At 55.5% G+C, this 49,287-nt stretch carries 42 protein-coding genes, 2 tRNA genes and 1 other RNA gene (1 of these 45 running past the window's edge); 25 read left to right on the forward strand and 20 right to left on the reverse strand.

The window, feature by feature from the left end; genetic code table 11:
* The 3 genes from O3S85_RS09950 to O3S85_RS09960 form a co-directional block, all read right to left on the reverse strand.
* Nucleotides 1-35 carry the start of a PIG-L deacetylase family protein gene (locus tag O3S85_RS09950; protein ID WP_269540126.1) on the reverse strand. It extends 781 nt beyond the left edge of the window, so the window shows 35 of its 816 coding nt (coding positions 1-35); it begins with the start codon at nucleotides 33-35; its stop codon lies off the left edge, out of view.
* Nucleotides 32-1,873, reverse strand: coding sequence for a hypothetical protein (locus tag O3S85_RS09955; protein ID WP_269540128.1), 1,842 nt, complete (start codon nucleotides 1,871-1,873; stop codon nucleotides 32-34). The genes O3S85_RS09950 and O3S85_RS09955 overlap by 4 nt, the downstream gene beginning before the upstream one ends.
* Nucleotides 1,874-2,194: 321 nt before the next feature.
* Complete coding sequence (locus O3S85_RS09960; protein WP_269540129.1) at nucleotides 2,195-5,755, reverse strand: alginate lyase family protein; 3,561 nt, start codon at nucleotides 5,753-5,755, stop codon at nucleotides 2,195-2,197.
* A gap of 273 nt (nucleotides 5,756-6,028) precedes the next feature.
* On the opposite strand from O3S85_RS09960, the gene O3S85_RS09965 reads away from it, so the two are divergent.
* Entirely contained in the window at nucleotides 6,029-6,859 is an 831-nt protein-coding gene (locus O3S85_RS09965) for a hypothetical protein (protein WP_269540130.1), read from the forward strand.
* Nucleotides 6,860-7,031: 172 nt separating this feature from the next.
* Here O3S85_RS09965 and O3S85_RS09970 read toward each other — a convergent pair whose 3' ends face one another.
* The 3 genes from O3S85_RS09970 to O3S85_RS09980 form a co-directional block, all read right to left on the reverse strand.
* Entirely contained in the window at nucleotides 7,032-7,469 is a 438-nt protein-coding gene (locus O3S85_RS09970) for an ExbD/TolR family protein (protein ID WP_269540131.1), read from the reverse strand.
* Nucleotides 7,456-8,118 (reverse strand): MotA/TolQ/ExbB proton channel family protein, encoded by a 663-nt coding sequence (locus tag O3S85_RS09975; protein ID WP_269540132.1) that lies wholly within the window; start codon nucleotides 8,116-8,118, stop codon nucleotides 7,456-7,458. Before O3S85_RS09975 ends, O3S85_RS09970 begins: the two co-directional genes overlap by 14 nt.
* A gap of 143 nt (nucleotides 8,119-8,261) precedes the next feature.
* The gene (locus tag O3S85_RS09980; RefSeq protein ID WP_269540133.1) at nucleotides 8,262-11,129 is read right to left on the reverse strand and encodes a sugar-binding protein; all 2,868 of its coding nucleotides are present in this window, start codon (nucleotides 11,127-11,129) and stop codon (nucleotides 8,262-8,264) included.
* 357 nt (nucleotides 11,130-11,486) lie between these two features.
* Between O3S85_RS09980 and O3S85_RS09985 the strand changes: the two genes are divergently transcribed.
* On the forward strand, nucleotides 11,487-11,642 hold the full coding sequence (locus O3S85_RS09985) for a hypothetical protein (protein WP_269540134.1): 156 nt from the start codon (nucleotides 11,487-11,489) through the stop codon (nucleotides 11,640-11,642).
* Between the two features lie 324 nt (nucleotides 11,643-11,966).
* Here the strand turns inward: O3S85_RS09985 and O3S85_RS09990 are convergent, their stop codons facing one another.
* Nucleotides 11,967-13,082, reverse strand: coding sequence for a PfkB family carbohydrate kinase (locus O3S85_RS09990; protein ID WP_269540135.1), 1,116 nt, complete (start codon nucleotides 13,080-13,082; stop codon nucleotides 11,967-11,969).
* A 168-nt stretch (nucleotides 13,083-13,250) separates the two neighbouring features.
* On the opposite strand from O3S85_RS09990, the gene O3S85_RS09995 reads away from it, so the two are divergent.
* The 3 genes from O3S85_RS09995 to O3S85_RS10005 are packed head-to-tail and all read left to right on the forward strand — an operon-like array spanning nucleotide 13,251 to nucleotide 15,100.
* Complete coding sequence (locus tag O3S85_RS09995; protein WP_269540136.1) at nucleotides 13,251-13,997, forward strand: MotA/TolQ/ExbB proton channel family protein; 747 nt, start codon at nucleotides 13,251-13,253, stop codon at nucleotides 13,995-13,997.
* Between the two features lie 2 nt (nucleotides 13,998-13,999).
* Nucleotides 14,000-14,416, forward strand: coding sequence for an ExbD/TolR family protein (locus O3S85_RS10000; protein WP_269540137.1), 417 nt, complete (start codon nucleotides 14,000-14,002; stop codon nucleotides 14,414-14,416).
* A 3-nt stretch (nucleotides 14,417-14,419) separates the two neighbouring features.
* Nucleotides 14,420-15,100: a lysophospholipid acyltransferase family protein gene (locus tag O3S85_RS10005; protein ID WP_269540138.1), complete on the forward strand. Its 681-nt coding sequence runs from the start codon at nucleotides 14,420-14,422 to the stop codon at nucleotides 15,098-15,100.
* A 51-nt stretch (nucleotides 15,101-15,151) separates the two neighbouring features.
* Here the strand turns inward: O3S85_RS10005 and O3S85_RS10010 are convergent, their stop codons facing one another.
* On the reverse strand, nucleotides 15,152-15,598 hold the full coding sequence (locus O3S85_RS10010; RefSeq protein WP_269540139.1) for a hypothetical protein: 447 nt from the start codon (nucleotides 15,596-15,598) through the stop codon (nucleotides 15,152-15,154).
* Nucleotides 15,599-15,858: 260 nt separating this feature from the next.
* Here O3S85_RS10010 and ssrS point away from each other — a divergent pair.
* Both ssrS and O3S85_RS10020 read left to right on the forward strand, forming a co-directional pair.
* Nucleotides 15,859-16,037, forward strand: a non-coding RNA gene (ssrS, locus tag O3S85_RS10015) — 6S RNA.
* A gap of 34 nt (nucleotides 16,038-16,071) precedes the next feature.
* A complete protein-coding gene (locus O3S85_RS10020; protein ID WP_269540141.1) occupies nucleotides 16,072-16,596 on the forward strand; it encodes a hypothetical protein in 525 nt (174 codons plus the stop codon).
* A 392-nt stretch (nucleotides 16,597-16,988) separates the two neighbouring features.
* On the opposite strand, the gene O3S85_RS10025 is transcribed toward O3S85_RS10020, so the two are convergent.
* Nucleotides 16,989-17,065: transfer RNA gene (locus tag O3S85_RS10025), tRNA-Asp, on the reverse strand.
* A gap of 178 nt (nucleotides 17,066-17,243) precedes the next feature.
* On the opposite strand from O3S85_RS10025, the gene O3S85_RS10030 reads away from it, so the two are divergent.
* The 3 genes from O3S85_RS10030 to O3S85_RS10040 are packed head-to-tail and all read left to right on the forward strand — an operon-like array spanning nucleotide 17,244 to nucleotide 19,334.
* On the forward strand, nucleotides 17,244-18,317 hold the full coding sequence (locus O3S85_RS10030; RefSeq protein ID WP_269540143.1) for a vWA domain-containing protein: 1,074 nt from the start codon (nucleotides 17,244-17,246) through the stop codon (nucleotides 18,315-18,317).
* Between the two features lie 33 nt (nucleotides 18,318-18,350).
* Nucleotides 18,351-18,779, forward strand: a complete 429-nt coding sequence (locus O3S85_RS10035) for an ester cyclase (protein WP_269540144.1) — start codon at nucleotides 18,351-18,353, stop codon at nucleotides 18,777-18,779.
* 12 nt (nucleotides 18,780-18,791) lie between these two features.
* The gene (locus O3S85_RS10040; protein ID WP_269540145.1) at nucleotides 18,792-19,334 is read left to right on the forward strand and encodes a DUF2059 domain-containing protein; all 543 of its coding nucleotides are present in this window, start codon (nucleotides 18,792-18,794) and stop codon (nucleotides 19,332-19,334) included.
* 275 nt (nucleotides 19,335-19,609) lie between these two features.
* On the opposite strand, the gene O3S85_RS10045 is transcribed toward O3S85_RS10040, so the two are convergent.
* The 6 genes from O3S85_RS10045 to O3S85_RS10070 all read right to left on the reverse strand — a co-directional run bounded on the left by O3S85_RS10045 (nucleotide 19,610) and on the right by O3S85_RS10070 (nucleotide 26,522).
* On the reverse strand, nucleotides 19,610-20,911 hold the full coding sequence (locus O3S85_RS10045) for an aminopeptidase P N-terminal domain-containing protein (RefSeq protein ID WP_269540146.1): 1,302 nt from the start codon (nucleotides 20,909-20,911) through the stop codon (nucleotides 19,610-19,612).
* Nucleotides 20,912-21,187: 276 nt separating this feature from the next.
* The gene (locus O3S85_RS10050) at nucleotides 21,188-22,111 is read right to left on the reverse strand and encodes a hypothetical protein (RefSeq protein WP_269540148.1); all 924 of its coding nucleotides are present in this window, start codon (nucleotides 22,109-22,111) and stop codon (nucleotides 21,188-21,190) included.
* Nucleotides 22,112-22,158: 47 nt separating this feature from the next.
* Nucleotides 22,159-22,704 carry a DUF2190 family protein gene (locus O3S85_RS10055; RefSeq protein ID WP_269540149.1) on the reverse strand — a complete coding sequence of 182 codons (546 nt, stop codon included), beginning with the start codon at nucleotides 22,702-22,704 and terminating at the stop codon, nucleotides 22,159-22,161.
* Nucleotides 22,705-22,762: 58 nt separating this feature from the next.
* The gene (locus tag O3S85_RS10060) at nucleotides 22,763-23,641 is read right to left on the reverse strand and encodes a phage protease (protein WP_269540151.1); all 879 of its coding nucleotides are present in this window, start codon (nucleotides 23,639-23,641) and stop codon (nucleotides 22,763-22,765) included.
* Nucleotides 23,642-23,843: 202 nt separating this feature from the next.
* The gene (locus tag O3S85_RS10065; RefSeq protein ID WP_269540152.1) at nucleotides 23,844-25,022 is read right to left on the reverse strand and encodes a phage portal protein family protein; all 1,179 of its coding nucleotides are present in this window, start codon (nucleotides 25,020-25,022) and stop codon (nucleotides 23,844-23,846) included.
* A gap of 105 nt (nucleotides 25,023-25,127) precedes the next feature.
* A complete protein-coding gene (locus O3S85_RS10070; protein ID WP_269540153.1) occupies nucleotides 25,128-26,522 on the reverse strand; it encodes a phage terminase large subunit family protein in 1,395 nt (464 codons plus the stop codon).
* Nucleotides 26,523-26,598: 76 nt separating this feature from the next.
* Here O3S85_RS10070 and O3S85_RS10075 point away from each other — a divergent pair, with 76 nt between their 5' ends.
* The gene (locus tag O3S85_RS10075; RefSeq protein ID WP_269540155.1) at nucleotides 26,599-26,964 is read left to right on the forward strand and encodes a hypothetical protein; all 366 of its coding nucleotides are present in this window, start codon (nucleotides 26,599-26,601) and stop codon (nucleotides 26,962-26,964) included.
* Nucleotides 26,965-27,083: 119 nt separating this feature from the next.
* Here O3S85_RS10075 and O3S85_RS10080 read toward each other — a convergent pair whose 3' ends face one another.
* The 3 genes from O3S85_RS10080 to O3S85_RS10090 all read right to left on the reverse strand — a co-directional run bounded on the left by O3S85_RS10080 (nucleotide 27,084) and on the right by O3S85_RS10090 (nucleotide 28,448).
* Nucleotides 27,084-27,395, reverse strand: coding sequence for a hypothetical protein (locus O3S85_RS10080; protein WP_269540157.1), 312 nt, complete (start codon nucleotides 27,393-27,395; stop codon nucleotides 27,084-27,086).
* 115 nt (nucleotides 27,396-27,510) lie between these two features.
* Nucleotides 27,511-27,834: a hypothetical protein gene (locus O3S85_RS10085; protein ID WP_269540158.1), complete on the reverse strand. Its 324-nt coding sequence runs from the start codon at nucleotides 27,832-27,834 to the stop codon at nucleotides 27,511-27,513.
* 164 nt (nucleotides 27,835-27,998) lie between these two features.
* Nucleotides 27,999-28,448, reverse strand: coding sequence for a hypothetical protein (locus tag O3S85_RS10090; protein WP_269540159.1), 450 nt, complete (start codon nucleotides 28,446-28,448; stop codon nucleotides 27,999-28,001).
* Between the two features lie 394 nt (nucleotides 28,449-28,842).
* On the opposite strand from O3S85_RS10090, the gene corA reads away from it, so the two are divergent.
* The 10 genes from corA (at nucleotide 28,843) to O3S85_RS10140 (ending at nucleotide 45,817) form a co-directional block, all read left to right on the forward strand.
* Nucleotides 28,843-29,973, forward strand: a complete 1,131-nt coding sequence (gene corA, locus O3S85_RS10095) for a magnesium/cobalt transporter CorA (RefSeq protein ID WP_269540160.1) — start codon at nucleotides 28,843-28,845, stop codon at nucleotides 29,971-29,973.
* A 51-nt stretch (nucleotides 29,974-30,024) separates the two neighbouring features.
* Nucleotides 30,025-30,891 (forward strand): transporter substrate-binding domain-containing protein, encoded by an 867-nt coding sequence (locus O3S85_RS10100; protein ID WP_269540161.1) that lies wholly within the window; start codon nucleotides 30,025-30,027, stop codon nucleotides 30,889-30,891.
* Between the two features lie 62 nt (nucleotides 30,892-30,953).
* Nucleotides 30,954-31,028: transfer RNA gene (locus tag O3S85_RS10105), tRNA-Gly, on the forward strand.
* 702 nt (nucleotides 31,029-31,730) lie between these two features.
* Nucleotides 31,731-34,574: a hypothetical protein gene (locus O3S85_RS10110; protein WP_269540162.1), complete on the forward strand. Its 2,844-nt coding sequence runs from the start codon at nucleotides 31,731-31,733 to the stop codon at nucleotides 34,572-34,574.
* A gap of 12 nt (nucleotides 34,575-34,586) precedes the next feature.
* Nucleotides 34,587-35,345, forward strand: coding sequence for a hypothetical protein (locus O3S85_RS10115; RefSeq protein ID WP_269540163.1), 759 nt, complete (start codon nucleotides 34,587-34,589; stop codon nucleotides 35,343-35,345).
* 54 nt (nucleotides 35,346-35,399) lie between these two features.
* Entirely contained in the window at nucleotides 35,400-36,383 is a 984-nt protein-coding gene (locus O3S85_RS10120; protein ID WP_269540164.1) for a hypothetical protein, read from the forward strand.
* Nucleotides 36,384-36,429: 46 nt separating this feature from the next.
* Complete coding sequence (locus tag O3S85_RS10125; protein WP_269540165.1) at nucleotides 36,430-39,975, forward strand: hypothetical protein; 3,546 nt, start codon at nucleotides 36,430-36,432, stop codon at nucleotides 39,973-39,975.
* 192 nt (nucleotides 39,976-40,167) lie between these two features.
* On the forward strand, nucleotides 40,168-44,880 hold the full coding sequence (locus tag O3S85_RS10130) for an RHS repeat domain-containing protein (protein WP_269540166.1): 4,713 nt from the start codon (nucleotides 40,168-40,170) through the stop codon (nucleotides 44,878-44,880).
* Nucleotides 44,877-45,251: a hypothetical protein gene (locus tag O3S85_RS10135; protein ID WP_269540167.1), complete on the forward strand. Its 375-nt coding sequence runs from the start codon at nucleotides 44,877-44,879 to the stop codon at nucleotides 45,249-45,251. Before O3S85_RS10130 ends, O3S85_RS10135 begins: the two co-directional genes overlap by 4 nt.
* Nucleotides 45,252-45,253: 2 nt before the next feature.
* Nucleotides 45,254-45,817 carry an RNA 2'-phosphotransferase gene (locus tag O3S85_RS10140; protein WP_269540168.1) on the forward strand — a complete coding sequence of 188 codons (564 nt, stop codon included), beginning with the start codon at nucleotides 45,254-45,256 and terminating at the stop codon, nucleotides 45,815-45,817.
* A 151-nt stretch (nucleotides 45,818-45,968) separates the two neighbouring features.
* Here O3S85_RS10140 and O3S85_RS10145 read toward each other — a convergent pair whose 3' ends face one another.
* Complete coding sequence (locus O3S85_RS10145; RefSeq protein ID WP_269540169.1) at nucleotides 45,969-46,538, reverse strand: N-6 DNA methylase; 570 nt, start codon at nucleotides 46,536-46,538, stop codon at nucleotides 45,969-45,971.
* A gap of 338 nt (nucleotides 46,539-46,876) precedes the next feature.
* A complete protein-coding gene (locus O3S85_RS10150; protein WP_269540170.1) occupies nucleotides 46,877-47,149 on the reverse strand; it encodes a helix-turn-helix domain-containing protein in 273 nt (90 codons plus the stop codon).
* 166 nt (nucleotides 47,150-47,315) lie between these two features.
* Between O3S85_RS10150 and O3S85_RS10155 the strand changes: the two genes are divergently transcribed.
* The 4 genes from O3S85_RS10155 to O3S85_RS10170 form a co-directional block, all read left to right on the forward strand.
* Nucleotides 47,316-47,897, forward strand: coding sequence for a hypothetical protein (locus O3S85_RS10155; protein WP_269540171.1), 582 nt, complete (start codon nucleotides 47,316-47,318; stop codon nucleotides 47,895-47,897).
* A complete protein-coding gene (locus O3S85_RS10160; protein WP_269540172.1) occupies nucleotides 47,897-48,622 on the forward strand; it encodes a hypothetical protein in 726 nt (241 codons plus the stop codon). Before O3S85_RS10155 ends, O3S85_RS10160 begins: the two co-directional genes overlap by 1 nt.
* Nucleotides 48,609-49,094 carry a paraquat-inducible protein A gene (locus O3S85_RS10165; protein WP_269540173.1) on the forward strand — a complete coding sequence of 162 codons (486 nt, stop codon included), beginning with the start codon at nucleotides 48,609-48,611 and terminating at the stop codon, nucleotides 49,092-49,094. The genes O3S85_RS10160 and O3S85_RS10165 overlap by 14 nt, the downstream gene beginning before the upstream one ends.
* Nucleotides 49,094-49,287 (forward strand): transposase (locus O3S85_RS10170; protein WP_269540174.1); only part of this gene is annotated, 194 nt, incomplete at its 3' end. The genes O3S85_RS10165 and O3S85_RS10170, both read left to right, overlap by 1 nt.

Raw genomic sequence — 49,287 nt, forward strand, 5'->3', positions numbered from 1 at the left:
TGCGCGCCAAGAATGAGGAGCTTGGGTGGCGTCATGGCAGTAGGTCCACGTGGGGATAATCAATGCGCCGCAGGCGATAAAAACGGCGAGTGGGTTGGGGGATTAGTTTCTCCCGCGTGATCACGCGGCCCTGATCATCGGAGAAGAGAATCGCGCCGGGCGTCCAGTGAACCAGGTCCGCGCTGGACTCAATCTGATAGCGGCCATTGGCGGAGTCGACCAGCGTGGCGTGGATGTCCGATGCGTCGCCGTTGGGCGTGACTTGAACGCTAATGTGCTCCGCTAAGGGCTTTTTTTTTTCGCCCGTGTTGGCCTTGGCAAACACGCCGCGGTTGGGTGACTCGGGATCGTAGGGAACACCGTTCACGTCCGCCGGCACGCCGGGTGGCAGGCTGCCCGTGCCGTAGGCGGGCGAGGTGGGCAGCAGGCGGTAGTTGTCGTTGTCGTAGTCGACAAACTGCGGATCACCAAGCGTGGCGTTCTCACCCAAGGTCTCGGTTTGGTTCCAGTTAAGCGCCTTGGTGTGGGCGTGGGTGATGTTGAAGGCCGGATTGTCCTGGTTGTCCGCGATGAACGTGGAGAAGACGCAGTTTTGCACGTAAATGTCTTCCATGTCGGCGGAGTTGCGGAAGTTGAAGGTCTGGTCGGCTTCGGTGATGTTCCAGAACAGGATATGCTTCCACAGGCCGGACATCTGCGACATGAGCGCGCTGTTGGGCGGGTCCTTTTCCAGAATGATGTTTACCAAGGCGACATCCTGCGCCGTGCCCGCGCCGCCAAAGAAGCCTTGTGCGAGCATGTCGTAGCACTCGATGTTGTAGAGGATGACGTTCTCCGAAATGTCGTTGGGATTGTAGAGTTGGATGAAGTCCGGGTGCGCGGCGGTGTCGCCCTTGTCCATGGTGCGGATTTTCACATTGATCGCCACGAGGCCCGAGCCGACGCGATAAATGTCCGACCCGATGCGCTCGATGGACATATTGCGGTGGAAGCTGCCGCCGGAGTTGTTAACGTCGGTGATCTTGCTGTTGGTCAGGTAGGTGACGCCACCCTGATTGTTAAAGGCGGTGGTGCCGTTCCAGCGACCGTTTTTGTCGTAGAGCCAGCAGCCGTCGAACCACACGCGCTGGCCGTTATTGATGTAAAAGATATTGCTGTAGCCGGGGCCGGGGTCGCAATACATGGCCACGTTTTTCCACCGGATGCCGCTCTTACTAAAGCGGCCGGTGCTGTCGCTGGCTCCGTAGGTGAGGATTTTTACGTCGTCGGCATCAAGGCCGGGTGCCGCGCTAACGGTGGTCCAGTAGGTAAACGCGCCGCCGCTGATATTGGTGAGTTTGTAATTCTCACTCGCCTTCAAATAAACCGTGCCGCCATCGCCCGCGGCTTGCACGCCGGCGTTGATGGACTTCTTGGGCGAGGCTTCGGTGCCGGGGTTGCCGTCGTCGCCGTTTTCCCAATCGAGCCAAACCACTGTGCTATTCGTCAGCGAGCCGTTGCTGTTGGCGTAAAGGGTGAGGTCGGTCAGTGTGCGGCTTTCGCCCGCGCCGTCGGTATTGGCAGTGGCGGCTACGGTCAGCGGGCCGTCTGCGTAGTCGGCGGGGTCGAGCTCGAACCAGTATTCCCAGACGCCGGTGCGGTCGTTCCACGTGGGGTCGTCGACCGAGGCGACTGCCGCGCCGTTGACTTTGAAGTCCACATTCGCACCGGTCTCGTGGAAGGCCACCACGCCGACCTTGAACGGCGCATCGATCATCTGGCCGGGAACGACGTCCCAATTGGCAATGACCTGCGTCGCGAAGACGCTAGGCGTGGAGAGCGCCAGCGCGGCAAATGCACTGGCCAAACAAGCAAATAAACGGTGTGGGGGCATGGGAACCTAACTAATTAGGGTGGCCCTCAGAAATTATCAAGAGTAAACCAGCCTCCGGTCCTTGGCTGAGCATGTCGAAGCCTGGACCGATAGATTTGCGCATTGCGCAAATGGCCAAACCATCTGCCTGAGGTAGGGCGCGTAGGTCGGTCTCTTTAGAGGCCGACATGTCGTGAAGGCCGAAGGTGTGAAGACTGGCCAATGCGTGATGAAGAGTCGGCATCGTTGGCCAAATTAACATGCGGATGGCTAAAGCCAACCGCCAACGTCAAAAAAGCCCCGCCGGAAAACCGACGGGGCTCGAAAATTTTCACTCTTCAATCAAGAGCTCGCCTTGCTGGGTTCGAGGCGCTGGGGCTCGACGTCGGGGCTGGTGATCAGGAAGTAGTCCATGTTGACGCCCTTGCCGTTGACGTTGGTCATCTTGATCGTGTTCTTGCCCTTCTTGAGCTTGTAGAGGAGCGGCTTCTCGTTGGTCGGGTTCATTACGGTGAACAAGCGCCAGTCGTCCGAGCCGTTGGCCCAACCACCGGTAGCGGGGAGGCTGGGCAGCACGAAGGGCTCCTGGTCTTCGCCATTAATCAGGATGGCGCGTTCGCCGCCATCGAGCTGCGAGCAGTAAACGAGCGACACATTGTAATAACCGTCTGCGGGCGCATCGACCTCGTATTCCAGCCAGTGGCCGTCAGCATTCCAGCCGGAGAAGGCCTTGCCAACAATGGCTTTCTTGTTCGAGCTGACGCCCACTTCGCCGCCGCCTTGGCCAGTCATGTCCTCGGCCTGGATGGCGATCGTTGTGCCAGCAGGCACGTTGTCTTGCTCCGAGGCGGCAACGCGTTCAGCGGTGCGCGCGGCGCATTCGTTGAAGGCCTTCATCATGATGGCTTCCTGCTCGGCGCGGACTTTTTCCAAGAGGTCCTGGCGGAAGGCGTAGAGGCTTTGCGCGCCGGGCTTGGCGAACTCCACGCTTTCGTTAGCGGAGAGTTTGAGCACGAGGCTGGAGCCATCTTTTTCCACCTTGGCTTGGCCGTCGCGCTTGCCCTTGCTGTCGAGGTGGTAAGCGCTGAGGCTGTTGAGTGCAGCCATGTCGATCTTGAGCGTCGCATCGCCGGGCGAGGGGTTGCTGACCACGTAAGCGCCGTTCTCGGCATGCTCAATGATGGCCAGGCCGGTGGTGTCGCGCTGGAGGGTCGCACCGTGGCTGGAGAGGAATTTACCGCCGCCGAGAATCATGGCCGTGGGCTGTTTGCCGTCGGTCATCACGTAGGCCTGCATGGCGTCGGTCTTGAGCGACTTCACGTCGTGCATGCCGGGCTGGAACGCGGCGAAACCGTAGTCCACACCGTCGACGGTTTTAATGGTCAACAGCCCGTAGCCGTCGTCGAGCGAGCCGGCGATATCGACGCTTTTAACGAAGTCTTTGCCGTCGTAGTCGAACTCCACGACGTTGCCGTAGAGCGTGGACGGAACTTCGCGGCGCTGGATAATCGTCTTGGGCGTTTCGCGGCCGAGGATGCCGTCGCCAATAATGACCTGTGTATCGGCACCGCCTGCGGCGATGAAGCGTGCGCGCTCGCCTTCGACGGCGAAGTCCATCGTGTAGGACTCGTCGGTGTCGGCGGACTGGACGTCTTGCAGCATTTTGTAGCCGGCGTTGACGGGCTCAGGGAAGGCAAAGGAGCTCACCGCGAGATCACTCGAGTAGTCGCCGCGGATGTGCCAGCACAGGTCCATTTTGCGCGAGAGCTTGGAGAACGCGCCAAAGAGGTCGGCCATGTAGTTGGGCGTGACGAACATTGCGCGGTCCATGGTGACGCCGGAGAAGGCTTTGTCCGCGTTGGCGCGCTGCATGCTGATCTCGTTGCCGGTCACGTAAACGAGCTGGTTACCGTCGCTAAGCATCTGGCTGAGCTCGTCTACCGCGAGGGTGTTGTGCGCCATGGTGGTCTTGTACCAGTCCTTGTAGAGCGGGTTTTCATACCAGACAATGCCCGGGTCGGGGATCAGCCAGTTGTTAAAGGCATACACGTCGACATTGAGCTTGTCGGGGTGGCCGTGTGAGCGGTTGGGGCCGTAGTCGAGGAGCACGCTGATGGTGCCGTTCTCGGTCGTGTTGCGCAGGATGCCGTAGCCGACGTCGAACATGTTGACGCTCTTCCACTCGACGGCTTCAGCCTCGGCGTCGACCTCGGTGTAGTTAACCGAAACCGGGAACTGCTGGAACTGCGCGTCGAGGTGGCGACCGCTCTGGTTGAGAATGGTCAGATACTTCGGGTCGCGGTAGCGGCGGTAGCCATACTCCCAAAGATAAGATTCGCGGCCCACGATGTCGGCGCGGCCGGAGTCATTCATCGCGGGCGCGGTGAGGTCCGGGTAGGCCACTTGCAGCGGCGAGTCGAAAAGGCCCTTCATGGCCGAGTCGCGGTAGGAATACATATCTATGCCGTGGTGGCGGAGAATTTCCGCATACATGACCAGGGCCTGCATCGCCATGCCCTGGTAGCCCATGGCGCCCTCGGACCACAGGCCGTCGGGGGAGATGGACTTTTCGCTAAAGTGGAGCATCACCCCTTGCACCTGCTTGCCATCCTTGCCAGCGGGGCCATACATGGCGAGCTCGACGAGTTCGTCGTCGTCCGTGGCGTAGCCGGTGATGAGGACCGCCAGCGTGCAAATGGCGGACCAGTTAGTGGGCGCGCGCAGGACGGAGCTGTTTTTGGCAATGAACTTGGCCGAGGCCTTGAGCAGGTCGTTCTCGATCATTTCGCGCTCGGCGGGGGTGATCGACGGCAGGTTGTAAATGAGGTCATAGCCGCGCGCGACCTGGATCAGCCAAGTGGCGTCGCCGAGGCGCTGGTCGAAAAGTTTGCCCTCGTCATGATTGAATCCCGGGCGATTTCCGGGGGCGTAGTTAGGGAAGGCCTTGGCGTATTCGAGCAGAAGTTTTTTCGCGAGTTCGCCATATTTTTCTTCGCCGGTGAGCACGTAAACGGTGCCTGCGTTGGCGATATCGAGTGCATTTTGGTTATGCTGCGGGCGCTCATTTTGCGCGAGGTGACGCCAGTTGCCCTGGTCGTCCTTTTGCGGTGGCGGGACGTTATGGGGCATCTCCATGCGCTCGTCCATGGCTTTCTTTAGGCCGGCGAGCTGCATCTGGAGCTCTTCGCTGGTCTTGAGCATTTCCTTGTAGGCGTCGATGTCCTTCTGGTCCCAGAACGTGTTGGGATGGCCCTCGGTTTGGCGGACTTCCACGAAGACATCCACCTCGCCCTTGGGCGGTATGGTGGACTGCACGGCGGCGGGCTCGTTGCTGACCTGGTATTCCTTGGGGGCGATCATTTCCGCCTCCAGATTGGTCGGCGAGAGGACGCTGATCTTGCCCACGCCGCCCCAGTCCGGGCCGACTTTGCCGTTTTTGTCCTTAAAAGGCGGCCACTTGCTGGTGAACTGCAGCTTCACGTGCTGGCCGAAGCCCTTGGCGGGGATGGTGACGGTCTGTTTGTGGTCGTCGGACACTGCGCCGGAGCCGACTTTTTTGCCGTCGATGTAGATATCCACATCCTTGGGCAGGCCGATGTTACCCCGGGCGAGACCCTGGATCGAGACGGCCTCGATTTCCACCGGGATCACCAGGCGGATGTCGATCGTGCCCTCGTTGAGCGGGCTGAAGATGGTGCCTGGCTGTCGGCCGTTCTCCAGTGCTTTTTGCGGGAGCCAGTCCTTGTTGAAATTGGCGTTCGTGCCCTTGGCGGTGGCACCGAGCGTGGCCTCGGCGACGTTGTAAAGTTCGGGCTGCGTGGATTGCGCCTGGGCAGTGGCCATCAGGCTGATGATGAGGCCGCATGCGGCGGCCATTCGGGGGATCATCTGGCGGTAGTTCATGTGGGTGTATTAGGTTGGGAAAAGTCTATCAGGTTAGACCAAACGTGTATTGTAAGTCTATAACTAAATGGTCATCAGTGCGCGGTAACCCGCTCTACGAAAAGCATTCGCGGCAAATACGGCTTTTCTTCCCGAATGGAGATTGCTTGTTAGGTTTGCCAAAATGACGCCCATTTATGCCGCCTCGTAGCTACGCTTTTAAATTCCATAAATGGCAGTTGTCTGCCAAAAGCGCATTGACTTGCGGTATCGGTGGTCTTTGTTGGCAGTTCTATGCCAAATAAGAAATACGCAACGTTTGCCTTCCTCGGGCTATTGCCAACGATCGGCCTGGTGGCCGGGCCCTACTCGGGCTCCAGTGACACCGCCGGCTTTGCGGACGCCGGGATCCCGAGCAACTCCGGCCATATCGCCGGTTGGGCCAGCAGCGTGGTCGATGCCTACATCACCGCGTCGGGCAGCGGTGATCCCGCCAATGCACTGGGCGAATACAACACGAGCCTGGTCTCGCTGGGCGACCTCGACGCCGCGCAAATCGCCAACGGCGACGCCCCGGGCAGCATCACGCTGGGCTTTGATGGCTTCCGTGACGGCGATGGCTGGGACTTCGCTATTTTCGAAAATGGCTTCTCCTTCTCGGGGGGGCTCTTTGCCGAGCTGGCCTATGTGGAGGTGTCCAGCAACGGCACGGATTTCGCCCGCTTTGACAGCATTTCGCTCAACACAGATGCGCTCCCGGGTGGCTTCGGTGCCGGTTTCGAGGGCTTCGACATGACGAATGTTTACAACTTGGCCGGAAAGCACGCCGGTGGATTGGGCACGCCGTTTGACCTCGCCGAGCTGAGCGATCACCCGCTGGCAATCGCGGGCACGCTGGATTTGCAGAATATTCAGTTTGTGCGCCTGGTGGACATCCCGGGGGACGGCTCGTATCTCGACAGCGAGGGCAATGGCATCCTCGACAACTGGCCCACGAGCGGCACCGGTGGTCTGGACCTGCGCGCCGTGGGTTACGCATACGCTGTGCCTGAGCCGCAGGCCTACGCACTGCTGGCGGGCTTGATGACTTTGGGGCTGGTGCTTCGCCGGAGAGTGGGCCGGTAAACACTGGCAGTCGAAAATGGTGCCGCCTCCTGTTGGGGGTGGCGCTTTTTCGTCGTCAAAAAAGCCCGTCACGCGGACGGGCTGGAGGGGCGGTTGCTGCGGTAAATTACCGGAGGCGGCGCAGACGCAAAACAACGACAGCCAACTTGAATCGTTGCGCCTTGTCTGAACGTTACTGGCTCATGACGGCAAGTGAGAAGTTCTCGATGCCGTTGCCGTGGAGGCAGCTGATCACGGTGATGATGTCCTGGTAGCGGGCATCCTTGTCGGCCTTGACGACGACGGCGCTGAGCTCGCGGGAATCCTTTTCCGCCTGAATGCGCTTAAAGAGATCGGCGTGGGAGACTTCCTCGTTGTCGATGCGGAAGAGCACGCGCTCGTCGGCGGGCTTGTCCTGCTCGAATTCAAACACGGAAATTGAGAGCACGTCCTCGAGCTTGGCGACTTCGGCCTCGTCGGCCTTGGGCAGCTCCACGGGGAATTGCTGGGTCTCTTCCACAAAGTTCGTCGCAACCATGAAGAAGACCAACAGCAGGAAGACCACGTCGATCATCGGGGTGAGATCGGCGCCCTGGACTTCGCGTCGCTGGCGGCGTCTAATCTTGGCCATCGGTTTTCTTCTTTGCGGGTTGCTCAGCGGCCGATTCCTTGCCGGCCAGGTGGTAGGCGCGCATGATCTGCAAGATGCCTTCCTCGACGATAGTGTAGAAATAATCGACCCGCGCGCGGAAGTAATTGAACGCCACGATGGCCGGAATCGCGATGACCAGGCCGGCACCGGTGGTGATCAGCGCCACCGAAATGCCCTGCGCCATCAGCTCCTTGTCGACGCTTTCCTTGGCGATCTCGTCGAAGCTGAGGATCATCCCGTAAACGGTGCCAAACAGGCCGAGCAGCGGTGCGATGCTACCGATCAGCGAGAGCACGTTGAGAAATTTTTCCAACCGCGGCATCTCGCGGGCGGAGGTCTCCAGGAGCGCCTCTTCGAGCTCGGTGCCCTCGATCTGGTGGACTTCGATGCCCTTGCTCAAAACTCGCCCGAAGACGATGTCGCTCTGGGCCCCGATCTCGCGCGCGCCGTCGAGGTCGTTGGCGCGGATTTTCTTACAGGCCGCGTCCACGATTTCGTCGTTGATGACGTTCTTTTTGCGCAGGTGGACAAAGCGCTCAATGATCACGGCAATGCTCACAATGGAGCAAATCGCCAGCGGGATCATGCTGCCGCCGGCTTCGATGATTTTGTCGATGAATATGGACATGGTCGGTTAGGTTAAATTTAAAGTTCGGGTGTAGTTTCCAGACAAGCCGCCGCATCTATTTGGCTGTGCTCGCCACTCCACTGTAGCGGCTTGTCTGGAGACAGCGCCCTACCTTTTTAATGATGAAAAATTTCATCATCGCATCAATTCGCCTGACCGAAACGCAGGCTGGGCCAGGCGACGGGGAGGGTGATTTCCATGGTTTTGTTGGACTCGCCGTAGTCGCGGCGCTGGTCGATGTAGATGACTGTTAACGTCTGCCCGGGCTCGACCGGGACGCTGTCGTCGACGAGGCCGGCGTAGGCGCTGTTGGTGTTAATGCCGCCAATGAAGACGCCGCTGTTGGGCTCGGTTTCGCCGAGGACGATTAGCTGCTCGTAGCCGCCGCTGCCAATGGCATTGGCGACGATTTGGTCTTTGTAGCGGGCGTCGAGATTCATGTCCGGATCGTGGACTTTGATCACGACCGGCTCGCCGGGGGAAAGGATGGTCAGCTCGGTCTCGGCGGCCTCGTCTTCGTAAAAGCCGATCTCGGCATCGGAGCCCAGCAGCAGGAGGTCGCCCCAGGTGTCGGGCCGCTCCCAGGTGTGGTGGCCGCGCATGACCCACGAGATCGAGCGCGACGTCTCAATGTAGTTAAACGACGTTTGAAAGCCGATGTATTTACCGGCCTTGAACTTCGGGCCTTTGAGCACCTTACCATTGTGCGGGATGAAGATTTCCACATCGTAGCCGGCGGGCGTTTTCTGCATGGCCAGCTGCATGCCGTCCGGACCGCCGCCCTGGTGGAAAACGCCGCGGCTGTTGGGCATGCCGCGCATCTCGTGGCCGTGGCCAAACTCAGCGACGACGCTGGGATCTTCCACGGTGCCAAAGGGCGCAAAAAACATCTGTATCGCCTCGTAGTACTTCATCAGCGGGCCGCGCGCGGTGGAGGTGTCGATCCAGATTTCGACGCTGTCTCCCTGCCAAATGCGGCCCGGGCCGGGCGGGGTCTGGCGGGTGGAGTCGGTGACTTTCGCGGCAAAATAAAGCCCGCTGGGGTCCCACTGAATCCACATGGGAATCGCCTGCTCCACGGGCAGCTCCTGCACCTTCGCGCCATCGAGCGTGTTCTGGTTGTATTGCGGGCGGTCGAGCGGCCATTCGTCCTCGCCGATTTGGCCATCGAGCACGGGCTTTTCGCGGACCATGGTGGCGAAGCCAAACTTAATCGGCTGAAAGTCGGGCTCTTGCAGTTCGCGGGGTTCCTCGGGCTCGGGCTGCTCCTCGGCATCGGCTTTGGCGCGCGGGTCGATCAGCAGAGCGTCGCGCTTTTCGGGGAAACTATTCGCTTTGGAAACGAGCCGCTCGGCCTGCGCCTCGATGTCCTCATACGCGGCGTCGGGCTCGTTGCGGGCGCGGCTCATTTCGAGGAGCTTCTGGAAAACCTCCGCGTTAAAGCCGCGGCTGCGTCCTCCGGGCAGAGGGCGGCTAAAGGGCAGGTTGAGCCCCGGCGCGCCCATCATGTTGCCCTGGCCTTCGGGGCCTTCCTGCTGGCCGGACTGGCTCATCATCGTCATGAGCGCGGTCATGTCGCCGGCTTCGGTGCGACCGCTTTCGTGAAAGTCGGCCATCAGCTGGGCCTTCTCCATCATCTTCAGCTTGGCCTCGATCTTGTCCATTTTCTCGCTCATGTCGCCGAGCTCGGCGGCGTGGGAGGCAGCGGCGACCTCGCGCTCGACTTGCGCCTCACGCGCTTCGCGGGGGCGGTCGCGGATTTCTGCTACCAGCGGATCGGGGGAAATCGTGGGCTCCGGCTCGGGCTGCTCCTCGGCGGATTCTTTCTCGGCTTCCGCTTCGGCGGTCGTGGCTCGCGGCGGCGGAGGTGGTGGCGCGGCGGCTTGCTTGGCGTCCGACTTATCGGCGTTGTCGGCCGCTTCTGGGGGGCTTGGTTGCTGGGCAACGGGCGTCGGGGCGGGCGTGGGCTGTTCCTTTTCGGGGATGTCGATTTCGCGCTCCTTGGCCTCGACTTCGTCGAGCTTTAGCTGCTCCTCGGCGCTTTTCAGGGCGAGCTGGCTGGCCTGATCCTTCATGCGCTCGGGGACCTGCTCCTGGACGGTTTTGGCGATGTCGGCGAGCAGCTCTTCGCGCAGTTGCTCGTCCTCATCCATGCCGAATTTTTGGAAATAACGGTTGGCCTGCATGAGGATGCGTTCGGCGCTTTCGGGGGCCAGGCGCTCTTCGAGGGTTTGGTCGAACTCCTCCTGGATTTCCTGCTTAATATTTTCCTCGACGACAAATTTCACCGCCTCGCGGGCATCCTGGTCGGCGTTGGCAACTTTGTCCGCTTCGTTAAACTCGGGCTTGGGCTCCTTGTTTTTGCGGGCTTCCTGGATTTGCTGGCGCTCGCGGTTACGGGTGTCGACCTGGGCGGCCTTGGTCAGGCGGCGCTCCTCGGTCTTGCCGACATTGTTTTCCATGCGCTTGTCGAGGTTTTGCGCGAGCTTGTCGATCGTGTGCTCCTGGACTTGCTCCAGCGTGGCTTGCTTGAGCTCCTGGCGGACCATGTCTTTGAGCGCGTCGGCGGTCGTCTGAAACATGTCAGCGGAAATGTCGCTGTATTGCTCGGCGAATTGCTCCATGTCGTAGTCCTGCTGCTGCATTAGGTCCTCCAGCTCGGCAAGGTCGATGTCGATGTCCATCTCGACCTGTTCCCAGAGCTCGTCGAGCTGGATTTCCTCCATGTCGGCGGCGATGCTCTCGAAGGACACCTGCAGTTCGTGGCGCAGCATGTTGCGCGTTTCCTGGATGAGCGCCTGTTGAGCGGCCTGCTCCTCGGCAAGGGCCTCCGCGGCTAGCTCTTCCGGGGTGGGCTGGGGCTCCTGCTTCTCGGGGATGATTTCCTCGAGGATACGCGGCACGAATCCGCTAAAGTGGATCACGAGCGACAGGGCGATGAAAAACCAAAGGCTGTGCCGCCAAAGGTGCTTTCGGCGGGCAGGATCGTTGCTGGGGGGCGTTGTTTCCATGATCTCGGGCCGGAGTCAACGCCGCCCGCCGCGCCGGTTTTGCGCGGTATGGGAGCTGGGGGATGGCCCGAATTCGTCTGGTGGTTAGCGTGCGTTTAGGTGTCCGCTGAGCGGATTGCTTTATCTTATCACCTTAAGTAGCCTAACGCGTGTTTTAAATCAAGTCTATGTTCAGCGTTTGATTTGAGGAGGCTCGAGCCTCTTGGATGGCTTGCTGGCGGGAGGTGGTGGTTTTTTTAAGTGTAAAGTCGTGGGACTGGAGTGGGGAGTTCGAGCAGTGGAGTCAGCTATGGAGTGCGCCAGCCCTCTGGCGCTTTAGTATTTTCAATCAGCGAAAGCTATGAGAGAATGCATATTATGATGGAACTGATTTTGCCCGTATCAGTGATCGGCATTGCCACCGTGCTGGCGTTGTTTCTCCGTAGAGTGGTTGGCGGCGTGTGCCCAAATTGCAGCAAGACGAAATCCATTTCCGACAAGCACTGCAGCGAATGCGGCTATGAATTTCGCTAAGTTGGCTTGAGTTAGACTTGGAAAGTTGAGCGCGTCTGAGCCTTCTCGGTGCGCGCACAATGCTAAAGCGCCAGAGGGCTGGCGCACTCCAAATGCTGACTCCAGCGATTCTTGACAGCCCTTCAGGTTGTTTTGGGGCTGCGCGTTGATGTGGTACCGTCCTGCAATTCCCGAGTCTCGGTTGTTGTTGGTGGTCTTGGGCGCGAACGAGCCTTCTCGATGCGCGCACAATGCTAAAGCGCCAGAGGGCTGGTGCACTCCAAAGCTGACTCCAGCGATTCTTGGTGGAAATTGGTGCGGGCGGCCTCTTGCGAAGGCCTCAGCCTAGTCCTTCCACTCGCCGAGGAAGCGGTTGACGTCGCCGAGGCTGGGGCTCTTGGCAGAGCGGACATACAGGCCGGAGAAGCTGACGGCGGTCGTTAGGCAGGCTTCGGGGGAGAGTCCGATCAGGCGGCCGCACATGTAGCCGGCGTTAAAGTGGTCGCCCGCGCCGGTGGTGATCTTCGGCTTGTCGCAGTAGGGGCCCTTCACCCACCAGGAGCCGTCGCGGGTGGCGCAGGCGGCGGAGTGGGTCGGGTGGACGACGATGCTGGAAATATCCAACGCCTGGCGAATGCGTGTGGCCAGGGCCTTGAGGTCGTCGGGCTCTTCGGTGGGGGCGGGCAGGCCGAGCACCTTGGCTACCTGGCGGCCTTCGCTGTAGTTGAGGCCGAGTGTTACGGCACCAAACTGCTGGAAGCGGGTAATGGTCTTGAGCACGCTGCGGAGGTCGCCCTCGGAGCGCTTGGCCGGGTCGGCCAGGTCGAAGAAGAACTGACGGTTGTCGCCGGGTCCGATATTGGGCAGGACCTTGTCGACCATGTCATTGAAGAAGTCGCTCAGGCGCGGCAGCATGGTCCAGTTGACGAGGGCGATCAGGTGAGCCTTGGCGCAGGCGTCGAGGAAGGCACCTTCACCCATGGCGGCGACGATGTGCGCGTAGTCGACTTCTTCCAGGGAAGCCATGTCGCCAAACATCAGCTTGCCGTCGGTGAACTCCGCGGCGGTGGTGATGCCGGGGTTGGTGACGGAAACCGCGTTCGTCTTGGCGGCAAATTCTTCGAAGACCGCGTGGATGTTGGGGTTGCCCAGGGCACCGATGTAGCGGACGTCGACATTGGCGGCGAGCATGGCGTTGGCCATGATGGGGCCGTTGCCGCCGAGCTTTTCGAGCATCTGATACATCTCGATGTTCGCGCTCTGGCCAGCGGCGGCGGAGATGCGGGCACCGAACTCGGCGATGGTTTCGATACGGTCAAAGTCTTCACCCATGCCATTGCGCTGCTTCACGGGGTGGACAATCTTATCCACGAAGCCATCGAAGCCGATGAGCGCTTTGCGCGAGCTGATGCGGGCGGCCTTTTCACTAAGTTCTTCCAGGGTACGTTCGCGAGGTGTCATGGGGCCGCATTGTGAGACAGTTTGCGCCAAGGTGAAGCCAGAAGTTTAACTTCGTGATAAACCATTAGCGCGGGTAATTCATGCTGATAGTGCGCCCAAGGGCAGAAAGTCACCCCAGTTCATAAATTAATTTTGCCAGTGTGCTCGTTAGGCGTTTGCGTTGTGGCCATGCCGTTTGAGTGGTCTTCTATCACGCTTGTCCTGGCGCAATCGGACGCCGGACCCAATGTATTCACCTACTTTGGGCAGTCGAATATTGCGGGCAAATTCATCATACTGGCGCTGGCGATCTTTTCCATCCTGGCCTGGTCGGTGATGATTGGCAAATACCTGGACCTGTCGCGCCTGCGTTCGCTGAACCTGAATTTCGAGCGCAAGCTGGCGGATGTAAACTCCGTGCTGTCGCTCAACCTGAAGGCGCAGGCGCAGGGGCTCGGCCCCTACGCGATGCTCGCCCATGGCGCGGTGACGGCCTATCGCCGCTACTCGGGTGGCTCGGGCGAGGGCGCGGTTCGCATCCGCATGGGGCACGTGGAAAACTCCCTGCAACGCGGCGTGGCGCACCAAACGATGAAGTATGAGTCGAAGATGGTGCTGCTGGGCTCGATCGTCACGGGGGCACCGTTCCTGGGCCTGCTCGGCACGGTGTGGGGCGTGATGGACGCCTTTGGCTCGATGGCCTTGCAGGACTCGGCCTCGCTGCAAAACCTGGCCCCCGGCGTGTCCGGCGCGCTCTTGACGACGGTCGCGGGCCTGTTGGTCGCGATCCCGTCCGTGTTCGGCTATAATTTTCTTTTGACGCAAACGAAGCTCCTCGTGACCGAGTTGGAGAACTTCGCCAGCGCATTGGCAGACCGCATTGAGCTGGAGATGCAAACCGAACTCGACGAGGCGGAAAGCGAGGAAGGCTACTAGCGATGGCCCGGACGTTTCGCCGCAAGCAGAGTATGGAGGCGGTCTCGGAGATCAATGTGACTCCGCTGATCGACCTCGCCTTTGCCTTGCTGATCATCTTTATGATCACGACGCCGCTGCTGGAGCAGACCATCCCGCTAAACCTGCCCAAGGAGGATCAGCGCGATCAGGCGGCGCGACCGGACATGGAGGTGCAGGTGATCTCCATCGACGAAGAGGGGCAAGTCTGGTGGGGCAAGGAACCGGTCAGCCTGGCCAAGCTCGACGACATGCTTAACGGCCTTTCCACCCGCGCGGAGCCGCCCGTGCTCAGCATTCGTGGCGACGCGTCGATCCATTATCAGCGCATCATCGACGTGCTGAACCTCGTCAAGAAGCACAAGCTCACCCGCATATCACTCGATACCGCAGTGCGTTAAATCATGGCGGAAGAAACTCAGGAAACGACCGGCGAGCCCAAGCGCTCGGTGCGTGAATTGACCGGCTGGCATTTGATCGCGGTTGAATTGCTGGCGTTCATCACGCGCATGTGGTGCCGTAGCCTGCGCATGCAGACCGACGAAGAAACGCGCCGGGTAATGCTCAACCCCGGGCCCGCGCTATTCGTGCTCTGGCACAACCGCTTGTTCGCCATTGGCGAGGCGCACTACCGCTTCCGCAAACGCCACCTGAAGAAGCCCATTTATGGCCTGATCAGCGCGAGTAAAGACGGTGCCTGGCTGACGGGATTCTTCGAGCGCATTGGCATCCAGGCGGTGCGCGGTTCCAGCAGCTGGCGGGGCACGCAGGCCCTCCGCGAATCCATCAAGGTGCTCAAAGACTGCGAGCTCGGCATCACGCCCGATGGCCCGCGTGGCCCGTGTTATGATTTTAAGAGCGGCGCGGCACTTCTGGCACGTAAGGCGGACTGCCAGGTCATCCTGATGAGCCTTAACTACGGGGCCTCCAAGCAGCTAAAGAGCTGGGACCGCTTTTACATCCCGCTGCCGTTCTCGAAGGTGGAGTTTGTCGCGCGTCGTGCGCAAATAGAAACGAGCGGCCCCTTGGAACCGCTCGCTGATGAATTAAAGCGTCAATTGACTGCCATTACCCGCGACCGCTAGCCCGGAATCGGTGCGGTCGCATGTGGTAATGAAGCGCGTCAGGTCAGCCGCTTAGAATACCGGGCGCAGCACGGCGGTGGAGCCGGCGGCGACGGTGGTGTTCTCACCCTTGGCCCAAGTCTTATCGTTGAGCACGAACTTGAACTCGAGGCCATCCGGTGCGTCGGTGGTCGACCATGTCCACTTGCCATCGGCGCAATCCATTTGGATGCCCTTGGTCCAGGACAGGGGTCCGCCTTCGCCGCGGAGGTAAAGTGCGTTGCCCCAACCGACGTCGAGATCGGCGACGATCGTGGTCAGCGGTGGTGTGCTGGAGGAAGACTTGGCCGGAGCCTCGCTAGCCTTCTTTTTTACGGTCTTCTTGACGACCTTCTTCACTGCCTTCTTGGCCGGAGCTGTCGTAGCCGGCGCCTTCTTGGCGGCAGTCTTTTTTACGGCGGTCTTCTTGGCAGCCGTTTTCTTGGTGGTCGTCTTTTTTGCAGTCTTCTTGGTAGCCATACTATTGGTTCAGTATTGAGTTTTGATAGGCGTTAGACGGGAACAACGATGTAGCAGATACAACGCCAACTTCAAGTGCAATCCATGCATCGGTCATAAATAATCATGATGCGTGGGAAATGCGGATCAGATTATTCATATCGGCTTGGATTGCAGCCCCGTCGGGGCAGATTTCGCATGGGCGTGTGTTTGGATCAAGCTTCGGGCGATTGAATATTTCCCTTTGCAAAACGGGCGTAAATGCGTAGGCTAATCATTGGAATCTTCTTCTGTGCACGATACCTCGTCATGCTCTTCTCCTTTCTAATCCTTCGGGAGCTTGAAGCCGGGTGATGATGGTCAAGCCGTAAACCGGAAGACTTTAGTCGCCAGGAAAGCACCCACCTTGATAACATGAGGTACAAGAGCACTTCGCATATTCGGCATAAGCAGAAGATTCCAACTTTTCTTTTTCACACCCAAATCTACGCGCCATGCTAACCGACAAGGAACGCCGCCCACTCATCCTTCGCAGTAATCGATTCCTCGGGTCCGCCCTGCTGGAACGCAACCTGATCAAGACGGAGGACCTCGAGGCTGCCAATGAAAAGCTCCTTGAGGCCGTGCAGAGCGGTAACATGCGCGGCGCGAACTTGCTCAACATTCTGCTGTTCGATCTTAAGTCGGTCGACGAAGCGCGGCTGGTCGACGAAATCACCGAAGACGAATCCGTCGGCCTCATCGATCTTTCTAATTACGACATGGCTAAGTTCCGCGAAATCAATGCGGACATCGACCTTTGCTACGCGACTTACACCGTGCCCTTCGATAAGGTGGAGGACTTCACCATGGTCGCCACGGGCTACTACCTGAGCAAGCCCACCATCCAGTATTGGGAGGAGACGCTCGGTGGAAACATCATCTGGTATGTCTGCTCGGTTGCTTCCATCGCCGAGGCCATTGAGCGCGCCTCGCAACTCGCCAGCAGTGAGGAAGTCGCGGTCAAAGAAGGTGCTTAGCGCGCCTTGGCAGCGTTGCGGCAATGGTTCTTTTGCCCGCAAAGAGGCGCTTTGATGCTCGGTTTAATTCATCATCGGCCATGGGGATTGAGCACCAAAGATGCGGAGCCATCATGGTCTAGGGGCAGCGAACATTCATTTTGTATCTTGATTGCTGCACACACTGCCCCAACGGGGCTACGCATCAATAGCCCAGGGTAGGCTTGAGGTCTCACCTTTGGCGCTCTAGATGAGCCTCATCGCGCTTTGGGCAAATCTGCGCCCACGGCCCTTGCTGGTCTGTTTACGCCATGCCCTGGGCTCATTGTGTCCATTCTTTGCCAAGTTCACGCCTGCATCGGCAATCATGGGCAAAATAAAACCCGCAAACATGAATTTGCGGGTTTTATAAATGGCGGGATGGACGGGACTCGAACCCGCGACCTCCGGCGTGACAGGCCGGCGTTCTAACCAACTGAACTACCACCCCTAAAAGTGGGAAAGATCGAAAAAGTATGGGAACACACTGTTTCGTCAAGACGTATTTCGGATATTTTTTAAAATAAATTTTGGGCCGCTAAAATGTTACGTTTCGTCAACGTCGGACGGCCTTACTCGTATCACGCTTGCGGATAGGCGCGGCAACTGCTTAATGGCGGCTAAATCTCATGTCGGAAGCCCAAGCAAATCAGGATGCGCTCAGCCGCCTGGAGGAACTGAAGAGCCAGCGCTATGGCAAACGCAGCAAGAAAGGCGCGTTTGTCGCCGCGATCTTTATTCAGGTCCTGCTGGTGGCCGTCACGGTTGGCATCGTGGTGATTGCGCCCAAGCTCGCCGAAGATCCTGCCTTCGTCGCGAAAAAAACCATTTATCTGCCACAGCGCGAGCTGGAGCACCAGGCCGCCATTGCCGAGTTCCAGCAGTCCGCCAGTGCGCCGCTGACCGTGGACAAGCTTTCGACCGAGTCTCTGCTGGCCGACCCCTTGCCGGAGATGCCCGCACTGCCCACGACGGAGTTTGCGCCCATTGAGAACGATAACCCCGTGCCCGATGCGCAGGGCCTGCTCGCTGGCTCGGGCCTGGGCAACGCCTTGGGTGGCCTCAGCGCCGGCACGACGGAGGTGAATTACTTTGGCATTCGCGAGGAGGCCCGCCGCTACCTGATCCTCATTGACACCTCCAACTCGATGTTTGAACGGCAGCGTAACAACGAGATGTATCGCTTTGACTTCGGCACGATCAAGGACGAGTCGATCAAGCTCATCAACCGCCTCAACGCCAACACGCTCTTCAATGTGGCCATCTATGAGGGCGGATCAATGGCGTGGAATCAATTTCTCGTGCCCGCCACAGTCGCGAACAAGGCCGAGGCGGAGCAGTGGGTGCGCGACATCGACGAAAATCCCAACGTGAGCATCGGCTCTCGCCGTGGGGGCGGCCCCAAGCTGATGGAGGGCGGTGGCACGCGGCTGGATACGGGCCTCAAGCAGGCCTTCAGTTTTCAGCCGGAGGTGATCTTCATCGTGACCGATGGCGAGATCAACCGCAGTGGCGACGACATCACGGAGGACGAAATTTTGGACATCATTGATGGCCTGCAGGAGACCATGCCGGAGAAGACCCGTATTCACGTGATCCACTACGAAACCGCGGTCGCGCGGCCGGAAGAGATCGACACCATGCGCGCCATCGCCTCCAAGAACAAAGGCCGCTTCCGCAAAGTGAAGGCAAATGAGTTGTAATTTCCGACGATGAGTTTTAACTTATCGTTTATTATGTCCCCAGTAGAACTCACCCATAGCTGGTTCCGGCGCGTCTGGAATGAACAAGAAGAGGCCGCTATTCATGAGCTGTTACACCCCGAAACGGTTATCGAAGGGTTGAATCTCCCTGCGGCCGGTCCGGAGGGATTTTTGCCGTTTTACCGCACGATTTTGGAGAACTTTCAGGACCACCATGTCGAGGTTCTTCAAGTCGTGGAGCAGGATGGCCTCGTGGCCGGGCACGCGGTGTTTACCGGTATTCACCGGGCCACGAAGACGCCGGTCGCCATCGAGTTCAGCCTCTCCTTGCGCTGGCAGAACGGGCAAATCATCGAGTGCAAAAACGTCATCGACTACCTGCCCATGCTCAGCCAGCTTAAGCTTTTTAGCCAAGAAACTCTGGGGGAGGCGCTCGGCCTGCTCCCGCCCAAATCGAAATAAAACACTCACTGCATGAAAAAGATTTTTCTCATCCTGTTGACTTCCCTGATCGCCGCGGCACCCACCTTTGCTGATGACGCCTCCAAGAAGGCCGTCGCCACTGAGCTCTACGACCTGATGAGCCCGAAGGACACCGTGATCGATTCCTTCATGGCGTCCTTTGAGCCCTACATGCAGCAGATCGCGCAGATGGGCGTGCCGAAGGAAGCCGTCGACCAAATTCGCGCCGAGGGCAAGGCCTTGGCCGGCAAGATCGCCGAGGACCCCGAGCTCGTCACCAAGATGATCGCGATTTATATGGACACCTTCAGCGAAGCCGAGCTCAAGGACCTGATTGCGTTCTATAAGACGCCCACCGGCAAGAAGGCTCTCCAGGAGCTGCCAACCCTTTTCCAGAAAGGTGCCGTCGCCGGTGAGGAAATCGCCCAAAAGTACCTACCGGAGTTCCAAACCAAGGTGCAGCAGATCATGGAAAAAGCGATGATGGAGCAAATGGAAGCCGCCCCGGCCCAGCCCGCCGTCCCATCCGAAGCCGCCGGCGCCACCGGCATGTAATCAGCTGGAGGGCGGTGCTTCGTCACCGCCGTTCGCTTCCTTTGCATAACTTCCGCTCGCGCAAACGCCGCTCGCATGGCCTTTTGCCATCGCCGCTCGCATGGCATTTCGTAGCACAGGCGTCCCGCCTGTGCCCGATGCCATCACTTCTTAAAGTCGTCGAGTAAGGCACAGGCGAGACGCCTATGCTACTTTGGTTCGTTGCGTAAAGCACAGGCGAGACGCCTAGGCTACTTCGGGTTCGTCGAATAAAAGCACCGCGGCGCAACCGCCGTCTAGCGCGCCATCGCCGCCTCGATCTCGTCGGCTTCCAAGGGCACGCCGGCGCATAGATCCGTGTTGCCGTCTTTACCGACCAGAAAGTTGTTTTCCAGGCGAATGCCGATGCCTTCTTCGCCGATATAAATGCCGGGCTCGATGGTAAACACCATGCCCTCGGCCACGGGCGCATCGGCCACGGAGACGTCGTGCACGTCGAGCCCCAGGTGGTGCGATACACCGTGCATGAAATACTGGCGCACCGGATCGGCGGTGATCGGCATGTCCGCCGTGCGGGCCTTTAGCTGGTCGGCGGTTAGCAGGCCCAGCCCAGCGAGCTCCTCCGCCATGCAGTCGTAAACCGAGCGCGTGTAGGCCTTGAGCGATACGCCGGGACGCAGCGCGCCATCGGCATGCTTAAACACGCGCAGCACCGCGTCGTAAACCGCGCGTTGGCGCTCGGTGAACTTACCGTTGACGGGCACGGTGCGGGTCAGGTCGGCATTCCAGTTGCCCCACTCGGCACCGATATCCATCAGTAGCAAATCGCCGTCCTGACAGCGCTGGTTGTTCTCGATGTAGTGCAGGCATAGCGCGTTGGCACCGCTGGCCACGATAGGCGTGTAGGCAAAGCCGCGCGAACGCTGGCGCAGGAACTCGTGGTTAAACTCCGCCTCGATCTCCCACTCGCCGACGCCGGGCGCGATAAACTTCAGCGCGCGCTCAAAGCCGCCATGGGTGATCGCGATGGCCTGGCGAATCATGTCGATTTCTTCCGGCTGCTTGGTCGAGCGCAGCTCTGCCATCAGCGGGGCGAGGCGCCCGTATTGATGCAGGGGGAATTTGTCTTTGCTCGCGGCGATAAAGCGGTCGTTCCGCGTAGGGGCCGAGGCCTCGGCGCGCGGGTGTTCGTTGGTTTCGAGAAAGAGTGTTTGGGCCTGGAACGCCAGCCGCTGCAGCTCGGCATCGAAGGCCGTGGTGAGCTTGACCGATCCGATGCCGGACAACGCCTTGGCCTGCTCGATGGTCAGCTTTTCGCCCTCCCAAATGCGCAGGTGCTCGGTCGTCTCGCGGACAAATAACACGGCGCGGTCCTTCTCGTCGGCCGCGTCGGGGTAGAGGATCAGCACGGTGTCCTCCTGGTCGATCCCGGACAGGTAATACAGGTTCGCGTTCTGCTTAAAAGGCATCACGCCGTCGGCGTTGGTCGGGTAAATGTCGTTGGCGTGGATGACGGCCATTGCGCCTGCGGGCAGCAGCGCCGCCAGGCGTTCGCGGTTGCGGACAAAGAGTTCTGCCGGAGCGGGATCGTATCGCATGCGCCCAGTTAAACTCACGTATTGCCCATTAGCCAAGTGCGAAACGCGACAGACATCATCGCTTGAACGGTGCGTTCTTTAGCTGGAGGGCGGTGCTTCGTCACCGCCGCCAGCATCCTGCTGGACCGATCGATTTGCCCATTGGGCAAATGCTGACTCCCGCGCTGGCGGCGATGACGAAGCAGCGCCCTCCAATTGGAAATGCGCGGGCCGGATCGGACGGCCCGCGCTGCTTCCTTAACCAATAACCATCAAATACACTCCATCATTGTTTATTTAGGCAGCGCTCACGGTCAGCTTGCGCACACCGAGGCCGCTTGTGGCGATCACAGAGCTGTAGTGCTCCACGGTGATGTCGGTGAACTTCGCATGGTCTTCGCGATACACGCGGAAGTCGCCACCATCCGTCGGGGTGACGAAGCGCTTCAGGTTTGAGGGCTCGTCCTTGCTCAGCGCCTGCTGACCGAAGAACGCGTAAACCGCGTTGCCGACAATGGCGCTCTTGGCCGACGCGCTGCTCTGATAGCGCGACGAGAACACGCGGGCATCTTCCAGGAACAGCTTCTTGGCCAGTTGGTCGAGCGTGTAGCTCGCGCCCGCATTGGCCCCGGCATTGTCCTGGCCTTCGTAAGCGCTGGCACGGAGGTCCCACGCGCCTTCACCGAGGATCAGGCGGTTCGGGCGCACGCCGGACTCATCGGCTGCGGCGATCAGCATTGCGCGCAAATCGCCGTCCGGGTTGCTGGAGCCGTCCCAGACTTTGTTGGCGTTGGTGGCGGCGGTATCCAGCGCGGTGATGGCGCGGCGCAGCTCATTGCGCCACAGGCGCTGGAGCAGGATTTGCACGGTGCGCTCCTCCCAGTCGTCCGTGGTGATCTCGTCGTGGTCAACGCGGACCGTCAGGCCCTTGTTGAGCGTTTTGGCCTGCACGGTTTCGCCGCTGTATTCGACGCGTTTGAAGGCGCTACCAATGGCGCGGACGTCGTCCGTTTCGGAGAAAAACGCCTCGGCATTGTCGGCCTTTTTGAACTCGAAGCGTCGGCCCACGGGCACACTCGGCGCGACGAAGTCGAGCAATGCGGCCAGGTTTTCCGGGTCCTTCCAGCCCGTGGTAAACGCGGTCAGGGCTTCGCTGAAGTGCGCGGCGTTAAAGCGGCTTTCGTTGGCTGCGAGGATTTCATTGGGTGTGGTCGTTGTCATAATATAATACAGTTGGTGTTGCGGTTTGGGTTGGATTGGTTGGCGGGTTAGGGGAGGACGATTACTTTGTCGGGCGCTTCGCTGAGTGCCACGCCCAGGGCGTCGATGTCGGTCGCTGCCGTCCCGCTGAACGGATCGAGAACGATGGTGAAGCGCGGCGTGACGGGCATCACTTCCAGGCGGTCGCCATCGCTGGCGGCGGCGGTCACCGCAAAGCCGACCTGGAAGTAATTGCCGCTGATCTCCGGCTGCTCTTGCACCTTGCCATCGGCGGCGGTATAGACTGCGCTGCCTGCGGTGATCGGGCCGTTGGCGACCATCAGCAGCGTGGATGAAGCGCCGCCGAGCATGGCAACGTTGACCGGGTCGCCGGCCGCGCCCTCGTCGGTAATCACGCCCAGCGGGGCATCGCTATCTCCGCAGATATCGACCTCGCCAGGGGCGCTGCCGGGAGTGCCGAGCAGGTAGCGAGTCGCCGCGGCGGACTCGAGCGTTTTCGTGATGTTGCCTTCGTGGACCCCGGTTGCGACATTCGCAAAGATCGGCTGGTTGCCCAGAATGGCGTGGATGATGATGTTTTTCAGTGTGGTCATGTTTCTTTATTTTGTAGGTTGGTGGTGTTAACACTTTGCAGCGCAAAGCTACTCTGCGTTAGAAAGTATTTAGCTCGTCCAGGAGGTCGGGGCGCTCTTGCTTAACGGCCTTCCAGGCCTCGGCGAAGGGCTCGCCGGTGCGGGCGATGCGGTCTTGCACTTGGCTTAGAAATCCGCCGCGGGCGGCATTGCTGGCTTGGCGCAGGGCAAGGCCCTCTGTGCTCGCTATCGTCTTCAGGGCGGGCCGCAGCTCCTTGAGCTCGCTCAAGCCAAGCTCCAGATCGGCGGACAGGCCTGCCCGCCAGCGCTCGCGCTCATTGGGCGCGATGACGCCGGTTAACACTGCGTTGTCGAGGATGACGGCAATGCGCTCCTGCCGCTCGTTGGCGAGGACGTTGGTCCAGTCCGCGTCCTCGACCGCGGCGGGCATTGCCTCGCGTTGCGCCTCGTTGGCAATGGCATCGCCGGGGATGTTCGGCTGATTGGTCAGGCCAACGGAAATGAGGCGGACGGGCTCGAACACGCCGTCGCCGAGGGGCTTCATTGCCCAGCGTGGTGACAGGAATTTGTAGAACGCATTGCGGAGCAAGTTCTGCCCGGCGTCTGACCAGCGCGGCAGCACATACAAGCCATCCGGGCGAGCGTCGAGGGCGTCGATCCAGGCGTAGGCGCGGGTGTCGGCGTGTCCACTTTGTCCTGCAAAGTGATCATCGTCCGGGTGCCCGATATAGACGGGCAAGCCGCCAAACTTGCGTGCCAGTCGCCCGCGGAGGGATTTGAAGTTCTTAACGAGTTGCTCGGCAGACTGCCGGGTGAAGCGTTGCAGGCCCTGGCTATGTGGCCAGTCGCCATACTCGGCGAGACGTAGCCAGGCGCTGCTGCGCTGCGTGACGGAGGGGATCTCGTTGGCGAGACCGGTGATAATGTTTTGGTTCATGATTTGTAAGGTTTGGAATGTTCGTAGATTTAAAATGTTCGTAGGTTCGAAGAGTTCGTGAGGTTCGAAAGGTTTGCGGCAGAGGTAGGTCGCAGTCTCCATTCGGCTTTGCTCATGGCTGGCCAGACAAGCCGCCCGTTAGCGTGGTCGGTGAGTTCGCTGGAGGGCGATGCTTCGTCATCGCCGCTCGTCGGCGTGGCGTTTAAGCTTTGTCTTGCAAAGTTTGTGGTTGCAGGAAGCGCTGGAAGAGACTGCTGATTGCCTTGGGCAATGCGGCTGCGATGGCGTCGCGCGTTGCGTCGACGTCGCCCATTGCGGGTCCGGCTTCCTTGTGGCGGATCTGGATGCGTGCGCGTGGTGTCTCGCCAAACAGATGCTGGATGACCCAGGCGTCGACCTGCTGATGCAGCGTCTCGGAAAGGTGGTTGACGTCTTCGCGCTCAATGAGCGCCGTCTCCTTGCCTTGCAAGCTGATGCCCGCGCCGCTGTCCTGGATAGTGCCCATGGGCGACCCGCGCCAAAGCGTGGCGATGGCTTTATCCATGCGCTCGATGAGCTCCGGGTAGGGCAGGCTGCTGCCGTGGGTTAAGTCGATGACTTCGATCTCCGTGCCGCTGCTCATGAGGGCGCGGAAGTCGGTGCCAAACTGCTGCACGGCTTCCAGAGCGTCGTCCCAGGTGGCGCTGCCGGGCTCGGCATCGGTCACGCCGCGAAGGCCGGGCATGCCATTGCGTTCGCAATAGACGAGCCAGTCGCGGAGCGGGAGGTGCTTGAACAGGTAGGCGACGCTGGTGGCCTCCATGATGCCATCTCCCGTGGTGATGAGCCACTCGCCCGGGCGCAGGCTTTGGCCTTCGCTGGCGGCATCGTTGGGCAGGAAGCGCAGGCTGCCAGTGCGGTTTTCAAAGAACCACAGCGGGACAAAACGGAATGTGGCGTGCAGGCTGGGCGTGGCACCGGGCTGCGGTCGCCAGACGATTTCGTGGACGGCGTATCGCTTGCCGACGGCGTCCATCATTTGGCGGATCAGCAGGCCCATGCCGCCGCGTTCATTTTGGTCAACGGCATGTGTGGCCTCGATGTTGCGGTAAAAGTCTTCCAGTGAAGCTTTGTGACGCAAAGCTTCCGGTGAATTGTCTTCGGCGATGACGTCCCAGCCAAAGCGGGCGGCGGCTTTCTTGCGCTTGGCGGCGACGGATTTTACCAAGCCATCGCGCTGTTCGATGACTTCCCACAGGCGGGCGGCATCGGCAATCGAGCCCGCGTGAAAGGTGTCAAGTTGGCGGGTAAGGCTTTCCGGCGTTAGGTTGCGCACTGGGTTGAACGCGGCGCGACGCGAGCGACGGAGGCGGTTTGGGTGAATGGTGGTGGATGTTTTCATGATTGTAGGTGTGGATGTGTTGAAGTGTGGATGTGCTGAAGTTAAGGAAAGGTGGGCGCTGTCTCTTGATCAGCTACACGTCGGCGTTTACTTTGTGATGCAGAGTTAGTAGGGGCGTACTATGCGAATGGGCTGCAAGTGGGGCCGTGGCTTCGCTGCGCTGGCGGCGTGTAGTGCTAGCGCGAGCGCCCAGAAACGGTCGGCATGGCCGGCGGTGCTGCGAGCAGCGCTGAAGCGGATGTGGCCGGAGGTGGTGGTTTCCTTTTTGATGGCGCGCAGGTCGGCGCGGATGTGTTTGTCTGCCGGGATTTTGAGGCGCTGGGCTTCCATGCGGCTGCGCACCGGGTAGGCGAGGGACTCCTTGACGGCGGGCGTGAAATGAACCCCCTCCACGCGATAGCGACCATAGCGCTCGCGGGCGCGTTCGGCGAACTGGCGGCCCAGGCCGGTCTGGTCGATGCATACGCGGCGCAGGGTTGGCAGGCGCATAAACTCATCGAGGATTTCTTCCTGGCGCGCGAATGAGGTGTTGTGGAGGCAGGTAACTTTGCGAGACAAAGTTAAATCGCCAAGCACCTCGATCAGCCAAAGAACGGTAAGGTCGTGGTCGCGCCCGATATCCACGCCCAGGTAGAGCCGCGCGTCTGGTGAAAGCGTTGTCTGTGGGTGGTTGCTTGCGGTACTGGCGATGCGGTGGGTGCGCAGATCGAGCTCCCAGGGTTCGGAGTCGTGGTACTCGGCAGCGGCGATCAAATCCCACGGCAGGAACGCGCTGACATCGTCGGCCGGCTGGCAGCAATACTCCTGGAGAAAGGACTCCTCATCGACGCAACTCTGCCGCACAAAGTTAAAGTAGTCCGCCTCGTCCATTTGCTGGCGCGGATCGCAGGCCGGGAGCTTTGTCTTGAGTTTGGCCAGGAAGCCTTGAGCCAATGCGTCCTCCAGCGTTACGCGGTGGAGCGAGATGCCTTTGGGATTGTCTCCGTGGCGGGCTTCGTTGACGAGTTCGTTAAAGAAATTATCCGAGCCGCGATGCGTTGAAATGATCTCCAATTGGCCGCCCCAGGTGAGGCCCGGCGAGGTGATCGCATAGAGGTGGCGCGGGTTGCGGTGCAGGGCAAACTCGTCGAGCACACGCGTTCCGCGCTTGCCGGCTTGCGCATCAGGGCTGCTACTGAGCGAGTGAATGCGCGAGCCCGAGGCGAAGCGAAGTGATTGTGTGCTGACAGGAAATTTCTCCGGCAAGAGCGAGGTTTGGAAATCTTTGGCCGCCAGATTGAGCGCGGATGAAAAGGCGCGGCAGTCCTCAAGAAACAGCTGTGCCTGAGCGGCGTCGCGCGAGCTGACCCAGGTGTCCTGCCGTGCACCGCTAACTGACGCGCGGCGCACGCAGGCATAGGCCGTGGACCAGGAGATGCCAATCTGGCGCGACTTCTCCATCAGTTTGAACGGCGATGGGTCTTCGATCCAGCGTTGCTGATATGGCAGGAAAAAGGACATGGCTAGTGGGATTTGTGGCGTGGATGTGACGGTAGGTTTGGTTGACAGTGGGGCATGCCGGTGGCATCGTGTGGGCATGAACACACACCTATTTTCTTGGCGGACGGGGATCGCGATGATCGCCCTTTTCATTGGTTTAGTGACTCCGGCGCAGGCGCAGCAAAAGCCGGTTAAGACGACGGGCTCGACGAGCATTGAGTCGCTCAACGCCAAGCTGGACCGCATTATCCAACAGCAGGGCGGGCGCTACGTGTTCTTGGTTTCCGAGGAGGGCGACCTGTGGCGGCTCGATACTTACACGGGCAAGGTGGCGATCCTGAACCTCGTCAGCGGCGCGGAGTGGGATACCCTGGACGTGCCCGAGAAAACGCTGCGCACGGGCAATGCCTTCTATGAGCAATTCGTGCAAAAGTTGAACCGGATTAATTTTAATACGAATTAGTGGCATGGTTCGAAGGTTGGGATGTTCGAATGTTCGAATGTTCGAAGGTTCGAAGGTTTGGAGGTTTGGAGGTTTGAAAGTTGGAAGGTTGGGATGTTTAGGAGATTGGGGAGGCTTGGTTAGAGGAGCTTGAGTTGGCGTTCGATTTCGCGGAGGGTTTCGGGGGTGAGGCCGTCGGGGCGGGTCGCGGCTTCGAGTAGTTGCTCGCGGCGCTCTTCGATCTCGGCTTGTTTGATGTCGGCCTCGCGGACTTTGAGCTCCAGCGATTTGAGCTGAGTGTAGGCGCTGACGAGCTTTTGCACGGCGGCGGAGAGCGTGTTCATCTCGGAGAGTTCGGGGTGGGCGTTGCTCTTGATCAGCGCCTGGAGTGAGTCGAGTGCGGCGTTGAGCGATGAGGCGGGCTGTGCGGGTGTGTTGGTTTTGTCGGGCATGGCTAAGGTCGTTAGTGGTTGGCAAGGGGCGCCCCGCCCGGCGGCATTTGGGCCCGCCGCCGGGCTAATCGGCGTGTGGTTTAGCAGTGGTGGTAATTAACTTTGCATCGCAAAGTTAGTGGCGGTGAAGGTGGTCGAACTTGGCGTCGAACTCAGTGATGCGCTGGCTGTGGTTTTTAGACTGGGCAATGAGCGCGGCGATGTGTTCGGCGTTGTGCCGGATGAGGCGATGGATGTCGGCGTGGTCCGCTTTGAGATCGCGCTGATGCCAGGCGAAGTCGTCGCGTAGCTGCTGGAGCTGCGCCTGGGTGGCGTAGGTGAGCTTGGGGTCCGGCGTTTCGGACAAGTGCTCGCGGAGGCGCAGCAGAAGCAGTAGCCCGCCGAGGAGGGTGATGCCAGCGAGCGTGAGCGCGCCGATGAATTCAGGATTGGTGGTCATGTAGGTTCGAAGGTTGGAATGTTTGGAGGTTCGAAGGTTTGAAGGTTGAGTGTGAGTGGTTTGAAGGTTTGGGGGGTTGGATGTTCGAAGGTTGGGGGCTGGGATGTTCGAAGGTTGTTGGTTTAACTTTCGAACTTCCGAACGTTCCAACCTTCGAACTTATTTCAAAAACGGTTGTGGCCGGCGAGGGAGCCGCCGAAATAGAGGCCGACGATTGCGCTGAGCAGGTGGGTGTCGAGCGGAGTGATGGTGAGGCCGCGGACTTCTTTCCAGTGGATTTTCTCCACGTCGTTGGTGAAGAACCAGAAGCCCTCTTCGAGCTCGGGGTAGCCGACCTGCATCAGGATGTCGGGCCGCCAGATGGCAATGATCTTGGGCAGCGCGATGACCGAGAATACGCAGGTGAGCGCGATGACGCGGCGAGTCCATTGGAAGCCGCTGTTGGAGTAGCGACGGGCGCTGTCGATGTGGCCTGCCTGTTGGTTGAGCGCTTGCATGGCGAGCAGTCGCTCTTCGCGGCGGGCGGCCTGGGACATGGCCCACATTTTCATGACGCCTCCCATCAGCGATGCGCCGACGAGGGTGATGAGTTCAGCTGGGAAAACAGGATTCATTTTTTTAAGGTTTGAAGGTTCGAAAAGTTCGTAGGTTTGGAGGTTGGGAAGTGTGGAGGTGTGGGATTGTGGTGGTGTGGGAGTGTGGAGGTTGGTTGTGGTTACTTTGTGTTGCAGAGTTGTTGGGAGGCCTTTGGTTGGAGTTCGCTCCTGACGATGACGCAATAATATCAAAAAAGCTGAGAATCGTAAATTGCTCGGTTGCTTCGGTTGCTTCAGTTTGCTCGGTTGCTTCGGTTGGCCTGCTTTTGGCCGGTTTTGCCGAAAAACGGTATTATTGAACAGCTCTGGACAGCACTGAGTGCTGCTGAATAATATTGAATGCTGTTAAGCAGCTTCGAATTTCCTCAAAACGCGGCTTGGAATAAAAAATTTTTCCGTTTTTTTAGAAGAAATGCGCATCGTCACCCGGGAAACGGTTTTTCATCACGGCATTGGTTTGCCGCCGGGCGAAGTGGTGCCGCTGGAGAGCGAGATCTGCCCGGACACGACCGTGCATCTGATGTCCTACAGCGAAGAGGAATTTTTCGAGCGCGACTGTTGCAACGTGGGTGAATTAAGCGCGGCACTCGGCAAGCATCCGGTTAACTGGATTCACATCCGCGGCGTCGGCGACCAAAAGCTCATCACCGACATTGCGACTCAGCTGGGCGTGCACCCGCTCGCGCTGGAGGACATCCTGAACACCGAGGGCCGCCCGAAGGTAGACGAGTTTGACGATGATTTATTTATCCTGACCAAGGCCGGGCTTTTTAAAAAAGAAGAGCACGCGATCTATATGGAACAGGTGGCGATTTACCTGGGGCGGAATTATGTGCTCAGTGTGCAAGAGAGTAATGAGGAGCTTTTCGAGCCGGTGGCCCGACGCATTCGCAAGACCGGGGCGCGTATTCGCAGCCGCGGGCATAGCTATCTGACCTTTGCGCTCATGGACGTGAAGAACGACTTCCTGCTGACGATCGTGGATGAGGTCGAGGACGACATCGTCGCCATGGAGCAGGACATGATCGACAAAGGCGACGAAGAGGCCCCGCGCCGCGCGAAACGCAATCCGCACGAGACGGGCTTTAACATCGAGACGATCTACCGCAAAAAGCGCGCGGTGCTGGCGCTGATGCGCATCCTGCTGCCGATTCGCGATAATGCTAACCGCCTGGAGCTGCTCGACCATCCGCTGCTGGCCGACAGTGATCGCTTTTACTTCCGCGACTTGGCGGACTCCGCGCGCCGCGCCGTGGACCGCATGGACCATAGCCGCATCATCCTGCAAACGATGCAGGAATTTTACCACCTGGAGCAGGAGCACCGCACGAATGAAGTCATGAAGGTGCTGACGATCATTGCCACGCTGTTCCTGCCGCTGACGTTTATTGCCGGCGTTTACGGGATGAACTTCGACCACGAGGTAAGCCGCTGGAACATGCCGGAGCTTTATTGGAAATACGGCTACCCGCTTTGTTTGGCGTTCATGTTTGGCATCTTCGTGGCGTTCCTGGTTTACTTCCGCCGGAAGCGTTGGATTTAGCGGGGAAATTAACCACTTGCCGTTCGGGGCTGTGTCGCGAAAATGGCGTGCATGGTTCGCCGCTATCTCAGCCTTGTTTTTGTCGCCGTTTTCTTCTGCTGTTCGCCGCTATTTGGGCAACTGGCACCTGACCGGCCTGCGCCGAAATTTCTGCCGACCGGAGAGTTGCGCGTTGGTATCAACCCAGAGCAGCCGCCCCTTATCTTTGTGCATGAGGAGCGAATCGTGGGGCTGGAGGCCGACCTCGCGCGCGCGTTCGCGGTCGACCTCGGTGTGCCGCTGAATTTTGTGGTGATGGAATGGGACGAGCTGATTCCGGCGCTCGTGGCGGGCAAGATCGATATCATCATGTCGGGCATGTCGGCAACGGAGATTCGCTCTGTGCGCATTAACTTTGCCACGCCCTATCTCGTGACCGGGCAGATGCCGATGGTCCGCGCGAGTGATCTTTCCCGCTACCAAACAACGATGGCGCTAAAAAATACGCAGGCGCGCATTGGCGTGGAGGGTGGCACTACGGGAGATTTTCTGGTGCGCGAGTCTTTCGTGTATGCCGAGCGGGTTCCGTATAAAGATATCCAGGACGCCGCCGATGGGCTGGCCAATGGCGAGATCGATATGGTCATTGCCGATGCGCCGACGATCTGGTGGCTCGCCGCGATTGATGAAACTTCTGGCCTGAGTCCGGTCTCGGCAGTGCTCACCAACGAGATGATCGGCTGGGGGATCAGCAAGGCCAACCCGGACCTGCGCAACGCGGCGGATTCGTTTCTCGTGAAGTTGCAGGGCAATGGCGAGCTGGACCCCATGATCGAGCGGTGGATGCCCTTTGCCACCAAGCAGAATCGCCAGGCCTCGCCACAACCGAAGCCGGCACCCGAACCAGCGGACCAAAATTTGAAGCACATGGAGCGCTAGGAAAATCTTTACAGGCGCACCCCAATGCGCCATGTTACTTACTTTGGATTACAGAGTGCGAGGCGGGCGTAGTACAACGGCTAGTATGTGAGCTTCCCAAGCTTGAGATGAGGGTTCGATTCCCTCCGCCCGCACCATGTGTAATTGTTCATTGTGGAGACCGGCGCATCAAGTTCCGTGGAAAGGTCGCCAAGAGGAAGTTTGATGGCGAGTCCCTTGTCCATTGCTAGAATGTCTGGCTGATACGCTTTGAAGCTGACTGGATGCAGTGGATTTTGATGGGGGCGGTCAATTCGATTAACGATGCTCTCCGTCTTAAGCGTTTGTATTGGTGTTGGCATCGATCGCGTCGACAAAGCCTGGAGCGTGTAGAATGCCTATCTGGAGGTGTTTAAGGGGTGGCTGGGTTTATTTGCCTGAGCAGGCTATACTTGGTCGGTTTCCGGGCTATGAGGCTGGTCTGAGCGGAGAGTGTCGTCTATGGGTGTCTGTGGGGCAGGGGTAAGATGTGTGAAGAGTTTGTTCAGAAGTGGGCTCTTGTCTGGTCGAGTGGCTTGTATTCGCGTAAGAAGAATTTTACTACCCATTTATGCACAAAATGATTTCAGGATGTTCAGCAAATATTATTCGCGGTGATAGATTCTGATTGATGGATTGGTTTTTCTAATTTTGTGGGTTGTTGTATTAGCTTAGGTTCTATTAGGTCGTCTTTTCATGTAAAGATTGCTAGACATGGAAAATAGGTGATAGCCATATTCACAATTACTCCCTGATAATAGTGCTGCATTTAGTGGGCTATTTTGTATTTAAAACGTTAAGCTGTTGCTCTAGCCCCGATTATGACACAACAAAACCGTTGGCTTACCCTCTTTACACCCGCATTATTTGTGGTGCAAGTCTCTGGGCAAACAGCGCTGGAGAATTTTGATTCTCTGACGCTAGCATCCAGCATTGGAAATCAATCCGAATGGTCACTGGTTGAAGGCAGTGCAGTGATTTCAGGAACTGAGTTCTACAGTGGCAGCCAGTCTGTTGCGGTTGGTGCTTCGAATCCTCTTAGTGAGGTTGCTCGAGTCGTGCAAGGGTCTGAGTGGGGAAGCGGTACCGTGGCCTGGTGGGATTTTTGGATATTGCCCATGGCGCATGTGGAAGGCGCTGAATTATATTCGATCACTGCAGATGGTAGTCAAATCGAGTTTCGGGCCGCGCAGATCGAGTTTAGGTCCGGCGATCTGCTGTCATACTCTTCTGTGCAAGATGGTCAGTTTGGGCATCCGACTTTAGCAACCATTAGTGGTGGAGGTTCAACGATTCAGCTTCAGGGAAACTCTTGGAAGGCAATGCCTCACGCCTATACGATTACTCCCAGCACTGTTCTTTCGTTTGAGCTAAAAGTCGAGAATGCAGGTGAGCTCATCATGATTGCCATGGATGATAATTTGGCTTACACTGATGCGACGTTGTTCAAATTGGCTGGTAGTCAAAGTGGACCTTATATTAGCGATTACCCTTATAGTGACTCTGACTTTCAGTCCTTCACAATTCCTATTGGTCAGTATTATACAGGTGAGAAGAGTTATCTGGCTTTGTTGGCGGACGATGATGCCAATGGTTTGGCTGACGCGACATTTCGCAATGTTAAGCTACACGAGGGTGGTATGCCCGCTAATGAACATGGGATGGTCATTGTGAATGATGGTGGCTCAAACCGGGTAGCATTACCGACTTATTTCGCAACCACCAGTAATGCCTCTGATAGTTGGATGCGGGTAACTATGCGTCAGGACTTTTCCAGTGGTATATGGGATTTATACGTCAATGGCGAAGCTGTGCCAGTGGCTGCAGATATAATGCTTTCCGGTAGCCATAGTGAGCCCACCCAGATTAGCTTACTGGGGGATCAAGTAGGCGCTGTTTATCTGGATGATGTGCAGCTTAAAGCGATTAGCCCGATATTCACCGACAATGATAATGACGGGATGGATGATGCTTGGGAGGTTCTGTTTGCAGGGCTGAGCACTAGTTTGAATGACCGAGATGGTGATGCGGACCTAGATACGCTCTCAAACCTTGAAGAATACATGGGTAATACGTCGCCGGATGACTATTATAATGACTCTGCTCCTACTTTAACGAAACTATCAGGAAACCAGCAGGTAGCCTACCCTGGAATCTGGCTTGAGGAGCCATTGATCGTAAATGTGCAAGATGGCATGGCTCAGGACTTGGAGAATGCTCCAATCGACTGGGCATTTGGCGGTGGTCTAAATCTCTTAGGGTATGAGAAATTTGACGCCTCTCCCGTTGCATTGATGGAGCTGATCACGAACGATGATGGGGAATCTGCCGTTTATGCAAAGGCACCAAATTCACTGGGTAATTTCAGTATTACTGCTACTGCACCATACGGAGATGCGAGCCAAGTGCAGCAAACATACACTATGCAGGTGACGCCACTTCGGTTTGTGTATGATGCGGAAGATGCCGATCCGAGTGATGATTTGCTCAATGATGAAATGCCGACTGTCGAGGAGGGGAACAATGTTTATCTGCGTTCAGGGCAAATGACGTTGTTGTCCAGTGATTACATCCCCATTGATCCGAGCAAAGAGTACCGGTTATCCGGTCTCTTCCGATCTGTTGGTGCTCAAGACTCAAAGATTTTTTATGGTTATGCATGCTATTATAAGAATGAGCAGGGCGCATATGTGAGGATCGCTCCGGAGTATGTGAATCGAACTGGTGATGCTGCGAATATCGAAAGCTATGATTCGAATACGGGCACATTGGATTTAGACATAGCTCCAACTGGATGGAATACTACGGGTGGTCATAATCGCTGGTTAGCATATTACATTGGTGGTGATACGTCAAAGCTGCCGGATATCGTTCAGAAAGGTGTTAGCAATGGCGAAACTTTTGATAATGTTACCAACGATGTGCTGACCTACGCTTCAGGGGTTACGCCACCGAATGCTGTATTGAATGCCTTATCCGCTTCGCAGACGGTTACGGTTATGAATCAGTTTTCGGGTTCAGGCTATAGCTACGCTGCGGCTTCGAATACTCTTACACCTAATATCTGGACTGAACATAAAGCCGAAAGCATTACTGGTATGAGCTGGGGCACGCACCCCTATACGGAGTTCCGGCAAGGCGCGGAATACGTGAAAGTCATGATTTTAGCTAACTATGGCCAATCGTCTTCTGAGGTTTTGCATGTGGACGATCTGATTTTTGAAGAGATTACTGACTTTGATGGCGATAGCATTCCAGATTGGTGGGAGTGGCGTATCATTCATCATAATGATGCCGACAGTTTCGTTGGGCTCGGCGACATAGGAATAGCATCAGACTTTGATGGTGATGGCCTTAATGACGCCCAAGAGCATGTCAGTGGTAACGATCCGTTGGTTGCTGATTATGTTGCTGGAGCAACGGGCGTGTTTTACATCAATAATATGATTGGAAGTGACACAGCCTGTAATGGTCTCTCTGCAACGCGCGGGTTGCCTTCGGCTGGCGATGGGCCTTATCGGAGCTTGGGCAAGGCCGTGGAATCAGCATCTACAGGTGACTCTTTGGTGATTTATGAAACCCGCAATGACTACGAAGAATCAATATTATCTCTGTCTGGTAAGGACATGGTTCTTCGACCGGTGGGGACTGTCGTAATCCGCTAGGCTAACAAGAAAATGAAATATTTATCTGCAACTATACTTTCTTTGTTCATAGTTTTACCGCTTATGGGTGAACCTGAAACTTCTCAGCTTCAAGTGAATGAGGCACACTCAGTTTTGAGGAAAGATGAATCAGTAGCATTGCATGATGAGTTGCGGGAATCCCGGCTCGTATTACTTAAGCGGCTTCAGGATGTTAGTAGTGAAAAAGAGAAAAGAGTTTTGATTGAGCAGTGGCGTGAGCAGCATCGTGACTTGGCTGAGCAAGAGCGTAAGGAGAGGATGGTTATAGGTGTTCATCAGCCCGCATTCGACGTCGAATTGTCGCCAGTAGAAGAAGAACTGAAAGGGTTGCCCGCTAATCAAATAGAAGAAGTGAAGTTAAACCTCGAAATGCGAAATGAGCGTATTGAACTTATGTCCGACTTAAGTGGCAACTGCGCTGTTGATCGTCGTGCGGCAATAGATTCTTTCCGCGAGAAACAGGTAGAGAGATTAACAAGGCTGGAAGCGCTAAGATTGTCCCGTCATGACAATCAGCGGAGTCAAGCGGCTTCGCGAGTATTGCCAACTTCAACTGCCGAGACGTCGGAACAAAGTGGACCTGCTCAAGCCCTGGAAGAGCGGCTAGCGGCCATTCATCGACTTGAGGCGTCACTTGTGAATGCAACTCCTACTGAACGCCGTCAGGAGATCGGACGTTATCGAGCCCAAGTGGGTATTCAGCGCACGGATCAATATTCTTCGGGCGACGGAAAGGCGAGAAATAATTGAGCTCTGTCAGCAAGAGAATAAGCCATTTTTAATTAATCCATACAGAATGTTTTTATGAAAAAAACTAGCATCAATACCCGCCTGATCCTTACTGCTGTTGTCGCATTTGGGCTCCTTCCGCTTAGCGCTGATACAATCGTGATTGAAGGTGATTTGGAGGTGAAGGCTACAGGTAACGCAGATGGAAACCTCTCCGTCGATAACGAGCTGACCGTGAATCCTTCTAGCTCGGGGGCAACATTTAAGGTTGAGGAAAATGGATCAGTCTGGGCGGGTGAAGATGTGGAGTATGACGAAACATTAAAAATTGCTAATGGAGGAACGTTCTTCGCTTGGGAGTCGGAGAGCGGCAATTTAAGGGCCATGTATAGTGTTCCGAGTTCGGATGTTTCTTACGGTAATGTAGCATCAGTTGCATTCGGTATCGCAGAAGTTTATGGTAGTTATTCATTCGGAGCAGGGAAAGCGCAAGTTTATGGAAATTATTCTGCTGGATGGGGTGATTATGCTGATCCAGTCGGTGATTATTCTACCGCGTGGGGGTCAGCTACTACTGCAATGGGGCGATATTCAACCGTTTGGGGAGATGGCACATTCGCGTTCGCTGATAATTCCACGGCATTTGGAGAATATACACTTGCATACGGAAATGCTTCTGTGGTTTGGGGATTAATGACACATGCCAATTCGAAAGGCAGTACTGTGTTTGGTGGTTATAATTCTGGCATTGAAACTGAGAGCGATAGCTCGAGCGTCTGGTATGACTTGGATTCTCTACTAGAAATAGGTTATGGCACAAGCGAAGCGGATCGTGGTAATGCTATTACTGTTCTCAAGAATGGTCTAACGACATTAAATAATAAATTTTGGGATTCAGAGTCTCCTTTGACTGTTCCGCAGGATACGGATCTTGTTTTGGATGGAGATCAGACTTCGGCTGGAGGCGCGCTTGTTGTCGAAGGGCATGCGCAGTTCCAAGGGCGTGTAGTACTTGCACAACCCCAGGGAGATATTTCTATGGGTGCTTTCGCTAATTAGTCATCATTTTTGCCCGCTGTTTGGCTGAATATTTTACTGTTTCATTATGAAGAGACGCCTTTCTTCTACGATTATTTCTAGTGCAATTGCTTTGATTGGGGGCTTCGGTAGTCATATCCACGGTCAAATGCTCGGGCCGGACTGGTGGTATGAGCCAGCAGACTTGGGTGAAGTAGTAGCCTCGACACCAGCAGCCAGTGTCGAGGAAAATCAAAGCGTAGCCCTCAATGGACAGGCAAAGTGGATGGCCATTCGTGCTATTGAGCAAATGGAGGCATTGGCTCCGGGTAGTGCGCTGGGCTATCAGGGTGAGAACGAGTCAGAACCAGGCTATCAATCACTCAGTGAATTATACGCTGCGCTCACTGTTGCGAGTAGCTTTGGTAACGAGGGCAATCAGTCTATCATTCTACAAGGACAAGCTAAAGCGTTGGCCCAACCATTTTATGATCGATTTGCGGATCTGGGCATCATGCCGCTGCGTCCCGATGGTGTCACCTTTACCTTGGAGAGTTCGGAATATCCCTATCCCTGGACGAGCGACGGCCAAGACGATGCTCACTTTTCACCCATGCAATTGGGCCAACTCAAGCATTTGTTTAGCTTTCAGTTGGATGAAGCGAGCTGGGTGAACTCAAGTGATGCAGATGGAGACGGAATACCGGATTGGTGGGAGAATCTGGTGCCATTGAATTACTACTCAATAACGCACCTTTCAGGAGGAGAGGAGCCGATAGTAGGACAAGCAGAAACGATAACTTTAGTGCTCATTGATCAAGATGAAGCTCCAGTCGAAGCAGCGGAACTAAATATAAGCTTGCTCAGTGGAAATGCCACACTGTCTGGCACCACAACTACAACGGACGCTAATGGATTGTCTAGTTTCACTGTCACACCAAGCGATGGAGCGATTGTTCGAATTCTGATAGTGTCCGCTGGATATAGGCCAACTGCCTTAGTGGTCACTTTTCAAGGAGCTATTGCTGGAGGAAGTGACCCCACTGTTGTGGGAATGAGCAGTAGCTATTTGATTGATCCAGCATTTTTGGTAGAAGGAGATGAGGAGCCTTCAGCGGTTGTGCTGCCTTTCATGTCTTATGTAGAGGCCTTGGCTAATAAATTAGGCTACTTGACCTATGAGCGAGCGTTTGGAGAAGACTGCGACGTTGTATTTGAAGATTATACACTGACAGAGTTTGAGGATATAGATAGCACGGAAATTTACACTTGGCCAACACAGCTCTCAAATGGAACTTCGAGAGTCGAATACCGTCGTGATTCATGCCTTTATCGTTATATGTTGTGGGGACTAGTCTATAATATGCCAGATGGAAATTTTCGCCATGAAGAACGGTTAGAAGAAGTAAACATTGAATTCCTGACTGTATTTAAGCAGATTAGACCAACCATCCCAATACACTATGTGGAACGAGCTACTAGTGCTCTAGACTTCTATTTGCAATCGATTTATGGAGTAGATGATGTTCAGGAGATAAAGTATACAGTCGAGCAAATACAATCAATCGACAATGAAACTTCATCTTTAACTCCAAGTCACACCCTACAGTTCAATGAAGCATATTGCAATGAAGGCATTTCTTGGAGTCCCAAACTAAGATTTCCAACCTACGAAGAAATGACCGATGATGGAGATCCTAATGATTTCGAGGACGATATGGCGGACAGTGACTTTGTCGAAGAGTATTATGGCCATATATATCAGTATGGTTATTCGATGTACCCGGGCGCTTGGATATATGGTTACTTGGCAGAAGGATATTTGGCTGGCAAAGATAATGAAGGCGAGCCGATAAGCCAGATGTCATTAGGTGAGACTGCATCGCTAAGCTTTGAGATGCCTGCAGGCTTCCCTGAAGAATCAAAATCTATCGAGTATATCGATAGTTTAACGTATCCAGACCTTATCGGCGGCAGCGGCTGGAGCTCCAACTGGGTGATGCACCTGTTAGGTAGTGAAAATACAATTGAGAATTTTGAGGAGTATTCAACATCACAATGGATGATATCAGCTGAAATCGATTCAGGATCAAGCGCTTTAAGCCTAACTGAGATGGGTGTAACCGTGAAATTGCAGTATTATGAAAATGGTGTAGCTGATGAATCTGATGCATTCGATCCATCATTAGTTGATAAGGTGGTCGATACCGAGGCAAGCATTGCCACAGCTTTTGGAGTCGATGAAGATGGAAATCCTAAGCGCTATTATTTCGGCCTGAAGTTTGAATATAATAATACGATAGGCGATCTGGGGCCATTTATTGTAAGCATCACTCCTCGGGTCTTTGGAGTCCAGCATGAAGGCAACACAAACGTCTATGATCTAGAAGCAGCCAGAATCAAGGTGATGCCGAATGGGCCAGGGTCACCTCCATCCTACTCACTGCCAGTAGACGAATCTGCTGGCCCTAGGTATCGTAAGATTGCGTTAAATGGGCGCCCTTTGCCTGACGAAAAGCCACAGTCTGAAGCGGAAACCGACGAGGAGCCGGAAGAAACCTATGTCGATGCCATGTCTCTCGGCCTTCGACACAGCGTAACGGATGTTTATGTGCCAGTCCCTAATAGTGACCTAGCGCTTTCAGTCCGCCGTAACAATAGCCCAGCTATTTGGAGTTTAAAAGGAGGCCTGCGTCCACATGAGCGCCCTGATTTGCCCTTTGGCCTAGGTTGGTCAACCAACATCAATCCACACATTCATTTCACGCTGACTAATATCAGCGGGAGTTCATCTTTCCCGACCGAACCTGATACGGCCACCGTCTATGACGAAAATGGTGAGCCAGGCCAGTATGCGATAAAATATCCCCCTATTCCTAATGACTTCGATCCAACACCTTCAAGTATTACTGGCTTAATCCCCATGCCCAACGGACGCCATGAACAAGCAGCATATTTAAATTCATTGGTCAAAACCGGGTTGAATGTGGATGGCAACCTAGAGTTTGAATTGCGTAAACGATTTGGAACAGTCGTTACCTACGAAGTGGTAACCGACGCTACGTGGACAAATATCGACGCTGATCGAATCAATGGCAGTAAAACAAAAATTAAGCACTATTTCGCACGTGCAACTAAAGTCGTTGATCGCTATGGAAATACCCTGGTTTATGAATACTCAAACACCACCGAGCTAAACCCGAGAATCATCGCCTACGATAGCAATGCAAACAGTGATGCAGACGACGAAGCCATGCGCATACTTATTGGTTACAACGGTCTGCGAATTAATAAAGTAGTCGATCCGCGCAACAATGTGATCAATTACGCCTATAACACTAATATAGGCTATGTAGTCCCTTACTTTGCCGCAACCACCACCCCGGTATATAACGGCAACTATGACGTGCTCAACGTAGTAACGCACGCCGACAATACAACCACGACCTACACATATTCTCCCATACAGATTGAAAAAGACGGCGTCTATCAGAAGCATGAACAGCTAGCAGTAGCAAACCCGAGCTACGCATTTGACGACCCCGGCTACTACAACCTGCACTTGTATCTATCTACCATAACAGATGCCAATGATAGCACCTACACTTTCCACTATGACGATCAGGGCACGTAGGAAAACTACCGAACTGATATCGGCTACTACCCTCAAACTGGCCGACCGTATCAGATCAGCCAAATTGATCTGCCTGCAGTGGGTGGGGCAGCGCCGCACACATATTTCAACGATAGCTCAAATGTCCGTCTAGGCTATTCGTCTGAGGCAGGCTTTTTAGCGCCAAGCGTCGATGTCAATCGAGAGGTCGTCGTGACCGATACCCTTGGCAACCAAACTCAGTATACTTGGACGGATATCGAGGTGTCAGAAATTCAGGATTTGGCGAACAGCTATGGAACAGATGATGAAGATTTCAGCAGTCCCTTGCTGATCTATTATAAGGAAATGGCCATTGCTTACGACATGACTGACGGCGGCAACGAACTCTTTGACGATCCTGAAGATTTGAAAGAAACTTTCAAATTTGATCCTAATGCCGGTATGGCCCTCATAGAGGCCACTGATATAAGTGGTAACGTTACCACCTATACCCACACAGACTCATTACCAATCACCGAAGGACGGTATGCTGCGAAATTTCCTGAACCAAATTCTGAAACCCGCACCTTAAAGACTCCCACGAATGAGACTGTAGTCAAGGAATTCACATACGATTACAATACCGAAACCGGCGTCCGCATCATGGACAGTGTCAGGCAAGACGTGTCTTCTACTGAAGAACGCTATACGCTCAATCTGATAGACGAAGTAGGTTTGGTCACCGCAAGTAATCTTAGCCTTCGCACCAGCGAATTGATCTACGATGAAGAGGGTGGCAACTTGATCCAGCATACACAGTTTGAATACGGCTCAAGTGAGTTCCCAGCATTTATGACGAAGAAAACGGTACGCAGTAATGCTTCTGCTGGTCCGACAATCGCCGTCACTGACCCAACTTGGACAGTTGGCGAAATGACATCCTTGGTGACCCTTTATGAGCCTTACACAGCAGCAGAGGACGCAGCCAACGCGGGCCGTCTCAAACGTGAAGCCATTGACATGAATGGAAATGGCATGATTGACATCGGAATAGACCTTATCACCGCCTACACCTACGACGCCAACGGTAATCGCACTTCGGTCAAGGATGCGCGAAGCTTTACGACGATCTTCACTTACGATGCGCGCAACCGCTTGGACAAAGTTTACCATCCGGACGGAAGCTACACGGACCGCGACTATGATCCACGCGGTAACTTGGTCCTGTTGACTGACGAAAACAGCAATCAATCGGAGCACGAATATGATTCACTCAATCGCAGGATCAAGACGACCCGTTATCTCAATGGCAGCGACGACATCGTATCCCAGTTTGAATACAACAACGTCAACTCGCTGATTACGACGATCGATCCACGCGGCATCGGGACCACCAACGAATACGATGCCCTCCAGCGCCTAACGAAGACCATCGCACCCAAAAAGGACGCAACGGGTAGCGTTGCCTCTCCCTATTATCCCACCGAAGCTGCCGGGGACTACGTGACTGAGTTTCAATACGAACCCACTAAAAATCCTGGCTCCAGCGCCTTCGACAGCAGCGGGTTTAAGCCCACTACGATCATCGATCCACGCGGCTACGTGACCACCGCCGAATATGACGAACTTTACCGTATGGTTGAAAGCAGTGTGCAATACGCGATGGACGACGAATCGGCCTATGCAGTCACGACAAATACCTACGACTTGGTGGGCAATGTCCTCACGGTAACCGATCCATTGCTTTCGGTCACCAAGACCGAATACGACGCACTAAACCGCCCAATATCGACCACCGTTGCCTATGGGACGCCTGATGCAGCCACCGTCAGCACTTTATACACCAGCACTGGCTTGGCCTATCAGGCCACTCAGGAGGCCACCTTGGGTTCCGACAGCGACCGCGTCACGAACACCGAGTATGACGCCGCCGGTCGTCCGGTCTTGGTTCTACAGCCGACGGTTTACGATGCCTTATCTCAAACCTACCAGCGCCCGCAGACCCAGACTGTCTACGACGCCAACAGTAATGCGATCCAGTTGATCAATCCGCGTGGTTACACTTGGGATACTTACTACGACAGTCGCAATCGCCCAGTCGTTACGCTGGCGCCCGGAGTTTTCGACGCCGAGACGCATCAGTGGATCCGCCCTCAAACGGATACTTTTTACGATGGTGTGGGCAATGTGGTCGCAATGACCAACACGCGCGGCTACACTTCATATACGAAGTATGACAACGCCAATCGCCCGACGTTGGCCTGTAGCCCACAGGTCATCCTCGCCAATGACACTACGGTCTATCCAGCAGTTAAAACTAGCTACGACAACGCGGGTAACATCCTCACGATTGAAACCGGCAGTGTAAACGACCCTACCAGCGAAACGCCTGTCTTCACTGCTGGCCGCTCCAATCCCGATGCCACCAACACCTACGACGCTCTCGGAAGACTCGAAACTACCACCGATGCGGGAGGCATTCTCGTCGCAAACGAATACGATGAGGTCGGCAATCGCACAGCCGTCATTGATGGCGAACAGCAGCGCACTGAGTTTGAGTACGATGGCCTGAACCGCAATACGATGATTCGCTACGGCGTCTCAGGCGGCACGTATGTCAACGGCACTCGCTACGCGTTCAATGCGATCAATCAGACCGATCGCTATATGGGCGTCACCCCTTCCAGCGCAGGAGAACATACGGAATACCACTACGATCACCAGCACCGCTTGGACACCGTGGATTACGGCGCCGACAGCACCATCGACCGCGATTACGGCTACGACAGTTTCGGCAATATTCTCACCGTCGATGAGGCAGGCACGATGGCCGATGTCGCTTACACCTACGACGCCCTCAACCGCATCGATACGGAGACCTCCAACGGCGTTACCCACGAGTATCACTACGACCTCGCGGGGAATCGGTTATTGGCGAAGTTCGGCGATGGCCAGGGTGGGGTCCTCTTCGAGATTGCCTCCACCTACGACACGCTCAACCGCACCATGACGATGACCGAGGATGGGCGCGAGTCCGGCTACCAGTATGACGCCGCGGGCAACATCGTCGTCAAACAGCAGGCCAACGGCCACAAGATTCGCAAGACCTACGACGCGCTGGGGCGGACCAAGACCATTTCGGGCCCGGGCTACGACGGACAGCAGCTATATTTCTACCAGAATCACTACGATCTGTTCGGCAATCTAGCGCGCATCGAGGAAACCTATCCCCAAGGCAACCTCTCTGACCGCACGATTACCAATTCCTACGACGATGCCAACCGCTTAACGGATGAGCTGATCGAGGGCAATGAGGACGTATTGACGGTCTACAGCTATGACAACGCCAACAACCGCACGTCCAAAGTGGTCACGGTGGACAGCGTCACCACCGTCAACGAAACCTACGCCTTCAATAATGAGCTGAACCAGATTGACAGCTTCACTGATAGCGTTAGCTCGCGCACAGTGAGTTTTGTATACGATGACAAAGGCAATCGCTACAGCCGAACCGAAGGTCAGGATGTCGTTTACTATGATTACGACGAGGAAAATCGCCTGATACGGGTGGAAGATGATGGTCAGCAAAAAACCTACGATTATGCCTATGACTACCGCACCCGGCGCGTAGGGCGCAACGAATCAGCCGCGGGTGGCGACATAACCTATTTGGTCTTTAGCGGCGGAACCAGCGTTCAGGAATGGAATGAAGCGGCCGGTGCCGGCTTTAGCCCTGCGGATGATGAGTTAGTCGTCAACTACGTGCGCGGGTCGGACTATGGTGGCGGCGTGGGCGGCATTCTTTACACCCTAAGGGATCGGGATGCGGACACCCAAGTGGACGACGCCACCTTCAACCACTACAACACGCGCGGCGACGTGGTCGCCAAGACGGATGACGCCGACGCCCTGATCTATCAGGCGGCCTACGAGGCCTTCAGTCGCCATGGCGACACGCCTTCCTCCGAGGAATGGGGAACCAACCCAGACCGCCAGCAGGGTAATACCAAGGACGAAGACCCCTCCGGCCTCCTCAACGAAGGCTTCCGCTACCGAGACCTCGAAACGGGCGTCTTCCTCACCCGCGACCCCCTCGGCTTCGTCGACGGCCCCAACTTATACACCTACGTCGTGCAGAATCCTTGGACCTACTTTGATCCGAAGGGTTTACAGATGATGCTTGGAATAGCACCTGAGCACCATGCGAATTTGGCTACTCAACAACCAGGTGTCACCCCGGGAAATGCAGCTGGCTCAGTTTTGTCTGGAACTTCCAAGGGGACGATTAATGGTTCTCATTTCCTTTATGAGATTTCCGGGCCGGGTCAGTTAATTGGATTTTTTGGAAATTTCAGCAATAATGCTGATGCGTTCGATAAAGGAATGGGGGAAGGTCGCGATGCTCTAGTTAATCGGGTAGACCAGACTAATGATATACTAAATATTGAGGTCGACCCGGGGTATGAACTAGCTGGTGAGATTTTGGCTCCAGGGTTGCCATTGGCGAATCAAGCGAGTAAACTCAACAAGCTTAATAAACTTCGAAATGGTATGGGTCTGATAGACGATTCTGCCCGTTTCGCTCAGAAAACTTTTGGTTCAAAGTTTTCTGATGAAGGCCAAGCCATCTATTCAAAATTAGCTGGGACCAAGATTGAAACCGTAGATGACTTGGCGGCAGCAATAAAATCTGGTGCAGTAAATCCAAGCGATATTCCGGTTGAGTATGTTATGAAGGGTGATACTCAGCTTCTTGTGAACACCAGAACCTCTCAAGCATTAGAGCAAGCAGGAGTTCCGAGGAACAAGTGGAACGCGGTTGATAAGACAGACGATGCTGCTACGATGAAAAGAGTTGAAGCGCAGCTAGAAAGAAACAAGTTGGATGAGACTGGGACAGAAACGGTAAGACAGACAGGGACAAGAGAAGCTGAGACACAATGAAGCCCACTATAGCATTTAGACAGCTTAAGCAGTTACACACGCCGGGTCATGGATGTGATCATGGTTCATTTTGCACTACTGGTGTGGATGCTATATTGAAATATAGCTACTCGGATGAAGAAGGCTCTCGCGAAAATCTTATTCGGTTTACGCGAGTGGTAGCTTACCGTTTTACGAACGAAGCTCATACCAAGGATTTCCCTTCAGATGCTTATGATTGCATTGTAGAAGTTGTTGGTTCGGATTGGCTGAAAAATTTGAAAGAGCCCACGTTATGGCCGTTCGTAAGAAGGCATATTGTGATTTATCTTAGCAATGTCGGTTGCTTTGAGCTGATCGCAGAGGATTTTGAAGAGTGCTCAGATAATTGACAATGAACTTGAGTGAAATCAGCAAGACGGTTTCCCATGCGTTACGGCATGAACCTTGGCTCTATGAATTTGAACTCGATCCCGAGGGCTGGGTGCCGGTAGATGACTTAATTGCTGCTCTACGACGCCATCGCGATGATTGGAAATCTCTCAATCGAAGTGACTTGACTGAAATGATCGAAAAGTCTCAAAAGCAACGACATGAGATTGTTAATGGACGAATCCGGGCATTCTATGGACATTCGATTTCGGGGCTGCTGAAGAAAGAGGTCTTAGAACCACCCTCACTTCTTTACCATGGGACTAATCCTGAGATTATCACGCCAATCATGAGTGAAGGGCTAAAACCTATGGGTAGGCAATATGTTCATCTTTCATCAGATGTTGAGACCGCTATTGAAGTTGGGCGGCGTAAATCTAGGAACCCTGTGATTCTTACGGTTGAAGCATGCAAAGCCCATGATCAAGGCATCCGATTTTACCTCGGAAACGAAAAAGTGTGGCTTGCTGATGATGTTCCCCCTACCTTTCTAATTTACGATCTTGAGAAAAGCCAGATGCGATAACGTGGATTCAGGAAAATCCTTGCAACGATTGATCCAGTTCCTTGACTGCTCCTTAGTTCCGATGTGGCCTGCCAACCGCTTGGGGTAGAGATCAGCAGCTATCGCAATGGATGGGGTAAGCTTCGCTCGACATAAATCCAAAGTAAAAACCTTACTCAAATACCCATTCCTGCTGACCCGCGTCATTGGTTCGGAAATCGACATCCCGCTCCCCCGCCGATGTCTTCGGCTTAGGTGCTACCTTGGCCGGTTCGGTTTTCATTAAATCCATTAATGCATGAAGCTGTTCGCGGAGGGGTTCGCCAACCCGGTGCCAGTGAATATTCTCCCATTGGCCGTTGACGGTGGTGCGCAGTGTGTCGCCCCAGATGATGCGGGCGGGGATACCCCAGAGTGTCATATTGATGTAGGCCATGTCGCAGGCCGCTTTGCTGATGTCCTGACAAGTGACGCGGATGAGATCGACGGCTTTGGCCCGCGCAAATTCCTCGGCAACCGACAAAATCAATCCGCCGCTGCCGGATGCAGGGTCGCAGATCGTCACTGGCTTGCCCTCCGCGATGACCTTTTCGGCGTTGACGGTAATCTTGGCCATGAGCTCGCCGATTTCTTGGGGGATGTAAAATTCGCCCCCGGTGTCACGGGTGAATTTGCTCTGCACCTCGCAGTAATAGCTGTGCGTCAAATTCCTTGTCGCGGACTTGCTTGAGGATGTTGGCATAGCCAGCCTCATCTACTTTGAATGCTTTTCCACAGTGTGGGCATATAATCTCGTTCATAAACTTCTGGGATTTTATTTTAAGCAGTGCTAGGAGAAGAGAGGTTTCAGTTCTATGTAGTTTGGCCTAGCTAAGGAGAGGCTTTTAACCATTGCCAAGCTTCCTTATAGATGTCTTCGAGGGTATGCAGTCGCGCTTTGAGGCTGGTGAACGAATAGATGATCTTGAGCAATATGTTAGGAGTCATTGTCGCGAGCTTCTAGAGCAACTGAGGATTCGCTGATCAGCAGCTTGTAACGCCTGTTAAAGAAGCTATGGCTTTGCGGGAGACCGAGTGGCGTCACCTTCGATGCACCCGACTGCTCGCCACCTTCCGGGCCACCTTTGAACCTTCGGGCATATTCGGCATTAGCAACTGCCATGCACGTAGCCCATAGGCGGCGGCAAGACGTTCCACGGTCGACAACCAGATTTCTTTTTTACGTCCTCCTTCGATATCCTGGTAGAACTTATAGCCGATACCGGCGATTTGGGCAAATTCTTCCTGTGTCAGGCCGTGTCTGGCCCTTAACTGCCTGAGTCTGTCGCCGAGGGCACGGAGAGAATTGTCCATCTGTTAAACCATACGATCATAGGGTTTGACAGAACACCCCGCGAAGGTAGGGTATCATGCATGGTTTGCGTCATTTCTACTCTAGTATCTCGAAGGATACCCCTGATGATTTTTGGGCATACTATTGCCGACTTGATGACTGGCTACGATCCCCAGAAATTCTGTGGTGCGGGCAGTTCCCTACCGCGCAGCCCAGGCGCTGGGCAATTTCAGTAACTTCAAACATCTCCAGGTAGTAATGGGCGAAGGCATACACGACAGTTCACGTTCCGAAACCGTGAGTAATGAATTGGGTAAATTCAAGATATCCAAAGACGGCTTATATCTGGTCGGGGATACTGAAAGCTATCGTTTATCCGATATCAGCGGGGTCCAGGCTATTCAGGATGATGGATCGAAGCGGGTTTTGCCATCAATGATTATGCATACGCTCAGTTTCTTACCGCTCTTGTTTATGTCTGGTGGGGTTGGATGGTTGCCGGTTATTGGCATTAACTTCTGCGTTATCGATCTACACAACCGACGGACTCACAGGGTAATGGCTTTGATCCAAGGAAGAAAAGTAGAGTTATATCGCGTAGCCATGGCACCGGGAGGGGGTATAAAAGCATTTTTCACCAGAAGGAAGCCTGAGGATTTATGTGATTTTAATCTTTGTATGGAATTTAAATACAAATTGGAGGCAGCCCTTCAGAAGCATTCATCTGGCTCAGTGCTGAGCGGGCCATCTCTGGGGGTTGCTGAGTAATGGACTTTCAGAAAATTAAAGAGTTTTTTGGCTCTGAGCGGGTTACCGAACTTCTGGCCAGTGGTTGGTTTTTTCCAGCTGTCATTGTTGGAGTCATCTTGTTCGGGACCATGTTGCTAGGTGGTGGCAGGGATGATAATAAGGAACCATTTACGGGGAATTCTTTGGTGGCGGGTCGAACGTATTATATCTGGGTTGGTGAAATTGCAGTTTATGATGTTGATTGGTCGAATCGGGCATGGGACTCGAATGGAACCGGTCCTGACCTGTATTATGAGCTTTATTCAGGAAACAGTATGGTATTTAGCAGTGATGTCCGAACGGATACTTTAGTGGCGCGCTGGACGCCCGTGGGCATAGATTACATGGATGAGCTGACAACAATGTTGGCCGGAGGAAAGGGAAAGTCTTCCTTTGAAGAGTTTATTCAGGCAGGCCTTTTCAAGGCTACTGTAGATGGGGAGGTCGGCTTGCGGATGAAAGACAATGATTTTATAGACAGCACTTGGGCTGGTTTGTGGGGTTTGCCATTTGAGGCTCTGCATGAGGGAGAGAATGTATTTACTGCTGAATATAGTGCTCCAGTCTATGGTGGTGGAGACTCAGGGCTAGAAGTGCAGACAAATGGTAATGCGGTGCAATCAGTAGTTGTCTACGTCATTCCTGCTGATGGGATGGTCGATTACCTCAAGCTTCAACTAATGCAGAAGCATGGCGGCTATTGAAGAACATCAGCGCTGTCAGCGCCTTAGGTTGCTACTGCTGCTCAGTGCCGTTTTCCTTGGTGTAGGTCTGGTGCTACCCTGTATGACGATGGAGCCGGGTTTCTGGGGGCTGGAAAACTTCCTGCCCATTGCCGATCCGCAATCGAAATCAATCATCTCTGGAATCGTCCACCTTTTTCGGAGCGGGGACGTATTTCTTGCATTCATACTGTTGGCATTCTCGGTAGTGTTTCCCATCTGGAAGCTGTGCGTACTCTATGGGGCAGTGTATCAGATAGAGAACCACGAGAAGATGTCCGCTTCTGTCAAATTTGCCGATAAGCTTGGTAAGTTTTCGATGTTGGACGTAATTGTGATGGGGATGCTAGTGCTTTCGTTTCAGTCGTTTCCGGGTGGATCTAGGGCCAACGGACATTCATCAGTCTTCATTTTAGGCTGTACATATTTTCGGTTCTTTGTCTTAAAGTCTTGATGGCCAAGAGATACGAACTGACCAAGGAACAATACGACTTAATCAAGGATCTGCTACCTGGTAAGGCCGGCGACCCTGGGCGAACAGCCGAAGACAACCATCGCTTCATAAACGGTGTGATGTGGGTGCTGCGCAGCAGCGCCTTTTGGCGGGACATGCCAGCGCGCTACGGCAACTACGAAACCACTTACAA

This window comes from Cerasicoccus sp. TK19100 (assembly GCF_027257155.1).
Lineage (GTDB): Bacteria > Verrucomicrobiota > Verrucomicrobiia > Opitutales > Cerasicoccaceae > Cerasicoccus > Cerasicoccus fimbriatus.

Bases quoted from the DNA above. Each gene is read 5' to 3' on its own strand.
- O3S85_RS09955 (WP_269540128.1), bottom strand. From the start codon at position 1,873: ATGCCCCCACACCGTTTATTTGCTTGTTTGGCCAGTGCATTTGCCGCG.
- O3S85_RS09960 (WP_269540129.1), bottom strand. From the start codon at position 5,755: ATGAACTACCGCCAGATGATCCCCCGAATGGCCGCCGCATGCGGCCTC.
- O3S85_RS09965 (WP_269540130.1), top strand. From the start codon at position 6,029: ATGCCAAATAAGAAATACGCAACGTTTGCCTTCCTCGGGCTATTGCCA.
- O3S85_RS09970 (WP_269540131.1), bottom strand. From the start codon at position 7,469: ATGGCCAAGATTAGACGCCGCCAGCGACGCGAAGTCCAGGGCGCCGAT.
- O3S85_RS09975 (WP_269540132.1), bottom strand. From the start codon at position 8,118: ATGTCCATATTCATCGACAAAATCATCGAAGCCGGCGGCAGCATGATC.
- O3S85_RS09980 (WP_269540133.1), bottom strand. From the start codon at position 11,129: ATGGAAACAACGCCCCCCAGCAACGATCCTGCCCGCCGAAAGCACCTT.
- O3S85_RS09985 (WP_269540134.1), top strand. From the start codon at position 11,487: ATGATGGAACTGATTTTGCCCGTATCAGTGATCGGCATTGCCACCGTG.
- O3S85_RS09990 (WP_269540135.1), bottom strand. From the start codon at position 13,082: ATGACACCTCGCGAACGTACCCTGGAAGAACTTAGTGAAAAGGCCGCC.
- O3S85_RS09995 (WP_269540136.1), top strand. From the start codon at position 13,251: ATGCCGTTTGAGTGGTCTTCTATCACGCTTGTCCTGGCGCAATCGGAC.
- O3S85_RS10000 (WP_269540137.1), top strand. From the start codon at position 14,000: ATGGCCCGGACGTTTCGCCGCAAGCAGAGTATGGAGGCGGTCTCGGAG.
- O3S85_RS10005 (WP_269540138.1), top strand. From the start codon at position 14,420: ATGGCGGAAGAAACTCAGGAAACGACCGGCGAGCCCAAGCGCTCGGTG.
- O3S85_RS10010 (WP_269540139.1), bottom strand. From the start codon at position 15,598: ATGGCTACCAAGAAGACTGCAAAAAAGACGACCACCAAGAAAACGGCT.
- O3S85_RS10020 (WP_269540141.1), top strand. From the start codon at position 16,072: ATGCTAACCGACAAGGAACGCCGCCCACTCATCCTTCGCAGTAATCGA.
- O3S85_RS10030 (WP_269540143.1), top strand. From the start codon at position 17,244: ATGTCGGAAGCCCAAGCAAATCAGGATGCGCTCAGCCGCCTGGAGGAA.
- O3S85_RS10035 (WP_269540144.1), top strand. From the start codon at position 18,351: ATGTCCCCAGTAGAACTCACCCATAGCTGGTTCCGGCGCGTCTGGAAT.
- O3S85_RS10040 (WP_269540145.1), top strand. From the start codon at position 18,792: ATGAAAAAGATTTTTCTCATCCTGTTGACTTCCCTGATCGCCGCGGCA.
- O3S85_RS10045 (WP_269540146.1), bottom strand. From the start codon at position 20,911: ATGCGATACGATCCCGCTCCGGCAGAACTCTTTGTCCGCAACCGCGAA.
- O3S85_RS10050 (WP_269540148.1), bottom strand. From the start codon at position 22,111: ATGACAACGACCACACCCAATGAAATCCTCGCAGCCAACGAAAGCCGC.
- O3S85_RS10055 (WP_269540149.1), bottom strand. From the start codon at position 22,704: ATGACCACACTGAAAAACATCATCATCCACGCCATTCTGGGCAACCAG.
- O3S85_RS10060 (WP_269540151.1), bottom strand. From the start codon at position 23,641: ATGAACCAAAACATTATCACCGGTCTCGCCAACGAGATCCCCTCCGTC.
- O3S85_RS10065 (WP_269540152.1), bottom strand. From the start codon at position 25,022: ATGAAAACATCCACCACCATTCACCCAAACCGCCTCCGTCGCTCGCGT.
- O3S85_RS10070 (WP_269540153.1), bottom strand. From the start codon at position 26,522: ATGTCCTTTTTCCTGCCATATCAGCAACGCTGGATCGAAGACCCATCG.
- O3S85_RS10075 (WP_269540155.1), top strand. From the start codon at position 26,599: ATGAACACACACCTATTTTCTTGGCGGACGGGGATCGCGATGATCGCC.
- O3S85_RS10080 (WP_269540157.1), bottom strand. From the start codon at position 27,395: ATGCCCGACAAAACCAACACACCCGCACAGCCCGCCTCATCGCTCAAC.
- O3S85_RS10085 (WP_269540158.1), bottom strand. From the start codon at position 27,834: ATGACCACCAATCCTGAATTCATCGGCGCGCTCACGCTCGCTGGCATC.
- O3S85_RS10090 (WP_269540159.1), bottom strand. From the start codon at position 28,448: ATGAATCCTGTTTTCCCAGCTGAACTCATCACCCTCGTCGGCGCATCG.
- corA (WP_269540160.1), top strand. From the start codon at position 28,843: ATGCGCATCGTCACCCGGGAAACGGTTTTTCATCACGGCATTGGTTTG.
- O3S85_RS10100 (WP_269540161.1), top strand. From the start codon at position 30,025: ATGGTTCGCCGCTATCTCAGCCTTGTTTTTGTCGCCGTTTTCTTCTGC.
- O3S85_RS10110 (WP_269540162.1), top strand. From the start codon at position 31,731: ATGACACAACAAAACCGTTGGCTTACCCTCTTTACACCCGCATTATTT.
- O3S85_RS10115 (WP_269540163.1), top strand. From the start codon at position 34,587: ATGAAATATTTATCTGCAACTATACTTTCTTTGTTCATAGTTTTACCG.
- O3S85_RS10120 (WP_269540164.1), top strand. From the start codon at position 35,400: ATGAAAAAAACTAGCATCAATACCCGCCTGATCCTTACTGCTGTTGTC.
- O3S85_RS10125 (WP_269540165.1), top strand. From the start codon at position 36,430: ATGAAGAGACGCCTTTCTTCTACGATTATTTCTAGTGCAATTGCTTTG.
- O3S85_RS10135 (WP_269540167.1), top strand. From the start codon at position 44,877: ATGAAGCCCACTATAGCATTTAGACAGCTTAAGCAGTTACACACGCCG.
- O3S85_RS10140 (WP_269540168.1), top strand. From the start codon at position 45,254: ATGAACTTGAGTGAAATCAGCAAGACGGTTTCCCATGCGTTACGGCAT.
- O3S85_RS10145 (WP_269540169.1), bottom strand. From the start codon at position 46,538: ATGCCAACATCCTCAAGCAAGTCCGCGACAAGGAATTTGACGCACAGC.
- O3S85_RS10150 (WP_269540170.1), bottom strand. From the start codon at position 47,149: ATGGACAATTCTCTCCGTGCCCTCGGCGACAGACTCAGGCAGTTAAGG.
- O3S85_RS10160 (WP_269540172.1), top strand. From the start codon at position 47,897: ATGGACTTTCAGAAAATTAAAGAGTTTTTTGGCTCTGAGCGGGTTACC.
- O3S85_RS10165 (WP_269540173.1), top strand. From the start codon at position 48,609: ATGGCGGCTATTGAAGAACATCAGCGCTGTCAGCGCCTTAGGTTGCTA.